This is a genomic window from Mesorhizobium sp. M7A.F.Ca.MR.148.00.0.0 (genome assembly GCF_003997735.1).
Lineage (GTDB): Bacteria > Pseudomonadota > Alphaproteobacteria > Rhizobiales > Rhizobiaceae > Mesorhizobium.
The window spans coordinates 1-52,836 of record NZ_RZTB01000027.1 but is presented as its reverse complement, the minus strand read 5'-3'; the positions used below and the strand labels follow the sequence as shown (position 1 = coordinate 52,836).

General features: G+C 63.2%; 54 protein-coding genes, 2 tRNA genes and 2 pseudogenes. 27 read left to right on the top strand and 31 right to left on the bottom strand.

Annotated elements, in window-relative coordinates:
* Positions 1-213: 213 nt before the first annotated feature.
* The 3 genes from fumC to EOB49_RS13495 all read left to right on the top strand — a co-directional run bounded on the left by fumC (position 214) and on the right by EOB49_RS13495 (position 2,821).
* Positions 214-1,611, top strand: a complete 1,398-nt coding sequence (gene fumC, locus EOB49_RS13505; protein ID WP_127381249.1) for a class II fumarate hydratase — start codon at positions 214-216, stop codon at positions 1,609-1,611.
* 234 nt (positions 1,612-1,845) lie between these two features.
* The gene (locus tag EOB49_RS13500; RefSeq protein WP_127332224.1) at positions 1,846-2,265 is read left to right on the top strand and encodes a DoxX family protein; all 420 of its coding nucleotides are present in this window, start codon (positions 1,846-1,848) and stop codon (positions 2,263-2,265) included.
* 151 nt (positions 2,266-2,416) lie between these two features.
* On the top strand, positions 2,417-2,821 hold the full coding sequence (locus EOB49_RS13495; protein WP_127381248.1) for a DoxX family protein: 405 nt from the start codon (positions 2,417-2,419) through the stop codon (positions 2,819-2,821).
* Positions 2,822-3,103: 282 nt separating this feature from the next.
* Here EOB49_RS13495 and ppx read toward each other — a convergent pair whose 3' ends face one another.
* Positions 3,104-4,639, bottom strand: a complete 1,536-nt coding sequence (gene ppx / locus EOB49_RS13490; RefSeq protein WP_127381247.1) for an exopolyphosphatase — start codon at positions 4,637-4,639, stop codon at positions 3,104-3,106.
* Positions 4,639-6,840 carry an RNA degradosome polyphosphate kinase gene (locus tag EOB49_RS13485; RefSeq protein ID WP_127381246.1) on the bottom strand — a complete coding sequence of 734 codons (2,202 nt, stop codon included), beginning with the start codon at positions 6,838-6,840 and terminating at the stop codon, positions 4,639-4,641. The genes ppx and EOB49_RS13485 overlap by 1 nt, the downstream gene beginning before the upstream one ends.
* A 246-nt stretch (positions 6,841-7,086) precedes the next feature.
* On the opposite strand from EOB49_RS13485, the gene EOB49_RS13480 reads away from it, so the two are divergent.
* The 3 genes from EOB49_RS13480 (at position 7,087) to EOB49_RS13470 (ending at position 8,886) form a co-directional block, all read left to right on the top strand.
* Entirely contained in the window at positions 7,087-7,332 is a 246-nt protein-coding gene (locus EOB49_RS13480) for a zinc-finger domain-containing protein (protein ID WP_023814125.1), read from the top strand.
* Positions 7,333-7,351: 19 nt separating this feature from the next.
* Positions 7,352-8,590, top strand: a complete 1,239-nt coding sequence (locus EOB49_RS13475; RefSeq protein WP_127381245.1) for an FAD-dependent monooxygenase — start codon at positions 7,352-7,354, stop codon at positions 8,588-8,590.
* Positions 8,591-8,706: 116 nt separating this feature from the next.
* The gene (locus tag EOB49_RS13470; protein ID WP_127381244.1) at positions 8,707-8,886 is read left to right on the top strand and encodes a hypothetical protein; all 180 of its coding nucleotides are present in this window, start codon (positions 8,707-8,709) and stop codon (positions 8,884-8,886) included.
* 19 nt (positions 8,887-8,905) lie between these two features.
* Here the strand turns inward: EOB49_RS13470 and EOB49_RS13465 are convergent, their stop codons facing one another.
* From EOB49_RS13465 to EOB49_RS13435, 7 genes are all read right to left on the bottom strand, one after another.
* Positions 8,906-9,574, bottom strand: coding sequence for a TIGR02117 family protein (locus tag EOB49_RS13465; RefSeq protein WP_127381243.1), 669 nt, complete (start codon positions 9,572-9,574; stop codon positions 8,906-8,908).
* 109 nt (positions 9,575-9,683) lie between these two features.
* Positions 9,684-10,487 carry an amino acid ABC transporter ATP-binding protein gene (locus EOB49_RS13460; protein ID WP_013532420.1) on the bottom strand — a complete coding sequence of 268 codons (804 nt, stop codon included), beginning with the start codon at positions 10,485-10,487 and terminating at the stop codon, positions 9,684-9,686.
* A gap of 82 nt (positions 10,488-10,569) precedes the next feature.
* Positions 10,570-11,727 carry an amino acid ABC transporter permease gene (locus EOB49_RS13455; protein ID WP_127331228.1) on the bottom strand — a complete coding sequence of 386 codons (1,158 nt, stop codon included), beginning with the start codon at positions 11,725-11,727 and terminating at the stop codon, positions 10,570-10,572.
* 9 nt (positions 11,728-11,736) lie between these two features.
* Positions 11,737-12,924, bottom strand: a complete 1,188-nt coding sequence (locus EOB49_RS13450) for an amino acid ABC transporter permease (RefSeq protein WP_127268987.1) — start codon at positions 12,922-12,924, stop codon at positions 11,737-11,739.
* Positions 12,925-12,986: 62 nt separating this feature from the next.
* Positions 12,987-14,015 carry an amino acid ABC transporter substrate-binding protein gene (locus EOB49_RS13445; protein ID WP_127268988.1) on the bottom strand — a complete coding sequence of 343 codons (1,029 nt, stop codon included), beginning with the start codon at positions 14,013-14,015 and terminating at the stop codon, positions 12,987-12,989.
* Positions 14,016-14,456: 441 nt separating this feature from the next.
* Positions 14,457-15,302 (bottom strand): DUF2182 domain-containing protein, encoded by an 846-nt coding sequence (locus tag EOB49_RS13440; protein ID WP_127381242.1) that lies wholly within the window; start codon positions 15,300-15,302, stop codon positions 14,457-14,459.
* A 9-nt stretch (positions 15,303-15,311) separates the two neighbouring features.
* Positions 15,312-15,947 carry a DUF1326 domain-containing protein gene (locus EOB49_RS13435; protein WP_127381241.1) on the bottom strand — a complete coding sequence of 212 codons (636 nt, stop codon included), beginning with the start codon at positions 15,945-15,947 and terminating at the stop codon, positions 15,312-15,314.
* A 334-nt stretch (positions 15,948-16,281) separates the two neighbouring features.
* Between EOB49_RS13435 and EOB49_RS13430 the strand changes: the two are divergent.
* The 9 genes and pseudogenes from EOB49_RS13430 to EOB49_RS13390 form a co-directional block, all read left to right on the top strand.
* Positions 16,282-16,410 (top strand): annotated as a pseudogene (locus tag EOB49_RS13430) (transposase); the annotation flags it as partial.
* Between the two features lie 129 nt (positions 16,411-16,539).
* Entirely contained in the window at positions 16,540-17,097 is a 558-nt protein-coding gene (locus EOB49_RS13425) for a TetR/AcrR family transcriptional regulator (protein WP_245472680.1), read from the top strand.
* A gap of 12 nt (positions 17,098-17,109) precedes the next feature.
* Positions 17,110-18,030: an NAD(P)-dependent oxidoreductase gene (locus tag EOB49_RS13420; protein ID WP_281035282.1), complete on the top strand. Its 921-nt coding sequence runs from the start codon at positions 17,110-17,112 to the stop codon at positions 18,028-18,030.
* Between the two features lie 41 nt (positions 18,031-18,071).
* On the top strand, positions 18,072-19,226 hold the full coding sequence (locus EOB49_RS13415; RefSeq protein ID WP_127381260.1) for an MFS transporter: 1,155 nt from the start codon (positions 18,072-18,074) through the stop codon (positions 19,224-19,226).
* A 304-nt stretch (positions 19,227-19,530) separates the two neighbouring features.
* Positions 19,531-20,709, top strand: coding sequence for a cystathionine beta-lyase (locus tag EOB49_RS13410; protein WP_127381239.1), 1,179 nt, complete (start codon positions 19,531-19,533; stop codon positions 20,707-20,709).
* Between the two features lie 130 nt (positions 20,710-20,839).
* On the top strand, positions 20,840-21,901 hold the full coding sequence (locus EOB49_RS13405) for an HPP family protein (RefSeq protein ID WP_127381238.1): 1,062 nt from the start codon (positions 20,840-20,842) through the stop codon (positions 21,899-21,901).
* Positions 21,902-22,034: 133 nt separating this feature from the next.
* Positions 22,035-22,709 carry an RNA polymerase sigma factor gene (locus tag EOB49_RS13400; protein WP_127381237.1) on the top strand — a complete coding sequence of 225 codons (675 nt, stop codon included), beginning with the start codon at positions 22,035-22,037 and terminating at the stop codon, positions 22,707-22,709.
* 115 nt (positions 22,710-22,824) lie between these two features.
* Positions 22,825-23,349: a DUF4142 domain-containing protein gene (locus EOB49_RS13395; protein ID WP_127381236.1), complete on the top strand. Its 525-nt coding sequence runs from the start codon at positions 22,825-22,827 to the stop codon at positions 23,347-23,349.
* Positions 23,350-23,360: 11 nt separating this feature from the next.
* The gene (locus EOB49_RS13390) at positions 23,361-23,669 is read left to right on the top strand and encodes a cupredoxin family copper-binding protein (RefSeq protein ID WP_127381235.1); all 309 of its coding nucleotides are present in this window, start codon (positions 23,361-23,363) and stop codon (positions 23,667-23,669) included.
* Between the two features lie 108 nt (positions 23,670-23,777).
* On the opposite strand, the gene EOB49_RS13385 is transcribed toward EOB49_RS13390, so the two are convergent.
* Complete coding sequence (locus EOB49_RS13385; RefSeq protein ID WP_127319249.1) at positions 23,778-24,608, bottom strand: crotonase/enoyl-CoA hydratase family protein; 831 nt, start codon at positions 24,606-24,608, stop codon at positions 23,778-23,780.
* An 87-nt stretch (positions 24,609-24,695) separates the two neighbouring features.
* Between EOB49_RS13385 and EOB49_RS13380 the strand changes: the two genes are divergently transcribed.
* Positions 24,696-25,283, top strand: a complete 588-nt coding sequence (locus EOB49_RS13380) for a TetR/AcrR family transcriptional regulator (RefSeq protein ID WP_164761626.1) — start codon at positions 24,696-24,698, stop codon at positions 25,281-25,283.
* A 76-nt stretch (positions 25,284-25,359) separates the two neighbouring features.
* Here EOB49_RS13380 and EOB49_RS13370 read toward each other — a convergent pair whose 3' ends face one another.
* The 4 genes from EOB49_RS13370 to EOB49_RS13355 all read right to left on the bottom strand — a co-directional run bounded on the left by EOB49_RS13370 (position 25,360) and on the right by EOB49_RS13355 (position 29,230).
* On the bottom strand, positions 25,360-26,586 hold the full coding sequence (locus EOB49_RS13370) for an anion transporter (protein ID WP_127381234.1): 1,227 nt from the start codon (positions 26,584-26,586) through the stop codon (positions 25,360-25,362).
* Positions 26,587-26,719: 133 nt separating this feature from the next.
* Positions 26,720-27,682, bottom strand: a complete 963-nt coding sequence (locus EOB49_RS13365; protein ID WP_127381233.1) for a glycosyltransferase — start codon at positions 27,680-27,682, stop codon at positions 26,720-26,722.
* A gap of 284 nt (positions 27,683-27,966) precedes the next feature.
* The gene (locus EOB49_RS13360) at positions 27,967-28,755 is read right to left on the bottom strand and encodes a GGDEF domain-containing protein (RefSeq protein ID WP_127381232.1); all 789 of its coding nucleotides are present in this window, start codon (positions 28,753-28,755) and stop codon (positions 27,967-27,969) included.
* A gap of 253 nt (positions 28,756-29,008) precedes the next feature.
* Complete coding sequence (locus EOB49_RS13355; protein WP_127270071.1) at positions 29,009-29,230, bottom strand: hypothetical protein; 222 nt, start codon at positions 29,228-29,230, stop codon at positions 29,009-29,011.
* A 307-nt stretch (positions 29,231-29,537) separates the two neighbouring features.
* Between EOB49_RS13355 and EOB49_RS13350 the strand changes: the two genes are divergently transcribed.
* Genes EOB49_RS13350 through EOB49_RS13340 form a run of 3 tightly spaced genes read left to right on the top strand, consistent with a single transcriptional unit; the run spans position 29,538 to position 30,421 of the window.
* Positions 29,538-29,825 carry a hypothetical protein gene (locus tag EOB49_RS13350; RefSeq protein WP_164749088.1) on the top strand — a complete coding sequence of 96 codons (288 nt, stop codon included), beginning with the start codon at positions 29,538-29,540 and terminating at the stop codon, positions 29,823-29,825.
* Positions 29,822-30,103: a helix-turn-helix transcriptional regulator gene (locus EOB49_RS13345; protein WP_127270073.1), complete on the top strand. Its 282-nt coding sequence runs from the start codon at positions 29,822-29,824 to the stop codon at positions 30,101-30,103. Before EOB49_RS13350 ends, EOB49_RS13345 begins: the two co-directional genes overlap by 4 nt.
* Before the next feature lie 39 nt (positions 30,104-30,142).
* Entirely contained in the window at positions 30,143-30,421 is a 279-nt protein-coding gene (locus tag EOB49_RS13340; RefSeq protein WP_127381231.1) for a hypothetical protein, read from the top strand.
* Positions 30,422-30,505: 84 nt separating this feature from the next.
* Here the strand turns inward: EOB49_RS13340 and EOB49_RS13335 are convergent.
* Positions 30,506-30,582: transfer RNA gene (locus EOB49_RS13335), tRNA-Arg, on the bottom strand.
* 47 nt (positions 30,583-30,629) lie between these two features.
* Positions 30,630-30,935 (bottom strand): ETC complex I subunit, encoded by a 306-nt coding sequence (locus tag EOB49_RS13330; RefSeq protein WP_023812590.1) that lies wholly within the window; start codon positions 30,933-30,935, stop codon positions 30,630-30,632.
* A gap of 140 nt (positions 30,936-31,075) precedes the next feature.
* Between EOB49_RS13330 and EOB49_RS13325 the strand changes: the two genes are divergently transcribed.
* Positions 31,076-31,152: transfer RNA gene (locus tag EOB49_RS13325), tRNA-Pro, on the top strand.
* Positions 31,153-31,245: 93 nt separating this feature from the next.
* On the top strand, positions 31,246-31,527 hold the full coding sequence (locus EOB49_RS13320; RefSeq protein ID WP_127381230.1) for a hypothetical protein: 282 nt from the start codon (positions 31,246-31,248) through the stop codon (positions 31,525-31,527).
* Positions 31,528-31,541: 14 nt separating this feature from the next.
* On the opposite strand, the gene hdaA is transcribed toward EOB49_RS13320, so the two are convergent.
* From hdaA to EOB49_RS13305, 3 genes are read right to left on the bottom strand one after another with little or no spacing between them, the layout of a single operon-like run.
* Positions 31,542-32,246 carry a DnaA regulatory inactivator HdaA gene (hdaA, locus tag EOB49_RS13315; RefSeq protein ID WP_127381229.1) on the bottom strand — a complete coding sequence of 235 codons (705 nt, stop codon included), beginning with the start codon at positions 32,244-32,246 and terminating at the stop codon, positions 31,542-31,544.
* 1 nt (position 32,247) lies between these two features.
* Complete coding sequence (locus tag EOB49_RS13310; protein WP_127381228.1) at positions 32,248-33,450, bottom strand: AI-2E family transporter; 1,203 nt, start codon at positions 33,448-33,450, stop codon at positions 32,248-32,250.
* Positions 33,422-33,979 carry a CDP-alcohol phosphatidyltransferase family protein gene (locus tag EOB49_RS13305; RefSeq protein WP_127381227.1) on the bottom strand — a complete coding sequence of 186 codons (558 nt, stop codon included), beginning with the start codon at positions 33,977-33,979 and terminating at the stop codon, positions 33,422-33,424. The genes EOB49_RS13310 and EOB49_RS13305 overlap by 29 nt, the downstream gene beginning before the upstream one ends.
* 239 nt (positions 33,980-34,218) lie before the next feature.
* Here EOB49_RS13305 and purM point away from each other — a divergent pair, with 239 nt between their 5' ends.
* Genes purM through EOB49_RS13290 form a run of 3 tightly spaced genes read left to right on the top strand, consistent with a single transcriptional unit; the run spans position 34,219 to position 36,533 of the window.
* A complete protein-coding gene (gene purM / locus EOB49_RS13300) occupies positions 34,219-35,298 on the top strand; it encodes a phosphoribosylformylglycinamidine cyclo-ligase (RefSeq protein ID WP_127381226.1) in 1,080 nt (359 codons plus the stop codon).
* Positions 35,295-36,008, top strand: coding sequence for a phosphoribosylglycinamide formyltransferase (gene purN, locus EOB49_RS13295; RefSeq protein ID WP_127270790.1), 714 nt, complete (start codon positions 35,295-35,297; stop codon positions 36,006-36,008). The genes purM and purN overlap by 4 nt, the downstream gene beginning before the upstream one ends.
* A 15-nt stretch (positions 36,009-36,023) precedes the next feature.
* Positions 36,024-36,533 carry a histidine phosphatase family protein gene (locus EOB49_RS13290; protein ID WP_127381225.1) on the top strand — a complete coding sequence of 170 codons (510 nt, stop codon included), beginning with the start codon at positions 36,024-36,026 and terminating at the stop codon, positions 36,531-36,533.
* 168 nt (positions 36,534-36,701) lie between these two features.
* On the opposite strand, the gene EOB49_RS13285 is transcribed toward EOB49_RS13290, so the two are convergent.
* Positions 36,702-36,929, bottom strand: coding sequence for a DUF680 domain-containing protein (locus tag EOB49_RS13285; RefSeq protein ID WP_127381224.1), 228 nt, complete (start codon positions 36,927-36,929; stop codon positions 36,702-36,704).
* 473 nt (positions 36,930-37,402) lie between these two features.
* On the opposite strand from EOB49_RS13285, the gene EOB49_RS13280 reads away from it, so the two are divergent.
* Both EOB49_RS13280 and EOB49_RS13275 read left to right on the top strand, forming a co-directional pair.
* Positions 37,403-38,071 carry a response regulator gene (locus tag EOB49_RS13280; RefSeq protein ID WP_027037920.1) on the top strand — a complete coding sequence of 223 codons (669 nt, stop codon included), beginning with the start codon at positions 37,403-37,405 and terminating at the stop codon, positions 38,069-38,071.
* A complete protein-coding gene (locus EOB49_RS13275; protein WP_127381223.1) occupies positions 38,061-39,413 on the top strand; it encodes a sensor histidine kinase in 1,353 nt (450 codons plus the stop codon). Before EOB49_RS13280 ends, EOB49_RS13275 begins: the two co-directional genes overlap by 11 nt.
* 4 nt (positions 39,414-39,417) lie before the next feature.
* Here the strand turns inward: EOB49_RS13275 and EOB49_RS13270 are convergent, their stop codons facing one another.
* The 9 genes from EOB49_RS13270 to EOB49_RS13230 form a co-directional block, all read right to left on the bottom strand.
* Positions 39,418-40,296: an ABC transporter permease gene (locus EOB49_RS13270; RefSeq protein ID WP_127381222.1), complete on the bottom strand. Its 879-nt coding sequence runs from the start codon at positions 40,294-40,296 to the stop codon at positions 39,418-39,420.
* A 13-nt stretch (positions 40,297-40,309) separates the two neighbouring features.
* The gene (locus tag EOB49_RS13265; protein WP_127381221.1) at positions 40,310-41,164 is read right to left on the bottom strand and encodes an ABC transporter ATP-binding protein; all 855 of its coding nucleotides are present in this window, start codon (positions 41,162-41,164) and stop codon (positions 40,310-40,312) included.
* A 160-nt stretch (positions 41,165-41,324) separates the two neighbouring features.
* Entirely contained in the window at positions 41,325-42,311 is a 987-nt protein-coding gene (locus tag EOB49_RS13260) for an ABC transporter substrate-binding protein (protein WP_245472689.1), read from the bottom strand.
* 204 nt (positions 42,312-42,515) lie between these two features.
* Positions 42,516-43,295 (bottom strand): 4-hydroxy-tetrahydrodipicolinate reductase, encoded by a 780-nt coding sequence (gene dapB, locus EOB49_RS13255; RefSeq protein ID WP_127381219.1) that lies wholly within the window; start codon positions 43,293-43,295, stop codon positions 42,516-42,518.
* Between the two features lie 19 nt (positions 43,296-43,314).
* Positions 43,315-45,408 carry an ATP-dependent helicase gene (locus tag EOB49_RS13250; protein WP_127381218.1) on the bottom strand — a complete coding sequence of 698 codons (2,094 nt, stop codon included), beginning with the start codon at positions 45,406-45,408 and terminating at the stop codon, positions 43,315-43,317.
* A gap of 97 nt (positions 45,409-45,505) precedes the next feature.
* Positions 45,506-45,679 carry a hypothetical protein gene (locus EOB49_RS13245; RefSeq protein ID WP_081738796.1) on the bottom strand — a complete coding sequence of 58 codons (174 nt, stop codon included), beginning with the start codon at positions 45,677-45,679 and terminating at the stop codon, positions 45,506-45,508.
* 402 nt (positions 45,680-46,081) lie between these two features.
* Positions 46,082-47,254, bottom strand: a complete 1,173-nt coding sequence (locus EOB49_RS13240) for a M20 aminoacylase family protein (protein ID WP_127381217.1) — start codon at positions 47,252-47,254, stop codon at positions 46,082-46,084.
* 17 nt (positions 47,255-47,271) lie between these two features.
* Positions 47,272-48,498, bottom strand: coding sequence for a Zn-dependent hydrolase (locus tag EOB49_RS13235; RefSeq protein WP_127381216.1), 1,227 nt, complete (start codon positions 48,496-48,498; stop codon positions 47,272-47,274).
* A complete protein-coding gene (locus EOB49_RS13230; protein WP_127381215.1) occupies positions 48,495-49,703 on the bottom strand; it encodes a diaminopropionate ammonia-lyase in 1,209 nt (402 codons plus the stop codon). Before EOB49_RS13230 ends, EOB49_RS13235 begins: the two co-directional genes overlap by 4 nt.
* A gap of 106 nt (positions 49,704-49,809) precedes the next feature.
* Here EOB49_RS13230 and EOB49_RS13225 point away from each other — a divergent pair, with 106 nt between their 5' ends.
* Positions 49,810-50,289 (top strand): Lrp/AsnC family transcriptional regulator, encoded by a 480-nt coding sequence (locus EOB49_RS13225; protein ID WP_127381214.1) that lies wholly within the window; start codon positions 49,810-49,812, stop codon positions 50,287-50,289.
* A 54-nt stretch (positions 50,290-50,343) separates the two neighbouring features.
* Here the strand turns inward: EOB49_RS13225 and EOB49_RS13220 are convergent, their stop codons facing one another.
* Both EOB49_RS13220 and EOB49_RS13215 read right to left on the bottom strand, forming a co-directional pair.
* Positions 50,344-52,452 carry a molybdopterin oxidoreductase family protein gene (locus EOB49_RS13220; RefSeq protein WP_127381213.1) on the bottom strand — a complete coding sequence of 703 codons (2,109 nt, stop codon included), beginning with the start codon at positions 52,450-52,452 and terminating at the stop codon, positions 50,344-50,346.
* Between the two features lie 156 nt (positions 52,453-52,608).
* Positions 52,609-52,836, bottom strand: a pseudogene (locus EOB49_RS13215) (ABC transporter ATP-binding protein); the annotation flags it as partial.

Sequence of the window (52,836 nt, the reverse complement as noted above, 5' to 3'; positions counted from 1 at the left end):
GGGGGTCGCCTCACATGGAGCGCCAACCTTCTTCCGGCGGCGATAGGGGGTCACGCCCGGTCGAACCGACCCCCTTTGTCGCCTTCGGCGACATCTCCCCCTCGAGGAGGGAGATCACCTTCAACCGATTTGCATCAATCCCCTCCGCAATCTCCGCTTGAAGCCGTTTGTGCAACGCGATACGCCGTTGCCGACTTCGACAAGGAGAGACCTGTGACCGCTGCAAATACCAGAACCGAAACCGACACGTTCGGTCCCATCGAAGTTGCCGCCGACCGGTACTGGGGTGCGCAGGCGCAGCGTTCTCTCGGCAATTTCAAGATCGGCTGGGAGAAGCAGCCGGCATCGATCGTGCGCGCATTGGGCATCGTCAAGCGAGCGGCGGCCGAAGCCAACATGGAGCTCAAGCGGCTTGATCCTTCGATCGGCAAGACGATTGTCGAGGCGTCGCAAGAGGTCATCGACGGCAAGCTCGATGAGCATTTCCCGCTGGTGGTCTGGCAGACCGGCTCGGGCACACAGTCCAACATGAACGCCAATGAGGTGATCTCCAACCGGGCGATCGAGATGCTGGGCGGCGTCATGGGCTCCAAGAAGCCGGTGCATCCCAACGATCACGTCAATATGAGCCAGTCGTCGAACGACACCTATCCGACGGCCATGCACATCGCCTGCGCCGAACGCATCGTGCACGATCTGCTGCCGGCGCTGAAGCACCTGCACAAGGCGCTCGCCGCCAAGAGCAGAGAGTTCAATCACATCATCAAGATCGGCCGCACGCACACGCAGGATGCCACCCCGCTAACGCTTGGCCAGGAGTTTTCGGGCTATGCGGCGCAGGTCGCCTCGTCGATCAAGCGCATCGAGCTGACATTGCCCGGCCTGCAGGAACTGGCGCAGGGCGGCACCGCCGTCGGCACCGGCCTCAACGCGCCGGTCGGCTTCGCCGAAAGGGTGGCGGATCGTATCGCCAGCATTACGGGCATCGCCTTCGTCACCGCGCCGAACAAATTCGAGGCGCTGGCGGCCCATGATTCCATGGTGTTTTCGCACGGCGCCATCAATGCGGCGGCCGCCGCATTGTTCAAGATCGCCAACGACATCCGTTTCCTCGGCTCCGGCCCGCGTTCGGGCCTCGGCGAACTGTCGCTGCCGGAAAACGAGCCGGGCTCGTCGATCATGCCGGGCAAGGTCAACCCGACCCAATGCGAGGCGCTGACGCAGGTCTGCGTGCAGGTGTTCGGCAACAATGCGGCGCTCACCTTTGCCGGCAGCCAGGGCCATTTCGAGCTCAACGTCTACAACCCGCTGATGGCCTACAATTTCCTGCAGTCGGTGCAGTTGCTCTCCGACGCCTCGGTCTCCTTCACCGACAATTGCGTCGTCGGCATCGAGGCCCGCGAAGACAACATCAAGGCGGCACTCGACCGCTCGCTGATGCTGGTGACGGCGCTAGCGCCGACCATCGGCTACGACAATGCCGCCAAGATAGCCAAGACCGCGCACAAGAAGGGCACCACTTTGCGCGAGGAAGCGCTCGCCACCGGGCTGGTCAGCGAGGCCGACTACGACCGGCTGGTGCGGCCGGAGGACATGACGCATCCGGGGTAGTCAATTCCAGGAAAGTGTCTTGCGGTTTTCGGTCCGGAATGCGTCAACCAAAAGCCGGGTGTTTCGTGACGGGAGAATTTACTCTCGTCACGACGTGACGCGAAGCAAATTTTTCGCAGGCCGTCCGATCACGGAAACGTAAGTACTGTGAACAATGTGTCGCCAGTCTGGTGGCTTTGGTGAACAGTCGGCTTGCTCTATCTCCCCGGTATCAACCCATCCCGGAGAGCCACCATGTCCATCAACACTTCAGTCGCCGGTTCCGGCGCATCCAATGCCTCGACCACCATCCTCCTCGGCCGCGTCCTGCTTGCCGTCATCTTCCTGCTTTCAGGCTTCGGCAAGCTGACCGCCATCGCCGGCACGGCCGGCTATTTCGGTGCCCTCGGCCTGCCCTTGCCGACCGTAACGGCCATTGTCGTCGGCCTGATCGAGCTTCTCGGCGGCCTCGCCATCCTCGTCGGCTTCAAGACCCGGATTGTTGCCTGGGTGCTGGCGATCTTCACCGTCGCTACCGGCTTGGTCGCCCACACCGGTTGGGCCGACCAGATGCAAATGATCCAGTTTCTCAAGAACCTCGCCATTGCGGGCGGCTTCCTCGTGCTGGCTTCCTCGGGCGCCGGCGCCTATTCGATCGACGCTAAGCGCGGCTGAGCCAAGAACCGGCAATAGCCGACAAAAAGCGGCGCGGAATTTTCCGCGCCGCTTTTTCGTTGTTGGTACATGCCCGCCGATCTGTCGGCCGGAGTTTCTGATAGGATCGGGTTATCGGGAGGCCGGCCTGCGGCCGATAAGGGAGGTGAACATGCCCCGCAACGCGCTGCTCCTGCTCTCCCGGCTGCTGCTCGCCGCCCTGTTCGTGCCTTCCGGTATCCATGCATTGAGCGACATAGCCGGCACCACAGGCTATTTCGCCAGCCTCGGCCTGCCGCTGCCGACACTTGCTGCCTGGGGCACGGGACTGTTCGAACTGATCGCGGGGCTGCTCATCCTGGTCGGTTTCCAGACCCGGGTCACGGCGCTGCTGCTCGCCGCCTTCTGCATTGCCGCCGGTTTCATCGGCCACTATGGCCAGGGCGGCGGCGACGCGATGCTCGCCTTCCTGCACCAGCAGATGCTGATGAAGGACATTGCGATATCAGGCGGGTTTGTTGCGCTGGCGATGGCCGGTGCGGGAGCCTGGTCGGTCGACCGGCGCAGCGCGGTTTGATATCTTTGCGTAGTTGCGCTCAGGTCGACCCCCACTCCGTCTCGGCTTCGCCGAGCCACCTCTCCCCCGATCGACGGGGTAGAGGAAGGGCGCGAGCCTATTGCCGCCAATGCTCTTCCAACGAGGCTCCCTTTCTTTCCCTCCGGAGGGGGGAAAGGTGGCGCTGCGAAGCAGCGACGGATTGGGGGAAGCCGGTCATCAAACGCGAAGCCGCCGGCGAGTGGCGCGATTGAGTCGGCCCAATATCCGCGTGGGTCAGAATGACACTCAGGTAGATCGTGTTCACTTCACCGACATGCTGGGCCCACCCTCGACGGCCAGCACCAGCCGGCGGTTGGTGATCCTTGCCAGTTGCGCCAGGCGCCCGGCCGGCCGCTCGCCATAGAGATCGGCCAGCGATGCCGGCAAGACCAGCGCAAGCACGCCGTTGGCGCGCTGTTCCCATTTCAGCCTGGGCATGATGCCCGGCATCGACGCCGTCAGCAGGTAGACGACGCGCATCATCGCGGCGAGCACGCGGGCGCGCTCCAGATAACGCGGCGGCGCCAACGCCTTGATCTCGGGGGCGATGGCTTCGTTGAAGATGCCGTCGTGACGATAGGCGTTGGCCATGGCCAGGAAGGCACGGCCGGGATGGTCGACGCCGAAGAAGGAGGCGTGCGCGATGATGTTGAGCGATTGCTTGCCGCGATATTCGGGGTGCGCGCGCCAGCCGATATCGGCCAGCAATGCGGCCGCGTGGCGGTAGCGCGCCTCGTCCTCGGTCTCGTCGATGCCGAAGGCGGCAAAGGTTTTGGCGGTCCAGTCGACAAGTTCATGCGCATGGGTGACGGAGCGCGAGCGCAGGCGTGCAAGCTCCTCCGAGGCTGAAATCAGCGGATCGGCCTTCTGCTCCGCCTCGTCGAGCAGCGAATAGAGAAAGCCTTCGCGCACGCCGAGCGCCGAGACGATGATTTTCGACGGCTGCATCGCCGCCATGATCTCCTGCAGCACGATGGCACCATAGGGCAGCAGCGAACGGCGGTTCTTGGAAACGCCTTCGATACCCTTGACCTTCTCGATCTCGGCCTTGGCCACCTGCTTGAGGAAATTCGCCGCGCTTTCGGCCGAGATCTCGTAATGGTGCATGACGCCAAGCGGATAGTTGGTCATTTCCATGTGCAGCCGGGCGAGATTTCGCCAGGTGCCGCCGACGGCGTAGAAGGGCCTGCCCTGCCCGCCTTTCAACAGCTTGGCCTTCGCCAGTTCGTCACGCGTGATCTTGGCCGCCTGAGCCAGCGAGTTCTTCGCCATGTCCTGCAGGCGCAGACCGCCCAGCGGCAGCGTGATGCCGTCGCCGATCGCTTCGCCGGCGACGTCGACCAGTTCGAGGCTGCCGCCGCCCAGATCGCCGGCGATGCCGTCGGCCGGATGGAAGCCGGAAATGACGCCGAGCGCCGAATAATACGCTTCCTGACGGCCGCTGATGACACGGATCTCAGTCTTCAGCACCTCCTCGGCGCGGTGAATGAAATCAGGGCCATTGACCGCCTCGCGGGCCGCGGCGGTGGCCAGCACATACATCTGCTCGGCGCCGGCTTGGTCGGAAAGCGCGCGAAAGCGACGGAACTCTTCCATCGAGCGCGTCACCGCCTCGGGGTCGAGCTTGCCGGTCGAAACGATGCCCCGGCCGAGACCGGCCAGCATCTTTTCGTTGAACAGCATGGTCGGCGAGCGCGCCAGCCCCTCATAGACGACGAGGCGGATCGAGTTCGATCCGATGTCGATGATGGACAGCGGTCGGCGGTCCTGCAGCCGGCCCTGGGAATCAGACAGCATCAGCCGGACGCTGCAGCGTTCTTCTTGCGGCGCTTGAACTGCGCAATGCGCTTGGGCGCATGCGACTTCAGCGCGTCACCCCGTCCCGACAGGCTCGGATTGGTCATGAAATATTCCTGCGCGTTGAACGGTTCCTCGCCCTCCTCCAGCACGACGCGCCGGGAGGTTCCATCAGCCAATACGTCGAAACTTTGCTGATTGTCCATGATGTTGCCCAGCATGATCTGGCCAAGGATCTGTTCGTGCACAGTTGGATTCGTGATCGGCACCATGGTTTCGACGCGGCGGTCGAGATTGCGCGGCATCAGATCGGCCGAGGAGATGTAGACGATCGCTTCGTCCGACGGCAGGCCGTGACCGTTGCCGAAACAATAGATGCGGCTGTGCTCGAGAAAACGGCCGACGATCGATTTTACGCGGATGTTTTCCGACAGGCCCGGAACCTGCGGCCTCAGGCAGCAGATGCCGCGCACGACGAGGTCGACCTCGACGCCGGCCCGGCTGGCATCGTAGAGCGCGTCGATGATGATCGGATCGACGAGGGCGTTCATCTTCATCCAGATGCGCGCCGGTTTCCCCTGCACCGCGTAGGCAATCTCGTCGGCAATGTGCTTCAGGATGCGGCTTCTCAGCGTGAACGGCGAGATCGCAAGCCGCATTTCGTCTGTCGGCTCGGCATAGCCGGTGATGAAATTGAAGAGCTGGGCGACATCGCGGGCAATCGTCGGATCGGTGGTGAAGAAGGACAGGTCCGTGTAGATGCGCGCCGTTACCGGATGGTAGTTGCCGGTGCCGAGGTGCACGTAATTGCGCAGCTTGCCGTCCTCGCGCCGCACCACCAGCGACATTTTCGAATGGGTTTTCAGCTCGAGAAAGCCGAACACCACCTGCACGCCGGCACGCTCCAGGTCGCGCGCCCAGCGAATGTTGGCTTCTTCGTCGAAACGCGCCTTGAGCTCGACCAGCGCGGTGACCGACTTGCCGGCCTCGGCCGCGTCGACCAGCGCACGCACGATCGGGCTGTCATTGGAGGTGCGGTAAAGCGTCTGCTTGATCGCCACCACTTCCGGATCGGCCATCGCCTGGCGCAGGAACTGCACCACGACGTCAAACGATTCGTAGGGGTGATGGACGACGATGTCCTTCTCGCGGATCGCGGCAAAGCAATCGCCGCCATGCTCGCGGATGCGCTCGGGAAAACGCGGATTGTAGGGCGTGAATTTCAGGTCGTCGCGGGGAACGGCGACGATCTCGGAAATCTGGCTGAGCGCCAACGGACCGGTCAAGACGCTGATGCGGCTGGACGACACGCCAAGCTCGCCGGCGACGAAGTCGCGCAATTCGCCAGGCATCAGCCTGTCGAATTCGATGCGGATCACCGATCCGCGCCGCCGCCGCTTCAGCGCCGTTTCGAACAGGCGAACCAAATCCTCGGACTCCTCCTCGACCTCGATATCGCTGTCGCGAATGATACGGAACGTGCCGGAGCCCTTGACCTCGTAGCCGGGGAAGAGCTTGCCGATATAGAGGCCGACCGCCTCTTCCAGCGGGATGAAGCGGACATGATGCTTGCGGTCCGGCAGACGGATGAAGCGCTTCAGCGCCACCGGCAGGCGCAGCAGCGCGCTCATCTCCTCGCCATTCTTGCGATGGCGCAATTGCAGCGCCATCGAGAAGCCGAGATTTGGAATGAACGGGAACGGGTGCGCCGGATCGATCGACAGCGGGGTGAGCACCGGGAAAACCTGTTCCTGGAAATGGTCTTCCAGCCAGACTTTCTCGTCCTTGGTCAGCGCATCGCGGGTGATGCTCTCGATGCCTTCCTTGTTGAGCAGCACGGTGAGCGCCGAAAGGCTCTTCTGCTGGTCTTCCTGCAGCCGCTCGACCTCACGCAGCAGCTGTTCGAGCTGCTGTTCGGGGGTGCGTCCGTCAGGGCTCTTCAGCGTGATGCCCTCGCGCACCTGGCCGGCAAGACCGGCAACACGGACCATGAAGAACTCGTCGAGGTTGGCGGCCGAGATCGACAGGAAGCGGACGCGCTCCAGCAGCGGATGATTGAGGTTCAGCGACTCCTCGAGAACGCGCCGGTTGAACTGCAGCCAGGAAAACTCGCGGTTGACAAACCGGTCCGGATTGCCGCCCTCCGGGCGGGCCACCTCGACATCCACGAATTCGTTCTGCACCGGCTTCAGTTCGTTCATGATTCCCGCTCTTCCACACCGTCAGCCAGCTAAAGCGTCGTGCGTCATTCAGGACGCGCAAAGGACGCTCTGCCACTCCAAGGCGACGCATGGTCCTTGCCGAAAACCGATGTCGGTCTTCGGGGCCATGCGTTAACCGGCTTAACTTATCCTCTGACAGGCTTTTGCGACAGTTTCATTTCATCGAACTTGCAAAGAGCCCTGATATGATCCAGATGCAGACGAGATTGCGTTAAGGAGACGACGATGGCAGGCGGTTCCATTCCCCATTTTCAGAACGATGCGGGCTATCAGGCAATCGACATCGGCGTGAAGGAATTCATGTGCACGGGCGCCAATCCGCCTTTCGACCACCCGCATGTGTTTCTGGACATGGGCGACGACAACGAAAAAGTCTGCCCCTATTGCTCGACGCTCTACCGCTATTCTCCGAAGCTGAAGGCGACCGAGACGCTGCCGGCCGGCTGCATCTACATCGATCAGGCCGCCTGAGTCTTTCGCGACCAGCCCGATGACCGACACGCGATCCCGGCAAATTGTCATCGCCGGGGCGGGTGTCGCCGGATTGACCGCAGCGCTTGCATTCGCCGAACGCGGCTACACTGTTCGGGTGTTCGAACAGGCGCAGCGCCTGGAAGCTGCCGGCGCCGGCATCCAGCTCTCTCCCAACGCGACACGTATCCTTCGCCAGCTTGGCGTACTCGACAAGCTGCTGCCGGCAGCGGTGCGGCCGGAAGCCGTGGTGTTGAAGGAGGCCGCGACCTTGCGCGAACTGGCGCGGGTGCCGCTGGGGCAAGCCGCCGAAACGCGCTGGCAGGCGCCCTATCTCGTCGCTCACAGGGCTGATCTGCAGAGCGCGCTGATGGCACGGGTTTCCGAGATACCGGATATCCATTTTACCACCGGCGCCCGCGTCAGCAGCGCTGCCACCGGCCCCCATGGCATCACCGCGACGGCCGAGATCGACGGCAAAACCATCAAGGCTGAGGGCTTCCTGCTGATCGGAGCCGATGGTGTCTGGTCGTCGGTGCGCGCACTTGTCGATTCGGCCAAAAGGGCGGCTTTGCCAAGAAACCATTTTTCCGGCGAGCTGGCCTGGCGCGCGACCATTGCCGCCGAAAGCGCTGCCGGACAAGCCTTTGCCGCGATCGGTGTAACCAATTGCGTCACCACCTTCCTGCATCCCGGCTTCCATATGGTGGCCTATCCCGTCAGCAAGGGTGCTGCCTTCAATCTCGCTGCCTTCACCAGGGGCGACCGTATTGCCGAAGGCTGGTCCGGCAATGCCGACGCCGGGATCCTGACCCGAGCCCTGCGCGGCACCGCGGCAGAACTTGCCCGCCTGGTCGAGCAGGCCGGCCCATGGACCGCATGGCCGATCCATACGGTCGACAGCAAACAACCTTGGACGACCGGCAACATGGCGCTGATCGGCGATGCCGCGCATGCGATGACGCCGTTCGCGGCGCAAGGTGCGGCGATGGCGATCGAGGATGCTGCGACGCTTGCCGACATCATCGCCGACTTCCCTGCCGACCCCCTGGCCGCACCTGCGACCTGGGAACAGTCACGGCGACCGCGTGTAGCGCAGGTCGCCCGACGCGGCGCTGTCAACCGGCTGGCCTGGCATGCCTCGGGTCCGGTGGCGATTGCGCGCAATGTGTTCCTGAAGGTGCGCTCGTCGGAAAAACTCGCGGCGGATCTGGACTGGCTCTACGGGTGGCGAGCAGTTGAGGCTGACGAAAGCTGAAACATGCGAAAGGTTGCCGGGACAGCACCCCCCTCTGTCCCGCAGGACAGAGGGGGGGTGAAGGAAGGCGCCGTTGGCGTTCGACAGCAGCGTCTACGCCGAGTAGAAATAGAACTATGGCCAAATTCATCCGGTACAAGTTCGACCCGGCAAATCCGCCGCCACTAACAGAGCGTCAGAAAGCGGAGATCGCAGCCTTGAAGGCGCGACCCGAGAGCGATGTCGATACAAGCGATATTCCTGAGCTGACCGAAGAGTTCTGGCGGAGGGCGATCCGTCGGCACACAGCGGACTGAAGTCGGCGCGCGCTCCCGCCTAATTATACAGCCGCATCGATAGCCCGAGCGATGCAGGCAGCGGGTTCCACCAGCCGGTGCGCAGGCCGGCGATGCGCAAGGCCGCCGCCGTCCAGGTGTTGCAGCCAACCAGTGCGTTGAAATGGCCATTGGCTTCGTAGAAGCCGTCGAATCTGGAATAGGCTGCGTCCGGAACGAGGATCGGGCCTTTCGGGCCCCGCTGGAAACTCGCATCGATGAAATCGAGCAACGCCGCGAACCGATCCTCGGTGATGTCGAACCCCGCGACATCGGGGCGCGGTTCGAGGATGTCACCGGCGACATCGACATGCATGACCGACGCGTCGAGTGTCAGTGCCTTCATCACCGGCACCGCCTTCAGCTCGGACCATGTCGGCGTCTCCAGGTAGAAGGCGCGGCCGCCCCAGCCGAAGACGATGTAGCGGACCTCCGGCCTGTCGGCCGGTATGCCCGCGTCGACCAGGAAATGGAAACGCCGGCGCACGGCGTCATCGACCGGGATGGCGATATCGGTGTGGATCGGATTGTTCAGCACCAGTATGTGGCGTGTCGCGGCTGGCACGGCGGCGGCGGCCGGCCACAGCGGCCGTGGCACGAAGGTGCCCGTCGTCAGGGCGAGTGCGACGAGAACCAACAGAAGACCCAGAAAACGTCCCAGTCTTTTCATGAAAGGCGGCCCTGCAAACGCGCTCCGGCGCGACACGAACGCCCGCCTGTTATCCATACGCAAAAGAGCCCGGCAGTGTTTCAGCCGGGCTCTTCGTGGCCGTCGAGGCCTAGTGCAGGATCTGCGACAGGAACAGCTTCGTGCGCTCGTGGCGCGGGTGGTCGAAGAACTCGGCCGGCGTGTTCTGCTCGACGATCTGGCCCTGGTCCATGAAGATCACCCGGTTGGCGACCTTGCGGGCGAAGCCCATCTCGTGGGTGACACACAGCATGGTCATGCCTTCCTCGGCAAGGCCGACCATGGTCTCCAGCACTTCCTTGATCATCTCCGGATCGAGCGCCGAGGTCGGCTCATCGAACAGCATGATGCGCGGGTTCATGCACAGCGAGCGGGCGATCGCCACACGCTGCTGCTGGCCACCGGAAAGCTGGCCGGGATATTTGTTGGCCTGTTCCGGGATCTTGACGCGCTTGAGGAAATGCATGGCGATTTCCTCGGCCTGCTTCTTCGGCGTCTTGCGCACCCAGATCGGCGCCAGCGTGCAGTTCTCCAGGATGGTCAGGTGCGGGAACAGGTTGAAGTGCTGGAACACCATGCCGACCTCGCGGCGCACCTCGTCGATCTTCTTGAGATCGTTGGTCAGTTCCTTGCCGTCGACGATGATCTTGCCCTTCTGGTGCTCCTCCAGGCGGTTGATGCACCGGATCATGGTCGATTTGCCGGAGCCGGAGGGGCCGCAGATGACGATGCGCTCGCCGCGCATCACTTTCAGGTTGATGTCCTTCAGCACATGGAACTCGCCATACCATTTGTGCATGGCAATGATGTCGATGGCGACATCGGTCGTCGAAATCTGCATCTTGGCGGCGTTGACCTTGATCTCTTCGGCGCTGACGGCATTTTCGGTGGCCATGACAGGATCCCCTTTTTCTTTATCGTTGGTTGTGATGCATGTCGTTATCCCAAAACCGCTATACACTTTTGGGCGACATGCATCAGCGTTTGTGGCCGGTGTCGAGCCGGCGTTCGGTGTACATTGAATAGCGCGACATGCCGAAGCAGAACAGCCAGAAGACGAAGGCCGCGAAGATCAGGCCGGACCTCGCCGTCTGCGCGGTTGCCCAGTTTGCATCGGAGAAATTCTGTTTGACGATGCCGAGCAGGTCGAACATCGAGATGATGATGACCAGGCTGGTGTCCTTGAACATGCCGATGAAGGTGTTGACGATGCCTGGAATAACCAGTTTCAGCGCCTGCGGCATGACGATGAAATACATCTTCTGCCAATAGCCGAGGCCGAGCGAATCGGCACCTTCATACTGGCCCTTGGGGATCGCCTGCAGGCCGCCGCGCACCACTTCGGCCATATAGGCCGCGGCAAACAGCGACACGCCGATCAGCGCGCGCAGGAACTTGTCGAACGACACACCCTCCGGCAGGAACAGCGGCAGCATGACGCTGGCGAAGAACAGCACGGTGATCAGCGGGATGCCGCGCACCGTCTCGATGAAGACGACGCACAGCGTCTTGATGATCGGCATCTTGGAACGGCGGCCGAGCGCCAGCACGATGCCGAGCGGCAGCGACACGGCAATGCCGACGAAGGACAGGCTGAGCGTTACCAAGAGCCCACCCCAAAGCGAGGTCTCGACATGCGGCAGGCCGAACATGCCGCCGACCAGCAGGACGAAGGCGACGATCGGCAGCACGAAGAACAGCAGAACCGCATTCAGCCCTTTGCGCGGCACCTTCGGGATCAGCATCGGCACCAGCAGCGCCACGAACAGGATAGCGACCAGGATCGGCCGCCAGCGCTCCTCGATGGGATAGCGGCCGAGCATGAACTGGCCGAATTTGGCGTTGACGAAAGCCCAGCAGGCGCCAGTCCAGCCGTCCGGCTGGATGCCGCCCTGCGCCACCGTGGCGCATACGGTCCGGTCCGGTCCCGTCCACACGGCGTTGATGAACGCCCAATTGATGATTTGCGGCAGGATCATCGCCACCAGGGCGATGCCGACGATTGTCAAAATGGTGTCGCCGGTGGAAGCGATCAGGTTCTTGCGCACCCATGCGCCGAGGCCGGTGACGCTGGCGGGCGCCGGCTGCGCCAGCACCATTTCGGTGCGCACCCAGGACATATCATGTTCTTGCATGTCCCTACCTCACCTCTCCACCAGCGCCATCTTGGCGTTGAACCAGTTCATCACAAGCGAGGTCAGGAGGCTGATGGCGAGGTAGATCACCATCATGATCACCACGCCCTCGACGGCCTGGCCGGTCTGGTTCAGCACCGTCCCGGCGGTCGCCGTCAGGTCCGGATAGCCGATGGCGATGGCCAGCGACGAGTTCTTGGTCAGGTTGAGATACTGGCTGGTCAGCGGCGGAATGACGATGCGCATGGCCTGCGGCACGACGACCAGCCGCAGGATCGATCCGGACCGCAAGCCCAACGCACCGGCAGCTTCCGTCTGGCCCGCGCTGACACCCCTTATGCCGGCGCGCACGATCTCGGCGATGAAGGCGGCGGTATAGCAGGACAGCGCCAGATAAAGCGACAGGAACTCCGGCCGGACCTGGAAGCCGCCGGTCAGGTTGAAAGTCGACTGCTTCGGGTAGTCGAAGCTCAAGGGAAAGCCGCTCAGCGCATAGGCGAGCAGCGGAAGCCCGACGATCAGCGCGGTGGACGTCCAAAACACTGGAAATTGCTGGCCGGTCGCCATCTGCCGTTGCCGCGCCTTGCGCGCGACGAACCACGCCATGGCGATGCCGACGAGCAGGGCGACGAAGATCAGCCATGAGCCGTCGCCCCATACGGCGCGTGGGAAATAGAAACCGCGCTGGTTGAGGAAGGAGCCGAACGGCAAACCGATGCTGTCGCGCGGCGCCGGCAGCACGGCGAGCACGCCGGAATACCAGAAGAAGATGACCAGTAGCGGCGGGATGTTGCGGAAAACCTCGACATAGACCGTGCAGATCTTCCTGATCAGCCAGTTCTGCGAGAGCCGGCCGATGCCGATGACGAAGCCGATGATTGTCGCGGTGATGATGCCGACGATGGCGACGATCAAGGTATTGATGAGGCCGACCAGAATCGCGCGGCCATAGGTCGAATCCGATGAATAGGCGATCGCGCTCTCGCTGATGTCGAAGCCGGCGCGGCCCTTGAGGAAGCCGAAGCCTGAAGCGATGCGCAGCCGCGTCAGGTTGTCGATGACGTTGTGGGCGATCCACCAGACGCCCGCCACTAGCAGCACGACGACCAGCACCTGGAAGAATATGCCCCGGATTTTCGGATCGTTGATGAAGGAACCGCGGCTGGGCTCCTCGCGAAGTACTTCCTGCGATGCCATTCGACCGTCCCTGGAAAGAGAAACCGGGAGGCAGATGATCTGCCTCCCGGATCACATTTCGATCAGCGGATCGGCGGCGCGTATTGCAGACCGCCCTTTGTCCACAGCGCGTTGATGCCGCGCGCGATCTTCAGCGGGCTGCCCGAGCCGACATTGCGCTCGAACATTTCGCCATAATTGCCGACGGCCTTGACGATGTTGACCACCCAGTCATTGGAGACGCCGAGATCGGTGCCGATCTTGGTATCGGCTTCCTGGCCGAGCACGCGCTTGATCTCGGGACTGGCCGAGTTCTTCATCTCCTCGACATTGGCCTTGGTGATGCCGAGCTCTTCAGCCTGCAGCAGCGCGAAATAGGTCCACTTGACGATGTGGTACCACTGGTCGTCGCCCTGGCGAACGGCCGGTCCGAGCGGCTCCTTGGAGATGATCTCGGGCAGCACGACGTGGTCGGCCGGCGCTCCCAGCGTCAGGCGGATGCCGTAGAGGCCCGACTGATCGGTGGTGTAGACGTCGCAGCGGCCGGCATCATAGGCGGCGTTGACCTCTTCCAGCTTTTCGAAGACGACGGGATTGTACTCCATCTTGTTGGCCTTGAAGTAGTCGGCGAGGTTCAGCTCGGTGGTGGTGCCGCTCTGCACGCAGACGGCCGCGCCCGAAAGCTGCAATGCCGAATTGACGCCCGGCAGCTTCTTGGCGTTGATCATGAAACCCTGGCCGTCATAGTAGGTGACGCCGATGAAATTCAGGCCAAGCGCCGTATCGCGGTTGATGGTCCAGGTGGTGTTGCGCGATAGGATGTCGATCTCGCCCGACTGCAGCGCGGTGAACCGCTCCTTGGCGCTGAGCGGCGTGAACTTGACCTTGGAGCCGTCACCAAAGACGGCGGCCGCGACAGCGCGGCAGAAATCCGCATCGATGCCTTGCCAGTCACCCTTGTCGTCCGGCGCCGAAAAGCCGGCCAGGCCGGTGGAGACGCCGCACTGGATGAAGCCCTTCGCCTTGACGGTGTCGAGCGTGGCCGCCGACGCGGCGGACGCCATCAATCCAAGCGTGGCGGCGCCTAGAATGCCGATAGCAATGTGTTTCATGACCCACAGACCCTTTTCTCTGTTTTCAGGAGTAAATCCTGATTTTTTTCTCCCGTGTGAACGCGGCTTCATCCCGGCCCATTCCCGAAACCCCGCATCGTAACCGACGCGCCGCCTCCCATTCACAAATGTCATCGAAGGCGATAATTCCTGTGAGGTCAAGGGAAATGACCGAAACCCAAAGAGTTTGAAAACCGATTGCCGCAAATGCCCGATTTACAGACAAACACGCCCGCGATTTAGCCAGCAGGGCTAATAAAGGCGGCAAATCTCATGCAACGCCAACGCGGGGCCAATACGGGCCGCGGCAGCGAAATCCATCCCGGGCAATAGCTCGTCGTTGTTGACCTCCGCGTGCGACGAACTACCAGGTCCCAGGATTGTCATCTGACAATTTACTGACGGCTGCATACCAATACAGACCGCCGACGAAGACTGTTCTCAAAAGGCTTGAAAGACGATCCAGATCCCGATGGCGGCCATCAACGCGCCTGAAACGCGCGGAATCAGCTGCCCGGTCGGCACCGTCTTCTCCAGCAGAACAAGGATGGCGATGCCGGCGATCCACAGCACGTTCATGACGCCACCGACGAACAACAGAGCCATCAGCGCCCAGCAGCACCCCAGGCAATAGGCGCCGTGATCGATGCCCAGCCGAAGCGCGCCGAGCGGAGCGGAACGGAATCCGCCATGGCCGGCCAGGAACGCGATCGGCGCCTGACATTGGCGCAGGCAGACGCCCTTCATCGGCGTCCATTGATAGAGACCGGCGGCGATCAGAACGAGGCCGCCGAGGATCGCGCTGCCGGTCGCCATCGAGGGATCGAGCAAGGCTAGACGGGCGAGAAGCCATTGCGCACCGGTCGCCAGGAGGCTGAAGACGACCCAGACGGCGAGATAGCCGGCAAAAAACCATCCCGTCGAGGCGATGGGCCGGCCATCCGCCCGCGCCTTGCGGCCGACACCGGCATAGAGCAGCAACATCGGCGCGACCGACGGCGTCATCATGCCGACCATCATCACCGCCCACATCGTGAAGGTGAAGGCGAAATCGCCCAATGCCCAGGGCCGGAAGCCGGGCGCCATGGCGGCGCCCATATCCATGCCGGCCATATCCATGCCGGCCATGTCGCCGCCTCCGCCGTCCGACAAGGGGGAGCCGGGCATGACCATGGTGGCGGCGAGCCACAGCACATAGGCCCAGGCGAGCACGGCAATCACGACGAGCGCGGCCATCACGACCACGCGATCGCGCCTCAGCACCGCCTCGAGGGCCGTATCGCCCATTGGATCAGGTCAATGCACGATGCCGCTCTGCGTAAGATGCAGATTGGCGAAATGGCTGTGCGTATCGGCCAGTTCGAACTTGATCGGGCCCGTCGCCTTGGTCCAGCCGCGCCCGACCTCGGCGATCGCGTATTCGAAGCCGTGCGGCAAGTCGATGCGCGCCTGGTGCGCGGCGCCGGTGACCGGATTCCGGATCGGCTCGCCGCGACCGTCGGTTATACCCTCGACATGCAGCTGACCGGTTCGCGCGTCGACGTCGATCTTGAATTCGATCGGCGCGAAGATCGGATCGTGGAATTTCTCCAGCGTGGTCGAAAAGACCTGAAATATCGTTGCACCTGGCTCGGTGTCCAGACCGCCCAATATGCGAAGCAGCGCGCCACGTTGGGCTTCCGTCGCCCTCTCGTCGATGACCACCGCGGCTTCACCCCCGCCCTGGTGTATGGCGCCGGGCCAGCTGAAAATCCCGACGAACCGCAACCCGTCGAGCTTGGTGTCGCCGTGATGGCCGCTCTCGATTTCCATGCCGGCGACCGCCTGGCAGAATCCGTATGTCGGCATGGCGTTAAACTGGCACGGGCAGCCATAGGCGCAGTTGCAGTTGATGAATTCGCTCGCCTTCATGGCCCATTTGACGTCCGGCATGGCATTCCTCCCTGGCCGCGCTCACGCTTCGTGAGCGCGATCCGGATCGTGGAGGACCAGAAGTCAACCGGCAGCAACCATCCGGCAGCATCTGATCGAAGCAATCCGGCGATTAACATTAGCCGACGATCATATACCGTTCACAGCCGCCCACAATAGGCAGGCGGAGATAGGGCTCCGACCCCAGGTCAACAAATGGCCTGGCGGCAGCCAGTTCGGCAGTGTCGGCAGCTTGCGTGTCGCTATGATAGGAATTTTTTCTTGACTCCATGACCTCAACTATAGTACATTTTTAACTATGGTGCTGATTTGCGCCAGTGACCCAGCTACGAACCGCTGGGGCATCGAGGCCTTCTTCGCCAAGCTCAAGCAGTGGCGCCGCATCGCAACGCGCTATGACAAAATAGCCGCCAACTTCCTCGGCTTCGGCAAGCTCGCAGCCATCATACTCTGGCTCAAATGATTAAATTGTCACTACAGCCTAGAGCCTCTTGAATCGGAAACGATCATTTCCTATATATCAAGGATGAAAAGGGCTGCACTTGCATCCGTATCCACATCCCGAAGGCCGGGCCGACCCCGCGAGTTCGACATGGACATCGCGTTGGACAGGGCTGTGCGCGTATTTTCGGAGCGTGGCTATCACGGCACCTCGATCACCGACTTGACCCATGTGATGAACCTCGCACAGGGCAGCATCTACAAGGCGTTCAAGGACAAGCAGGGCGTCTTTCTAGCTGCCTTCCAGCGCTACCGCTCGATAAGGACAGAGAAGTTGCGCAAAGCCATCGGCGACAGCGGAAGCGGGCTGGAGCGACTTCGCCGGGCGCTCGGTTTTTACGTCGAGTCCGCACATGGGGAGGAAGGACGGCAAGGATGCCTCGTCGTCGGCAGCGCCGCCGAAATCTCGACCTTCGACCTCGAAGTGGCGCGGCATATCACGACTGAGCTGGAACGCAATGAAGCCCTGCTGACGGACCTCGTCCGTCAAGGGCAGAACGATGGCTCGATCCCTTCTCATGTCGATAGCGAAACTTCTGCCCGCATGATGCTTTGTCTCGTGCAGGGTATGCGGGTGGTCGGCAAGACCGGGCGGAGCCGGGACCACATGCAAGCTGTCGTGGACATCGCCATCAAGTCACTCCACTAACTTTCTTCCTCAATTAGAAAACGAAATTTCCGAATTATGAAGGACGCCTCCGTGATGCAGATTGGATTCTTGGGCCTGGGAACCATGGGCAAACCCATGGCCGCAAACCTTGTCAAAGCCGGATACAGGGTCCGGGTGTGGAACCGTTCGCAAGAGCCGGTTGCCGCTCTTGCCGCGCTCGGCGCCGAGATAGGAACCGATCCACGCCAGGCGGCCGAAGGCGCGGATGTGCTCATCTCCATGCTCGCGGATGATGCGGCCACGCGCGCCGTCGTCATCGACGGCCAGGTGCTGGACGCGCTGAAGCCGGGCGCGATCCACATCAACATGGCGACAGTCTCGGTCGCCTTCGCGAACGTGATGGAGCTACTGCACCGGGAAAAGGGCGTCGGGTATGTCGCGGCTCCGGTTCTCGGGCGGGTGAACGTGGCCGAAGCTGGTCAGCTCAACATCCTTGCGGCAGGTGATGCTGAAGCTTTGGGACGCGTACAGCCGCTGTTCGATATTCTTGGGCAGAAGACATGGTGTTTCGGAAACCAGCCCGAACAGGCCAACGCCATCAAGCTAGCCGTGAATTTCATGATCGGCAGTGCCATCGGGACGATGGGCGAGGCAGTGGCGCTCGCGCAAGGTTATGGTGTCCCCAAGGGCAATTTCGTCAATCTGATCACATCCACGATCTTCGCCGCACCCGTTTACAAGGGTTATGGCGGGGCGATTGCGGAGGATCGCTTCGAGCCGGCCGGCTTCAGGCTGACGCTTGGTCTGAAGGATGTGCGTCTCGCTCTGGAAGCCGGGGAGAAGGTCAACGTCCCGATGCCAATAGGCAGCGTTCTCCGCGACAATCATCTCGATAGCGTTGCGCACGGCGAAGGCCATCTGGATTGGGCCGCGCTGTCGCGTGTTTCCACGCGCCGCGCAGCGCAGCAGTGACCATAGCAGCAGAGGCGCCATCCTCCTTGCGCGGGCTTTCCATGCTGCTGGCCTGCGCATCCGGGCTGATCGCCGCCAACATTTATTATGCCCAACCCCTTGTCGGTCCGATAGGCGCTGCCCTCGGCCTCTCGCCACGAGCCGGAGGGCTGATCGTTACGCTGACGCAGATTGGCTATGGGTTGGGATTGTTGCTCATCGTGCCGCTCGGTGATCTGGTTGAAAATCGCAAGCTCGCGCTCGCATTGATCATCGTGGCTATAGCCGGACTGCTTGGCGCGGCAGCCGCGCCCCACGCGCTTCCCTTTCTGGCCGCCGCCTTGCTGATCGGGATCGGCTCCGTGGCGGTGCAGGTCCTTGTCCCTTACGCGGCACATATGGCGCCCGAAGCGATCAGGGGGCGTGTCGTTGGCAATGTAATGAGCGGGTTGATGCTCGGCATCATGCTCGCCCGGCCCGTTGCGAGCTTGATTACCGAACTCTCGTCATGGCGCGTCGTCTTCTATCTGTCTGCCGTCATCATGGCAGGGCTGGCGGCTGTCCTCGCCTGCAGGCTTCCGCTGCGCGTGCCAGTATCGAAACTGCGCTATGGTGACCTATTGGCGTCAATGGGACATCTCGTGGTGGCGACACCGATTCTGCAACGGCGCGCATTGTATCACGCCTGTCTGTTTGGCGCGTTCAGCCTGTTTTGGACGACGACACCGCTATTGCTGGCGGGACCGGCGTTCCATTTGTCGCAAGGTGGCATCGCGCTGTTCGCGCTGGCCGGTGTCGCTGGAGCCGTTGCTACGCCGATTGCCGGTCGGTTGGCGGATCGGGGCTGGAGCCGCGCCGCAACGACCTTCGCTATGCTGGCCGTCGCGTGCGCCTTCCTGATGACCCATGTTGCCGTCGAAGGCTCGGCACTGGCGCTCGGTCTATTGGTTGCGGCGGCGATCCTGCTCGATTTCGGGGTGGCAGCTAATGTGACGCTCGGACAGCGCGCCATCTATGCGCTAGGAGCCGAATATCGCTCCTGTCTCAACGGCCTCTACATGGCAACCTTTTTCGCTGGTGGTGCGATTGGCTCCGCTGTTGGCGGATGGACCTATGCGCAAGGAGGTTGGACGCTCGCGTCATCGGTCGGCTTGGCTCTCCCGATCATCGCGCTGATTTGTCATCAGACGGAACGCCCGAGCGACGGCCCGCGATAGAGCCGCCAGCGTTATCGTTGCAGCCATCCCATGCAAGCGTTCGCCGCGCTACCCGTCAGCGCTGTGCTGAGAGCAACCACTACAACAGTGCGAGCAACGTGCATGGAAACCCCGCCCTACGAGATGATTCGGGCTAGCGCAGTTGCCGACGATGCACACCGTTGGGGTCACGCTGCATCCCAGCATCGCTGTTTTTGCCGCGACGAACTGGCATATCGAAGTCCGCCTCCTGGCGGGCGGTGGCTGTTGCACGGTCCATAGCGCCGCACTATGGCTAGCGGCTTGTCAAACAAGGCGACGCAGAATGGCGAAGGACGGCAGCGAGCACGGCGGGATGGGCATCAACACGCGGCTTGCCCATTCGGGCAACAATCCGCATGACTATTTCGGCTTCGTCAATCCGCCGGTGGTGCATGCTTCGACCGTGCTGTTTCGCGACGCGGCTTCGATGGCGGCGCGCACCCAGAAATACACTTATGGCACGCGCGGCACACCGACGACCGATGCGCTTGCCCATGCCATAGACGCGCTGGAAGGCTCGGCAGGCACGATCGTAGTGCCGTCGGGCCTTGCGGCGGTGACGGTGCCGCTGCTCGCCTTCGTCTCGGCCGGCGACCATCTGCTGATCGTCGATACCGTCTATCATCCGACCCGCAATTTCGCCGACACGATGCTGAAGCGGCTGGGCGTCGAGGTCGAGTATTACGCCCCCGATGTCGGCGCCGGCATCGCGGCGTTGATCAAGCCCAACACCAAGGTGGTGTTCACGGAATCGCCGGCCTCCAACACGTTCGAGGTGCAGGACATCCCGGCTATCGCCAAGGCGGCGCACGCCGCGGGCGCCATCGTCATGATGGACAATACGTGGGCGACGCCACTCTATTTCCGTCCGCTCGACCACGGTGTCGACATCTCGATCCATGCGGCGACCAAATACCCGGCCGGCCATTCCGACGTGCTGCTCGGCACGGTGTCGGCCAATGAGAGCTGCTGGACGCATCTTTACGAGAGCTTCTGCACGCTTGGCTGTTGCGCCGGGCCCGACGACGTCTACCAGGTGCTGCGTGGCCTGCGCAGCATGGGCGTGCGCCTCGAACACCATCAGCGCAGTACGCTTGCCATCGCCTCCTGGCTCGAGGGCCAGAAGGGCGTGGCGCGCGTGCTCCACCCGGCCCTGCCCAGCCATCCGGACCACGCTCTGTGGAAGCGAGATTTCTCCGGCTCCAGCGGCATCTTTTCCATCGTTCTTGCCGGTGGCGGCCAGAAGCAGCAGCACGCCTTTCTCGACGCGCTGCGGATCTTCGGCCTCGGCTATTCCTGGGGCGGCTATGAGAGCCTTGCCGTACCGGTCTGGCTCGGCGACCGCGTCGTTGCAAAAGCGCCCTATGAGGGTCCGTTGATCCGCCTGCAGATCGGCCTCGAGGACGTCGACGACCTGAAGGGCGACATCTCGCGCGGCCTGACCGCCGCGGCGGCTGCGTAGCGGAATTCTATTCCCCAAAATTGCGGTTTGCCGGATCAGTTTGGCTTTCAAATTCAACGATGCCGCGTCATTGCGGTGCGATCAGCACATTTTCGACTTCCCCTGGAATACCGGCAGAGTTTTCGACCCCATGGCTTTCCGCCTTTTTGTTCCCATTCTTGCCGGCGCGACGCTGCGCGAGCGTCTCGTCGCCTGTATCGGCGCGACGATCGGCATTGCACTCACCGGCGTGATCGCCAGCCTTGTGCTCGGCGACGGCCCGCATGTGCCGCTGCTGGTGGCGCCGATGGGAGCGTCGGCGGTGCTGCTGTTCGCCGTGCCCGCCAGTCCGCTGGCACAGCCATGGTCGATCATCGGCGGCAACACGATATCGGCGCTGGTCGGCGTGATCGTGGCGCATTTCATCCACGAAACCGCCCTTGCCAGCGGCATCGCGGTGGCACTGGCCATCGCCGCCATGTCGTTCACGCGCTGCCTGCATCCGCCGGGCGGAGCGGCCGCGCTGACCGCGGTCCTGGGAGGGCCTGCCGTCATCAGCGCCGGCTTCCTGTTTCCATTCGTCCCGGTGGGGCTGAACTCGATCCTGCTGGTGGCGCTCGGCTACGGCTTCCACAGGCTGGCCCGGCGCAATTATCCGCATGTGCCGGTTGCAGCGCCGGCGAACAGCCACGGCACCGGCGATCCGCCGGCGCAACTGCGCGTCGGCTTCCGCTCCGAAGACATCGATGCCGCGCTTGGCGCACTCGACGAGACGTTCGATATCGATCGCAACGATCTCGACCGGCTGCTGCGGCAGGTCGAATTGCAGGCGATGGTGCGCGCGCACAAGACCCTTCTGTGCGAGGACATCATGTCGCGCGATGTCATCTCGGTCGATGCTCACACCTCGACCGAGGCGGCGCGCCAATTGCTGCTTGACCACAACATCCGGACCCTGCCGGTCGTCAATGCTGAAGCCAGGCTGGCAGGGACCGTGGGATTGCGCGAACTCACCCAGGCCTTTGGGACGGTCGGATCCGTTATATCGCCCGCGGCAACAGCCGCCGCAGGCTTTGCCGCCATGGGTCTGCTGCCGGTGCTCACCGACGGCCGCAGCCATGCGGTCATCATCGTCGACGACGACAAGCGGATTCTCGGGCTGATCACCCAGACCGATCTGTTGGCGGCCACGGCGCGCCTGCAGGCTGCCTGACAAGCCTTCGCTCGCACTGTAGGGTAGCGGCCGCCGGGCCCGGCAGAAAATCTTCGGGAACCTTTTGCCGGCGACAGCGTCCAATCTCCCGATCGAGAATCTTGGTTCGGAGATTGGGTTGAGGAAACTGGCGATGCCTGCTGTGTTGACGGCCGTGCCTTCCGCTGTGCCAGGCGAGATGCAGCTTGTGCACCGCGCGCTGGCGCGCGACGGCGACGCCTTCCGCACCATCATCAAGACACATAATCAGCGGCTCTACCGGATCGCGCGCGGCGTCGTGCGCAATGACAGCGAGGCCGAGGACATCGTCCAGGAGGCCTACCTCAAGGCTTTCGCCCATCTCGATGCGTTTCGCGGCGACTCCTCGCTCGCCACATGGCTGTCGCGCATCGTCATCAACGAGGCGCTCGGCCGCCTGCGCAAAAGGCGCCGAACGGTGGCAATGCCGGAAAATCCGCAAGCCGAGATCATCCGGTTCCCCCTCCACCCCAGCGACGATCCGGAACGGACGATGGCGCAAAGGCAGATCCTCCAACTGGTCGAACAGGCCACAGACAGCCTTCCCGACGTCTACCGGACGGTGTTCGTGGCGCGGGTGATCGAGGGGCTGAGCATCGAGGAGACCGCCGATCTCCTCGGCGTGCGGCCGCAAACCGTCAAGACAAGGCTGCACCGCGCCCGCGCCCTCGTGCGCAAGGCGCTGGACGATCAGATCGGGCCGGTGCTGCTCGATGCCTTCCCCTTCGCCGGCCGGCGTTGCGAACGACTGACCAGCGCGGTCATGCGGCGGCTCGGGCTGGAAAGCTGAGCCTCACCGGATTCAATTGATTTTGGCGGGAACGTTTGCCGCTGGCCAGCATCCAATGACCGTCAACCGAAAACACAGTCCGGCGAGATTTTCAGCGTCCGGCGAAGGAGATGCCATGTCCATCCGACACACTGCCGCGCTCGCCGCCCTGCTGCTGCTCGGCACCGCCCCGTTCGCACAAGCCGCCGACAAGCCAACCGATCCGCAGATCGCCCACATCGCCTATACGGCCGGGGTCATCGATGTTGAAGCGGCCAAGCTGGCCATCGAAAAATCGAAGACCAAGGAGGTCGTGGATTTCGCCAACGACATGGTGCGCGACCACGAAGCCGTGAACGTGCAGGCGCTCGATCTGGTGAAGAAGCTCAAGGTCACGCCGGAAGACAACGCCACCAGCCAGGCGCTGACCAAAGCTGCGGCGGAGGAGCGGGCCAAGCTCGCCAAACTCGACGGCGCTGCCTTCGACAAGGCCTATGTCGACAAGGAGGTGGCCTACCACAAGCAGGTCAACGGCGCGCTCGAAACCCTTTTGATCCCGTCGGCGCAGAATGCCGAACTGAAGAGCCTGCTGGAAACCGGCCTGAAGATCTTCCAGGGCCATGAGCAGCACGCCGAGCACGTCGCCGGCAGGCTCAAGTAAGGACCGGGAGCATGCCGAAACGCCATCTGTGGATTGCGTTGACGCTGGCCGTCGGTACCGTTCCGGCGCGAGCAGAAACCATCCAGGTCATCATCGACAGGCTGGTGTTCTCGCCAGCCACCGTCGAGGCCAAGGTCGGCGACACGATCGAGTGGGTGAACAAGGATGTGTTCGCCCACACGGCCACCGTGAAAGGCGGCTGGGAAGTGATGATCCCGCCGAAGAAATCCGCAAGCCTGACATTGAAGGCCGCGGGACCGGTCGACTATTTCTGCCGCTTTCACCCCAACATGAAAGGCCGTTTGGTGGTGGTGCCCTGATCCAACGCCAACGAGTGCATGTCGCCCAAAAGTGACCTCGGTTTTGGGAACGACATGCATAAAAACAAAGAGCTGAAGCGAGTCGCCTGGCCTTTCAGGCGACCCGCTTCAGGCTCGCCTGGCCTCGTCGGGACGCGCGATATGCGTCCACGAGCCGTCATAGCCCGGCTCGCGGCGTGCCATCCAGGCATTCAGCCCTTCGCGCAGATCAGCGGTCGGGGCCATGCGGGCGAACTGCTCGGCCTCGACCAGCAAACCTTCGGCGATGCTCTGGTTGAGGCCGCGCGCCACTGCCGTGAGGATGCCGGCAATCGCCAGATCGGAGTGCCGCAGGATACGCCTGGCCAGGCCGATCGCGGCCGGCATCAATTCGGCATGCGGCACAACCTCGTTGACGAGACCCAACTCAAGCGCCCGCGGCGGCGCAAACCAGTCACCGGTCAACAGCAACTCCAGCGCCCGCTTGCGCCCGGCGAGCCTCGGCAGGCGTTGGGTTCCACCGAAGGTCGGCGGCATTGCGAGGTTGATTTCCGGCTTGGCGAACAAAGCGCGGTCACTGGCGATGGCCAGCGGCACCGCCTCGGTGATTTCGCAGCCGCCACCAAAGGCAATGCCGTTGACGGCAGCGATGACGGGTTTGCGAAACGCTTCCAGCCTCGCCGTCAGCCGTTGCCCGCGCATGACGAAATCACGCATCGCGACATCTACGCCGAGCGCCACGCTGGCCGAGAACTCGTGAATGTCGCCGCCGGCCGAAAACGCCCGCTCCCCTGCACCGGTCAGAATGACCGCACGAACGCTGTCATCGACTTCAATGTCGTCAAGGATCGCAAGCAGGCGATCGATCAGGGCATAGTTCAAGGCGTTGAGCTTCTCCGGCCGATTGAGGGTGAGGATGGCAATCCCATCCCGGGTTTCGTTGAGGACAAGATCGGTCATTGGCTCTTCCTTCTTCATCATGCTGATGACCGGAAGACTATGCCCCTTTCCGCTTGTGTATATTCACTAGTCGGTATACCTAAGCTCATGCCTGACACGCAAAGTCCTACACGCAAACGTATTGTCGATGCCGCGACCAGGCTCTTCTATGCCGAAGGAATCGGTCGCGTCAGCGTCGATGCCGTCGCCGAGGAAGCGGGTCTCACCAAGCGCACGCTCTACTACCATTTCAAGAGCAAGGACGACCTCATCGCCGCCTATCTCGATGGCCGCGACCAACCCAATCTGAGGCGGATGGCCGGCTGGTTCGATGCCGCCGAAGGCGGCGCGGATCGCAAGGTCGAGGCGATCTTCACCAATCTGGCGAGGTCCGCTCGTCACCCGAAATGGAAAGGATGCGGCTTCCTGCGCACGGCCGCCGAACTCGCCTCGATGCCCGGACATCCGGCGGTCAAGGTCGGCGCGCGGCACAAGCTGAATTTCGAAACATGGCTGGCCGGCGCCTTGTCGGACCACGGCGTCGGCGAGCCGCCTGCCTTGGCACGCGAGATCGTGCTTTTGATCGACGGCTGCTTTTCGATCATGCTGATCCACCGCAACCCCGATTACATCGAGGCCGCCGGCCGCGCCGCGGCGACGCTGGTGCGGGCGCGGATTTCAGGCAGCCAGGTCTAAAGCGCGACGCGCTTTAAGCCTTTGGTTTTATGCATGTCGTTGCGCCAAAACCGGGGCCACTTTTGGGCGACATGCATTAGAACCCAAACGCCAGCCATGCGGTGCCGGCGGCCAGCGTTATCAGCGTCAGCGGCAAGCCGACCTTGAAAAAAGCGCCGAACGACAGCGTCGTGCCGGCGGCGCGTGCCTGTTCGGCGACCATCAGATTGGCGACCGAACCCAGCAGCGTGAAATTGCCGGCCAGTGTCGAGCTCATGGCGACGACCAGCCAGGCGCGCTCGGGGTTTTCCAGGCCGGGTATGAAAGGCCGCAGCGCCAGCACGGCCGGGACATTGCTCATGATGTTGGAAAGCACCGCGGTGAATCCGGACAGACGCCAGACATCGTCCAGCCCGAGGTTCTTTGCCGAGGCGATCATGTCTGGCGAAAGAAGCGTCTTTTCGGCGCCGGCGACGACCACGAACAGACCGGCGAACATGAACAGCAGCGGACCGTCGATCTCGCGGTAGATGCGTTCCGGCTTGATCGCCCGGGTAAGCAAGAGGATGGCGCCGCCGATGAGCGCGGCCTTGGCGACAGGCACACCGGCGAAGAAGGCGATTGCCAGTCCGATGCAAACCACCACCGCCTTCAGCACCTGCCCCTTGTGCATGCGGCCACGCGAGACCTCGGGCGTCAGTTGGACCGTTCGGGCGAATTCGGCCCGGTAGACGATGCGAATGATGACAACGACCGCGACGAGGCCGAAAAGGGCGACCGGAGCCAGCGCTGCCGAAAAGGCCGGATAGGAAATGCCCGACAGCGCGCCGATGACCATGTTTTGCGGATTGCCGGTGATGGTAGCGACGCTGCCGCAATTCGACGCGGTGGCGGTGGCGATCAGATAGGGGATCGGGTTGCGCTTGATCACCCGGGTGACATGGACGACGATCGGCGCCATGACGAGGCAGATGGCGTCGTTGACCAGGAAGGCGGACAGCACGCCGGTCAGCAGCGTCACCATCACCAAAAGCATGAAGGGGGCGTGCGCGTGTTCGATGGCGATGGCGCCAAGGCCGCGAAAGGCGCCTGACACTTTCAGATGCGCCACCACGATCATCATGCCGAGCAGAAGCGTGATGGTGTCGAAATTGATCGCCCGGTAGGCATCCTCCATGCTGAGCGCGCCGATGGCGATCATCGCGGCCCCGCCGAGCAGCGCGATCCCTGCCCGGTCGAGGCGCAGACCGGGGATGCGGCCAATGGCGACACCGGCGTAAGTCAGGATCAGGATCAGCAGTGCCGCCGCGCCCATCAATGTCATCGATAGAAGTCCTGCCCAGTCTGTTTCCGCGCCGAAGCCTGCCACCCACCCGGAGGCCATTCGGGTGCTCACCCTTTAACGCGATGTCGAGCTGGATGCCAAACCGGCCGGGCAGACGGTTTCAGACGCCGGGCTAACGCAAATAGAAATCCAGCCTCTGTCGCACAGCTTGGGAAGAATAGATCTGCTCGAAGGACTCCCTCGCCCTTTTTCCCACTGTCGCCCGCAATGTCGGATCGGCTTTGAGATCGGCAAGGATGCGTAACGCCTGTTCAGTCGTCTCGAACAAGAAACCGTTTTCGCCATGCCTTATGTGGTCGGAATAGCCGCCATGGGAATGGCAGACCACAGGCAAACCGCAGGCCATCGCCTCCAACACGACGCGACCGAAGGTTTCCACGTGCCAACCGGTGCGATAATAAAACACGTCGAGCGTCTGCAGAAACTCTTCGGCGGAAAATCGGCCGGGTGGGAACAGTTCGAGTTGCGGATGCGGCATGAGGCTGTCCTTGAGCCCTGCCCCGCCCTGAATCCGCAAGGCTGTGCCCTCGGCCAGCAATGTCTCGTAGAGGGGTATGTCATCGGCATGATGTTTGCCCGGCCCGTCGCGACTCAAGCGTCCGACGGTGAACGGACGATCCGAAGCCAGACGCCGGGGTGAAAAACGTTCGATCTCGATCGGAGACGGATGCACGGTGCCTTCGATTTGGAGCAATCGCTTCTGGAAATCAGAAACAAGCACTATCTCGACGGCGGGCCATCCCAGGCTCCGAGGCATGCGCGTGGTAAGGTTGAGAACCTTCGGATGAAGGGTGTTGAAGTCGTAAATCAGCCGGCGCGGCCGTGGGATCAGGTAAGGCCACACCTTGTTGCGCCAATGCGCTCCGAGAAAGACGTAAGTGCCGCCATCCGGAACTTTTCGCGTAAGCGGGGAAATACGACGTATCGGGAATTGCCGCATTAATTCATCTGAAGCCCTCGATGACGCAGCCCAAAGGCGCACTTCCGAATCGGCGCTCAACAGCCGATAGAGTTCCAAGGTCTTGAGATCACTGCCGCCAAAGGGATCCTGAAAGCCGTTGAACAAATGGATCATAATAGCTGTGCTTACCTGACCGTTCCCGCCACATGCCCGCCAGCATCAAAAATCATGATCGCAAGTCGGCCGGAACGCATAGAAACTCAGGAGTCAGAACCGTTTCTACCAACAACGAAACATCGCCAATGCGGGGGAATATACCGTCAAGCGGTTGCCGTCCATGGCCTATCGAGCCGGCATGCTATCCGTAAAGATCGGATTTCCTGCACATGACTGTAAGCTCTGAAAGCGTAGAGGAGCGGTCTGCGCTTCCCGATCCAATAATCTGCAAGTTTCTGCCGTCAATGCACGGTGGCAACCCCAGGCGGAGGCGCCGGAGACGTTCCGGCCGGATCGAAGCTGACTTGATCGCGTCCGTTCGACTTGGCCGTGTAAAGCCTTTTGTCGGCAGCGGAGAAGATTTCCTCATAGGTGATCGGGCCGGTAAAGCTTGTGCCGCCGATGCTGACGGAAAGCGGACAAGGCCTGCCGCCGGGTGAGAATTCCATCTCCCTGATACGCCGGCGGATGCTTTCGGCGACCACCCAGGATTGCGAGGGGTCCACGCCGGGCAGAAACACGCCGAATTCTTCGCCTCCGATGCGGCCGACGATATCGCCGCCACGCAGTTGCCCTTTGATCGCCTGCGCTATCAGTTTGAGCGCCTGGTCGCCGCAATCGTGACCCAGGCGGTCATTGATCGACTTGAAGTGGTCGGCGTCGATGATCAGCAGCGCCCCCGAACGGGTCTGCTCCTGCTTTCGGGTCTGCTCGAGATAGGCTTCGACCAGCATAGAGAAGGCGCCACGGTTCAGCACCGCCGTCAGGCTGTCTGTCGCGGCGATGACGCTGAGATCGCGCTGCGCGATGGCCAGCTGGCGAATCTTCCACATCAGGAAAAACAGAAACGAGCCGCCCAGCACCAAAGGCAGCAACAAGTCGGTCATCTTCGCCCGCCACACGGCCTCGGGCGAAAGATAGGGGAAATTGAAGGAATCGACGAAGAACGCCACGGCAATGAAGAATGCCGTACCGACTACCGTGACAGCGATCACCCTGCCCCAGCTCGTCGGCGACAGATCGAGCTTCATCGCGTTCAACTCCGTTAGCCGTCGCTACTATGACGTACCAACCCAAACAAATTGATAAGACTTTCCCTCCAATTTCTGTCGGGCGGCGGAATCAAATCCACCCGCCAGCCCCGGTCGGTGACTTGCGACAGAGGCTTGCGCAAACGTGCCACAAGACGGCCGCTGGAAGCAGCCATCCTGTTTCAGAGCTTGAAGGCGTGGGCCAATTGCCGGCCGGACAAGGGCAAAACGGCGCGCGAACCAGACCGCGTCGTCAGTTGAGCGTTGACTCACTCAGCGCATCGACGACAAAGGATGCCGCGATCAGGTCGTCGGCATCGAGGCGCAGGGAGCCTCCGTCGCCTCCCATGGCTGAAGCCACTTTTTGAAAGGTTTTCATTTCATATTCCGTGATCCGGGCGTCCTGCATCTTGGCCTTGAGATCGGCGATGCGCCGATCCAGAGCCGAAGATATGCCTATTTCTCGCTTCGACATGGCAACACTCCTCCCCACCCTTGTTTGCCTCCCGCCTGTCCACTTTTATATGAGGGTCCTCGAATACAGCGGGCCGAACGCGCTGTGCGCAGGAAGGTTCCGAAAAGGCGGAGTCACGAAATAATACGCTGGCGCCGGGCGGCTGCCCGAGCCACGCCAACGCCTCATCACCGAACAGGATTGGACGGCTTGCGGTATTTGCCGCTGTCGGGGGCGACCCTGCATGAAGAAAGCTGATTCCGCGATTTTGCTATATCAGCCCTAGCTAATCCTTGACGCCGGCAGATGACGCCCCAGAATCAGTGGCATGGCAATAAAGGTCGGCGACGAAGTGGCGGTCATGGCGACGGTGCTGAAGCGCGTCACGGAAGACCGCGTCAGCGTGTCAATCCCCGGTTACAATTTTCCGCATTCGGTCATTGATCCGGCGACCAGGCTGACCAAGGGCCAGCTGATGGAATTATCCGGCGGGGTTACGCGGATCGACGGCGACAAGGTCACGGTATCGCTCGGGACAATGGTCACAGTGGATAGGGACAAGGTGCGCCTGGTGCAAAGCCATGTCCCGCCGAAGCGAAGGGATCTGAGGATGTGAACAAGCGAAGCTCCACCGTTTCAGGGATCCAGCCCCTTACATCCCAGCAGTGCAGAGCCGCACGAGCGATGCTGAAATGGTCGCAGGTGCGACTCGCCGCGAAGTGCGGCCTCAGCGAAGGAACGATTGGCAGTTTCGAGAGCGGACGAAGGATTCCGAGTTCGGCCAAGCTGGCTGCCATCCGTCGAGGGTTGGAGGCAGCAGGCGTGATTTTCGTCAATCAGAAGGCCGCAGTGACCAAGAGCGGTCCGCCTCGTCAAACTATCGGTGGAACATAATTTAGATATCGCTGTTAGAGCGCAAACGGGAGGCGAGCGATGTTCAAACGTGAAATCGGCATTGTTTCGGACTGGTCGAAATTGGTGGCGGACGATCCTCTGATCGCCGCCGATATAGCCCGGCGTTTTTCTGTGCGCGCTTGCAATGACAACGCCGCCGACGACGACGACGTCCCGTGGCCCGGCACCGAAACCCGAAATCCCGACTTTGCCGGCCTCGCGACACCCGCCGAGTATCCTCGGCCGATCGTGCTTCTAGCGACGATCTATGCGTCGACGGTTTTGGGGGTAACGCTGCTTCTGGCGGCGGCGGTTTGAGCGCACGAGGCCCGATGCCGCTCTCTGAAAGCCCATGTCTCCGGATAAACCGTAACCTATGTGTCCGGAACGGACCGAAAGGCTTGGCGATCCCGACAGGATTCGAACCTGTGACCATCGGCTTAGAAGGCCGGTGCTCTATCCAGCTGAGCTACGGGACCGCTGGCCGGCCTTTGGGCCGGCTGGATATCTTGGCACTGACCGCCGTTCAATGCGTCCAGGGCGTCCTGCGGTCATAGCGGAAATTCTCCGCATAGGAAATCTGGCGGCGCTTGGTCTCTTTCGGCTCTTCGACGCGGAAAGCGAGCCCTTGCTTTTCGGCGTAGGCTACCGCCTCTTCCCGCGTGTCGAAGCTAAGCCTGATCTGGCTTCTCATGTCTGCCGACGTCGTATAGCCCATCAGCGGGTCGATCTTCTTGCGCGTCTCGGGATCGAATTCCAGCACCCAGTGGCCGGTCTTGGCCTTGCCGGACTGCATCGCGGTTTTGGCTGGGCTGAAAATGCGCGCGGACATGGCCACCTCGTTCTTGTGCAAGGCAGCATCGCCACCCTTCGCCCGTCATTACTGCGCAATGCGCACGGCGGCAAGGTTTTTGCTCTCGCAGGTTTTTGCACTTGCCATGCACCACCGAAATGAATAGGCAACAGACCGTTCGGAGTGTAGCGCAGCCTGGTAGCGCATCTGGTTTGGGACCAGAGGGTCGGGAGTTCGAATCTCTCCACTCCGACCATCCCCTCATAGCCCAATGCCCGGCGCAGCCATATGGTCACTTGCTCCGGCTCCGGTCATGGATCCGTGGCCGGTTCGGCAACAGGGGATTCAGATGCTTGGAATGGATGCCTGGGTGTCGCTTTTCGGACCGGCCTACTTTGCCTATGCCGGCATCACCGTTCCGTTCATGGTGACGTGGGCAATTGCCTGCGCCGCGCTGGCGATGTGGAACAACCGTGAAAGCCGCAGACAGGCGAGGCAGGCCCCAGGCGCCGTCGTCTCCCGCTCCTGGCGTGTCAGTATCGGAATGTTTGTGCTGGTCGCCGCCGGCTATATCGCCGCTCACTCGGCCGTCTACCTCGCCGTCCGTCATTTCGCCAGAATGTGGCTCTGAGACTGACCTCTCAGCTAAATCTCGAATTCGCCCTGCCCTTCATCCATGGCGTTGACGGTTTCGGCTGCCAGCGCCCTGGTGATCGGCGTCTTGCGTTCGAGCGCGGTCCGGTCGAGCCGCTCCACCACGCGCATCGCTGTCGCCAGCGAGCGCTCGATACGGCGGACCAGATACTGCACGACATGCGGTTCGACCTCGATCTGACGGTCGGCGAACAGTTTCGTGATGACCCCGGCGAGCAGGAGATCGTCGGGCTCATGAATTTCCACTGTCGCCGCCGCTTTCAGCCGTGAGGCGAGATCAGGCAGCGTGACGCGCCAGGCGGACGGGAAGCGGCGCGCCGTCAGGAGCAGCGTCGACCCGGCACCACGCACCGTATTGATCAGATGGAACAGGCCCTGTTCATCGACCGCGCCGGTATCGACATCGTCGATCAGTGCCGGCCGCGCGCCGAGATTGGCAATGCTGTCGCCGATGCGCCTGGCGTCGACCGCCACCGCATTGGCACGCGTGCGCCAGATCGAGGCCAGATGCGTCTTGCCCGAACCCGCGGGACCGGCCAGCACCACCACCGGCGATGGCCAGTCCGGCCAGCGGTCGACCAGCGCCACCGCCTGGTTGTTGGTGCCGGAGACGACGAGTTCGTCGCGCGAATAGCCGGTGCCATGGCCGAGGTCGAGCGGCAACTGGCGTGGCGGGTCGGTTGGCTGGGCAGTCACTTCAGCGACGCGGTTGCGTGCGGTGGCCGCCGCCGCGATCGACCGGGAGCTGCGGCACAGGTGCCGCGCCGCGGCCCTTGTAGAGCGGCGATTCGAGATAGCGGGCAATGGCGAACCGCACCAGCACGGCGACGGCCGCAGAAGCCGGCACCGCGATCAACAAGCCGACGAAGCCGAACAGCGCGCCGAAGGCAAACAGCGAAAACATCAGCCATACCGGGTGCAGGCCGACGCTCTTGCCGACCAGCCGCGGCTGCAGGATGTTGCCCTCGATGAACTGGCCGATGAAGAACACGACCGCGACCGCGACGATCATCGTCCAGTCCGGCCAGAACTGGACGAAGGCGACGCCGACGGCCAGCACCAGCCCGGTCAGCGATCCGACATAGGGGATGAAGGAAATCAGCCCGGCGAACAGGCCGATGAGGATGCCGAAATTCAGTCCGGTCAGCGTCAGCCCGGTGGCATACATGGCGCCCAGCACCAGGCACAGCGTGCCCTGGCCGCGCACGAAGCCAGCCGTGGCGGTGTTGATGTCACGAGCGATGGCGCGCACGGTCTGGACGTTGTCGCGCGGCACCCAACCGTCGATGACCGCCACCATGCGGTCCCAGTCGAGCAGCATGTAGAAGGCGACCACCGGCGTCACCACGAACAGGCTGACCACCGAGACCAGCGCCATGCCGGAGCTCCACAGCGACGTGAACACGGTGGTGATCAGGCCGAAGCCCGAGGTCAGCAGCGAATTCAGCCCGTCGCGCAAGCTATTGGCGTTGACGCCGAACTTCTGTTCCAGCCATTTCGGATCGAACGAGGTGATCAGGCTTTGCAGCCGGGTCAGATATTCCGGCAATTTGCCGGCGAAATCGGCCATCTGCGTGGCCAGAACCGGAATGAGGATGACAAAGGCCAGCACCAGCACGATGAGGAAGGTGATGAGGATGACCACCGTCGCCATGAAACGGGACAGGCCGAGCCGCTGCAGCCGGTCGGCAACGGGATCGAGGAAATAGGCCAGCACCATGCCGGCGACGAAGGGCAGCAGGATGGCGCTGAAAACATAGAGGAAAAGCGCCAGCAGCGCGGCACCGGCCAGCCAGAAGAAGATCTGCCGGCGAAAGGTCGCGGATGCGGCGATGTTGGCGGCCGCGGCCTCGATCGCTGCCGCTTCTGCCTCAGATGTCCGGAGTGGAGCCTTCGCCATAGCCGCTCATGTGCCTCAGCCAAGTCACGAGATAGGCTGCGGCCGAAGCCACGGTCAAGACCCCGGACAGCAATATGAGGGCTGACCTCAGCGGGTCGAGGTGAACGTCAAGGGCAAGTTCTCCCAGCACAAGCGCGGCCAGCACGATCTGGATCGCGGTGTTGGCCTTCGACACGAACAACGGTTTCATCTCGACCGGATGGGTCATGACGGCGGACAACACCACCGCGCAGACGATCAACGCGTCGCGCGAGACCATGATGACGACAAGCCACAGCGGCAATTGCCCGATGAAGCTCATGACCACGAACACCGAAACCAGCAGCAGCTTGTCGGCCACCGGGTCGAGATACGCGCCGAGCGTGGACTGCTGGTTGAAACGGCGGGCGATGAACCCGTCGACGCCGTCGGAAATGCCGGCGACGAGGAACCCGGCAAAAGCCCAGTCCCAGCGCGCCTGCAGCATCGGCAGCACCACCGCCGGCACCAGGATAAGGCGCAGGATGGTGATCAGGTTGGGGATGGTCAAATGCTTGGCACCTCCTCTTGGTCGGAGATAGATGATGAAGATAGCGGGTGGCAACAAGAGAGAAGCTGCCGATCTCCCGCACGGGAGAGCGGCTTTCAGCTTGGCTTTCGCCAATCACGAGCGCCTATATGCGCGCCCTGTCCACGGTTTTATGGGCCGAAATGGCCGTTATCCTTGCGGACAGAAACCGTTCATGCGAAGAGCCCGCGACAAGGAAAATTGTTGAACGGGCACCCGAAATGAGCAAGCGCGACGTGAACAAGCGCAAGAACGGGCTCACCTATGCCGAGGCCGGTGTCGATATCGACGCGGGCAATCTCATGGTCGAGAAGATCAAGCCGCTGGTGCGCGCGACGCGCCGGCCGGGCGCCGACGGCGAGATCGGCGGTTTCGGCGGCCTGTTCGACCTCAAGGCCGCGGGCTTTACCGACCCGGTGCTGGTGGCGGCCAATGACGGCGTCGGCACCAAGCTCAAGATCGCCATCGATGCCGGCAAGCACGACACGATTGGCATCGACCTCGTCGCCATGTGCGTCAACGACATCGTCGTGCAAGGCGCCGAACCGCTGTTCTTCCTCGACTATTTCGCCACCGGCAAGCTCGATCCCGATCAGGGCGCCGCAATCGTCGGCGGCATTGCCGAGGGCTGCCGCCAGGCCGGCTGCGCGCTGATCGGCGGCGAGACGGCCGAGATGCCCGGCATGTATCACGGCAATGATTACGACCTCGCTGGCTTTGCGGTGGGCGCCGCCGAACGCGGCCAATTGCTGCCCACCGACGATATTGTCGAAGGCGACGTGCTGCTGGGCCTGGCTTCCTCCGGCTTGCACTCGAACGGATATTCGCTGGTGCGCCGCATCGTCGCCGTCAGCGGTCTGTCGTGGAGCGATCCGGCGCCGTTCAACGACGAGGCCACTCTGGCCGAGGCGCTGCTCGAGCCGACCCGCATCTACGTGAAGTCGATTCTCAAGGCGATCCGCAACACGCATGGTATCAAGGCGCTCGCCCACATCACCGGCGGCGGCTTCCCGGAAAACATCCCGCGCGTGCTGCCCAAGGATTTTTCGGCCGAACTCGATCTCGAAGCGATCGACGTTCCTGCCGTGTTTTCGTGGCTGGCCAAGACCGGCGGCGTGGCGCCGGACGAGATGATGCGCACCTTCAATTGCGGCATCGGCATGATTCTGGCAGTCGCATCCGGTCAGGCAGCACAGGTCGCCGCCGTGCTGCAGGAGGCCGGCGAGACGGTGACGCCGATCGGCCGCATCGTGCCGCGCCGCGACGCCGGCGTCATCTATCGGGGCTCGATCGGCCTATGAACGCGCAGAGGAAACGCACCGTCGTCCTGATCTCGGGGCGCGGCTCCAACATGACCGCGCTGATTGCCGCGGCCAGCGACCCGGCGTTCCCGGCCGAGATCGTCGGTGTCATTTCCGACAAGGCGGACGCCGCCGGGCTCGGCATCGCCAGAGCGCGCGGCATCGCCACGCAGATCGTCTCGCGTGCCGACCATGGCAGCAAGCAGGCGCATGACGCGGCAATAGACGCGGCGCTCGCGGCCTTCAACGCCGAGATCGTGGCGCTGGCCGGCTATATGCGCATCCTCACCCCCGGCTTCGTCCAGAGATGGCAGGGCCGCATGATCAACATCCACCCTGCCCTGCTGCCGGCGTTCAAGGGGCTCGACACCCATGTGCGCGCACTGGCCGCCGGCATCCGCATCCATGGCTGCACCGTGCACTTCGTCACCTCCGAGATGGACGACGGCCCGATCATCGCGCAAGCGGCCGTGCCGGTGATGGTCGGCGACACCGCCGATACTTTGGCGGCCCGCGTGCTGAAGGCCGAGCACCGGCTCTATCCGCTGGCATTGGGACTGGTTGCCGAAGGCAAGGCGCGCATGGAGGCCGGCCGCACCGTGCTTGCCCACTTCGCCGACGATGCCGACAACGGCACTTCGGTGGTGATGGCCCCCGACCCGCTGCGCGAGGAAACCGACCTCGAGCATCTGGCGCGCATCACGCCGTGAGGCGAGAGCGTGACGATGAAACAGCTTCTCCTACTTCGTCACGCCAAATCCAGCTGGGACGACCCTGGCCTTGATGATTTCGACCGGCCTTTGGCCGAACGCGGAGTGAAGGCGGCGCGCTCGATCGGGCGCGAGCTTGCGGCGCGCGGCTGGCTGCCGGACCTGGCGCTGGTGTCGCCGGCGCTGCGCACCCGCGACACCTGGCGGCTGGTGGCGGCCGAGTGGCCCGTCCAGCCCCGGATCGCATTCGTCGAGGCGCTTTACGATGCTTCAGCGGCGGATATTCTGAGCCAGATTGATCAGACCGACGCTTCAAGCGGCAGCTTGCTGGTAATTGGCCACAATCCGGGCTTGGAACAGTTGGCCAGACAGCTTGCCGGGCCGGGGTCGGAGGCCAAGGCGCTCGCGAGACTTGAAGAAAAATTCCCGACGGCAGCCCTGGCACGCTTCGCTTTCGAAGGTGACTGGTCCGGCCTGTCGAGCGCCCCGCTGACGCATTGTGTGCACCCGAAGGATTTGGGCTAGAATTCGGGCGCGGCGGGCAAGCTGCCACCCGGCAGACTTCGAACCAACGGTTCATGCCGACTGCGCAAAATCGGCTGCTCAAACGATGCCCCGATTGTTGCTGGTTCCATAAAAAACAAGAGCGGCGGGCAAAGCCCACCGCTCTTTGTGGTCGCAGACTTCAGAAAGTCAACGACCCCAGATGCCCTGGCCCGACTGAGCCGGCACCTTGGCATTGGCATCACCCTGCGTCTTTACGGACTTCGGGATCGAGCCGGTGTGCGTGGTGTCGACGTTGGACACGGACTGGTTCGCAACCGGCTGGTTGGCATTGTAAGAGCCATAATTGTCGCTGCCGGCAAAAGCAGTGCCCGTGGCAACGAGGATGGCGGCGGCGGTAAGAGCGATCTTGGTCATTTTATTTACTCCAGTATTTCTTTGTTCTGTCTGTCTAGTGGCGTGCCCTTGGGAGGAATTTCGCGTCGCTCGGACCACCCCGAGATGGGTTTGCCCTGTCGCGGATGCCAATCACGAAGATGTTCCTCCGCAGCTCGAATCCGGGTCTTGAAATTTGGCACAGGCCTTCGGCGGTTAGTTTTTTATCCATTATAATCAAATACTTATGAGAAAACCGCCCCGCGCATGACGCCGTCGTCCAATGAGCCGACGTTCACCAAACATGGACGGTCCGTCAATCACAATCGAACCGAACGGTTCGGTTTTATCGAAGATGGGCGAATTCAGGCTACTCAAAGGCGGCGGCAGCAGCCGAGTCCGCTATTTGCCTTGCGGCTGGATCGATACTATCGGTTGTTCCTGCGTATGCATTGTACGCTGCCAGCCGCATCCTCCGAGACGCGAGATGGCAGCTTCCCAGGACAGCGATAGAGATGCGGCTGCTGCTCGTCGAAGACAATCGCGAACTGGCCGACTGGCTGGGCAAGACCCTGCGTCAGGCGAACTATGTCGTCGACGTCGTCCACGACGGCGAAGATGTCGAGCACGCGCTGGCCGCCGGTGACCACGCACTTGTCATCCTCGACCTGGCATTGCCGCGTATGGGCGGCCTGGAAGTGCTGCGCATGCTGAGGGCGCGCGGCAATGCGGTGCCGGTGATTGTATTGACCGCCAATGCCAGCCTCGACGGCCGGGTCAAGGGCCTCAATGAAGGCGCCGACGACTATCTGGCGAAGCCGTTCCAGATCGAGGAACTGGAGGCGCGCATCCGCGTGCAGCTGCGCCGCGCCAATGACCGCACCGCGCCTGTCGTTGCTTGCGGCGACCTTGTCTTCGACACCAACACGCGGCTGTTTTCGCTCGCAGGCGAAACACTGGCGCTGACGCCGCGCGAGCATGCCGTGCTTGAACAGTTGATGGTCAAGGCCGGGCGCACGGTAAGCAAGGCGGCCTTGTCGGCGGCGATCTACGATTTCGAGACCGACGCCGACCCCAGCGCCATCGAGATCTATGTGCACCGTGTGCGCAAGAAACTCGAAGGGTCTCGGGTCCAGATCGCCACCTTGCGTGGTCTTGGCTATCTCTTGCGCCATGAGGATTAGCAGCCTCCGCCTGCAGTTGCTGGCCTGGGTGGTGCTGCCGCTTGCGGGGCTCGCCACCATCAACCTGTGGACCAGTCACCACAGCGCGCTGGCGACCGCCGATCTGGTCACGGACCGAATGCTGCTCGGTTCGGCACGCGCGATTGCCGAACAGGTCGCCATAGTGGATGGCGTTCTCGACGCCACGGTGCCACCGGCGGCAATCGAGATGTTCGACACCGGTGATCGCGACAGCGTCTATTATCATGTCGAGACGGCTGGCGGGCGTTTGCTGACCGGCTACCCCGACCTCCCCGAGGGTCCGAGGCAGCCCAGCATGGAAGCGGTCTATCGCGACCAAGCGCTGCGGCTGCTGACATTCAGTCATGCGGTGGTCGGCGCCGGCGGCGACTCGCCAATATCCGTCACCGTTGGTGTCACGCTGGCCGGACATGATGCGATGGTGAAACGGCTGTGGCTCAGCGCCTTTGCCCAGCAACTGGCGCTGGTGGCCATTGCCGGCATCTTCGTCCTGCTCGGTCTGCGTCGTGGCCTAGCGCCGCTGATCAGGCTGCGCGACGCGGTGCGCTCGCCAAGCCGCAGCGACCTTGACCCTGTCGAGGTGCCAGGTGCGCAAAGCGAGATCCGCCCGCTGATCGATGCGCTCAACGCCTATATGGAGCGGGTGCGGGCGCAGATGGCGGCGCAGCGCCGCTTCATCGCGAATGCGGCGCACCAGTTGCGCACACCGCTGGCGCTGCTGTCGACGCAGGCGAGCTACGCGCTTCGCGAAAGTGCCTCCGACGCGCGCCAGGAAGCCTTGGTGGCGCTGCAGGCGAGCTCCGGCAGGCTGGCACGGCTGGCCGAACAATTGCTGACCCTATCGCGAGCCGAACCGGGCAGTCGGCGGCCGCGCGCCGACCACGTCGACCTGACCGAAGCCGCTCGGCACGTTCTGGAAACGCATGCGCCAATAGCAATCGGTCGCAACATCGATCTCGGCCTCGAGGAGGCCGGACCTGTGCCGGTTATCGGCGACGGCACCATGCTGCGCGAGATGATCGTCAATCTTGTCGATAACGCACTGCGCTACACCCGGGCCGGCGGCAGCGTCACGGTGAAGTTGGCGGCCACCGACGGCGAAGCCGTGCTGACGGTCGCCGATGACGGGCCCGGCATTCCGGCTGACGAACGCGACCACGTGTTCGAGCGCTTCTACCGCATCGCCGGTTCGACCCAGGAAGGCAGTGGGCTCGGCCTCGCCATCGTGCGCGAGGTTGTCGAAAATGCCGGCGGCCGCGTCACCCTTGGAGATGGCGCGACCGGCGGTCTGGTGGTCGAGGTCAGGTTGCCTTTGGCCTGATCAATCAGGTCCCCTGTTCGTTGAACGGAGCCGGCCGCCACTTGACGACATAGTTCTCGAAGCGAGTGATGATGAACTCCACCACCAGCGCCATCACCGCCAGGATGATCATGGCGGCAAAGACGCCATTGGCGTTGAAGGCGCCCTGCGCGGTCGAGATCAGCAGGCCCATGCCTTGCTTGGCGCCGAGGAATTCGCCGACCACCGCGCCGACCAGGGCAAAACCGAAGCTGACATGCAGGCTGGCCAGGATCCAGCTCATCGCCGACGGGATGATGACGGTGCGTGTGATCTGGAATGGCGAGGCGCCGAGGATCTGGGCGTTGGCGATCATCGCCCTGTCGGCTTCGCGCACGCCTTGAAAGGCGTTGGCGAAAACGACGAAGAACACCATCACCACGGCGAGCGCCACCTTGGAGGCCATGCCGAGGCCGAGTGCGATGATGAACACGGAACCCAGCACCACACGCGGCACCGAATTGGCGATCTTGATGTAGATGGAAAAGACGTCCGCCAGCAGCCGATTGCGGCCCAGGATGATGCCGGCGGCGATGCCGCCAACAGCGCCGATGACGAAGCCGAGGAAGGTCTCCTCCAGCGTCACATAGATCTGCACCCAGAGCGGACCTTGCGACGTGCCTTCGGTGACCCACACCCAGATCTGGTCCCAGATGCCGGAAGGGCTGGCGAAGAAGAACGGATCGATGATGTTGTAGTCGGCGCCGAGTTCCCACAGGCCGAGGAAGACGACGAGGATAGCCAGGCGCAGGCCGATGACCAGCGCATGGCGGCGGCGCAGCCGCGCCCTCGCCCGGCCTTCGGCGACCGCGATGGAGGCGTCTCGGACTGCTGCATGATCGGCGGTTGAAGAGATGGCGGTCATGGCTGTGTCCCTCTCAATGGCCGGTTTGCAAGGTGCGGCTCTGGCCGAGCTGCACTTCCTCGCGCAGGTCGTTCCAGATCACCTTGGCGATCTCGACGAATTTCGGGTCGTAGCGAATGTCGGCCATGACGCGCGGACGCGGCAGGTCGATGCGGTAGACGCTCTTGACCGTGCCCGGTCCCGCCGTCAGCACATAAACCTTGTCGGCCAGTGCCACCGCCTCCTCCAGGTCGTGGGTGACGAACACGACGGAAGACTTCTGCTCCGACCACAGGCCCAGCAGTTCGTCCTGCATGGCGGTGCGCGTCTGCATGTCGAGCGCACTGAAGGGCTCGTCCATCAGCAGGATCTTGGGCTGGTTGATGAAGGTCTGGGCGAGTGCGACGCGCTTGCGCATGCCGCCGGATAGCTGGTGCGGATAGTGCTTTTCGAAGCGCCCAAGGCCGACACGGGCGATCCAGTCGCGCGCCCGCTCATAGGCCTGCGCCTTGGGCGTGCCGCGATAGAGCGGACCGGCGGCGACATTGTCGATGACGCTGCGCCACGGAAACAGCGCATCGGCCTGGAAGACGAAGCCGATGTCGCGGCTGATGTCGTTGACGGGATTGCCCATGACCCGGACATTGCCTGTCGTCGGCCGCAACAGGCCGGTGACGAGGTTGAGCGTCGTCGACTTGCCGCAGCCGGTCGGCCCGACGACGCAGGCGAATTCGCCGCGCGCCACGGTCATGGTGAAATCGCGGATCGCCGTCATCATGTGGCCGTCCGGTGTGACGAAGCGCAGTGTCACATCGTCGATGGCGATCGCGGCATCGGCTGGCGGCGCGGCCTGAGACAGTCTCTCGGCCGCCATGGGTTGCAGTTGCATGGCACTCTCCTGTCGCAATGGGGAAGGAGCCACAGCGCGGCCGCGGTCTCCAGATGGTCCGGCAAGGGCTGTGCCGATGCCGGTTTGATTTAGGCAAACGGCGCAAGCTATTGTTCTTCGATGGACGAAGACGGGAAGCCCGCACCGTTGGGGACGAGGCTTATTTGGCGGCGTCGACGAATGCCGTTGTGTAGGTCTTCGACAAGTCGATCTGCTTGCCCTGCAGGCTCTTGGAGAATGTCGAGAGGACCTTGAGCACGGTCGGCGGGCCGTCGGCCGGCATGCGGCCGTCCGGCGTGAACATCGCCTTGCCGCCGGCCAGCCCCTGCACGTAGAGATCCCTGTTGCCGGCGTAATAGTCCTTCGGCATCTTGTCGGCGATCTCCTCGGCCGAATGGGTGGCGATGAACTTCATCGTCATGACGAAGGCATTGGCGAGCTTCTGTGCCTCATCCTTGTGGTCTTCGAGCCAAGCGGACTGGACGTAGAAGGACGCCGCCGGATAGGGGCCGCCCAGCGCTTCCTTGGTCTTTTCCGGGGTGCGCATATCGACCAGGACATTGGCCTCGCCGGTCTTGAGCAATTGGGCAATGGTCGGCTCGGTGGTCATGCCCGCCTGGATCTGATCCTGCTTGACGGCGGCGATGAAGGTGTTGCCGGCGCCGACCGGCAGCAGCGTATAGTCGCCGGGCTTCAGGCCATTGCGCACGGCCAGATACTGGCTGAGGAAATCGGTCGACGAGCCGAGGCCGGTGACGCCAAGCGTGGCCCCCTTGAAGTCGGCTGGCGACTTGATCTCGGAGTGCCTGGCGGAGACCAGCTCGACCTCGCCAGGCGCCTGGCCGAACTGGACGATCGACTGGATGTATTTGCCCTTCGACTGGAGGTCGATGGTGTGGTCGTAGAAGCCGACGACGCCCTGCACGGCGCCGGCCAGCAATTCATTCTCGGCCTCGACGCCGGCGCGCGAGTTGACCAGTTCGACATCGAGCCCCTGATCCTTGAAGTAGCCGAGCTGCTGGGTGAGCACGGCCGGCAGATAGATCTGCTTTTCCATACCGCCGACGATGATGGTGATCTTGTCGGCCGCCGATGCCGCCGTGGCACCCGTTACGGCGATGGCCAACGCCAGCGCCGCTGAACGCAAGGCACACTTCGAGATGATACCTGTCACGAAACTTCCTCCACCTGGGGCGGCGCGCCGAAAGGCTGCGCCGCATTTCCTCCTCACCGGCCACCAGGGCCGGTCACGCGGTGAACACCGCGGCCCCCGTCATGGCATGCACAAGCTTTCAGCTGGCTTTCAGCCGTTCGATGAGTGGAAATAGACGAAATCAGGCGGGACTGCTCATCACGAGGCGTTGAACCCAAGCACGTCGCGCATGTCATATTCGCCGGGCGGACGTCCAGCCACCCAGAGTGCCGCGGCGTTGGCGCCGCGTGCGAACATGACGCGGTCGCCGGCTGCATGCGACAAGGTCAAGGTCTCGCCCTCGGCGCAGAAGCTGACGCTGTGTTCGCCGATGATGCTGCCGCCACGCAGCACCGCAAAGCCAATCTCGCCGGTCGGCCGCGCGCCGATGACGCCGTCGCGTGCAAGCCTTGCGACCGTGTCTAGGTCGATGCCGCGTCCGCCGGCTGCGGCATGCCCCAGCATCAACGCCGTCCCCGATGGCGCATCGACCTTGTGGCGATGGTGTGCCTCGACAATCTCGGCATCCCAGTCACCGGGATCGAGTGCCCGCGCCGCCTGCTCGACCAGTCCGACCAGCATGTTGAGCCCCAGCGAAAAGCTGCCGGAACGCACGATGGCAATCGTTTTCGCGGCGTCGGCGATAACAGCCAATTCAGCAGCATCGAAGCCCGTTGAGCCGATGACCAGGGCCGGCCCGCCGCGCTCGGCGCAAATGCTGGCCAGATCAGCCGAGGCAGCCGGCGTGGTGAAGTCGATGACCAGGTCGGCCACGGCAAGCGCCTCGTCGCGGCTCACCAGCCCTTCGCCGATACTGCCCGGCCGGTGGAAGCGGGCGGCGAGCGCCAGCCGCGCGTCGCCGTGCACGGCGGACGCCATCTCGCGGCCCATGCGGCCCAGCGCACCCGCGACGGCGACCCTGACCGGTGTTTTCGACATGGCGCTATCCCGCGGCTATTTATTTCCACATGCCGCGCATGCGCGCGCCGATGTCGACGCGCACCTCCGGCCGAGCCGCCCTGCCCTGTGCCGCCTGTGCGCTCGGCCAGGACACCTGCTGGAACGCAGCCACGATCGAAGCCGGGATGAAGCGGGTGCGCGAGGCATAGAGATGGCGGTCGCCGCGCGCCGCCTGGCCGTGCGGAAAGAAGCGTTGCGGCATGACCAGGTTGAGATTGTCCTTGGCCCGCGTCATCGCCACGTAGAGCAGCCGGCGCTCCTCCTCGATGTCTTCCTTGGTGCCGACGCCGAGATCGGCCGGGATACAGCCGTCGACCGTGTTGAGCACGAAGACGTTCTTCCATTCCTGGCCCTTGGCCGAATGGATGGTCGACAGGATCAGATAGTCCTCGTCGCGATGCGGCGGCCCGGCCTGCTCACTGGTGGCGTCTGGCGGATCGAGCGTCAATTCTGTCAGGAAGCGTTCGCGCGAAGCATAGCCCGAACCGATCTGCTCAAGTTGCAAGAGATCGGCGCGCCGCGTCGTCGCATCCTCGTGGATGCGCTCCAGATGCGGCTCATACCACAGCCTGATCTGTTCGAGGTCGGCCGGCCATTTGGCGCCGGCGCGCAGGCCGGAATAGAGCGAGACGAAGCCCGGCCAGTCATCCGCGGCGCGTTGCGGCGGACGCCAGCCGGCCAGCCCCATGGCCTCGTCCAGCGCCGTCGTCATGGTCTCGACGATCTGCGCGGCAGCCGAAGGGCCGATGCCCGGCATCAGTTGCAGCACGCGGAAGCCGGCGACCCGGTCGCGCGGGTTCTCGGCGAAGCGCAGCACCGCCAACACGTCCTTGACATGGGCGGCATCGAGGAACTTCAGACCACCGAACTTGACGAAGGGAATGTTGCGCCGCGTCAGCTCGATCTCCAGCGGGCCGCTGTGGTGCGAGGCGCGAAACAGCACCGCCTGCGATTTCAGTGCCGTGCCGGCCTCGCGCTCGGCCAGGATGGTATCGCAGACGAAATTGGCCTGCTCGACCTCGTCGCGCACGGTCACCAGTTTTGGCCTGTCGGTGGACTTGCGCTCCGACCACAGGTTCTTGGTGAAGCGCTCCGAGGCTTCGCCGATCACCGCATTGGCGGCCGCCAGGATGGTTTCGGTCGAGCGGTAATTGCGCTCCAGCATCACGACGTCGGCGGCTTGCGCGAACTGGTTGGGGAAGTCGAGGATGTTGCGCACCTCGGCGGCACGGAACGAATAGATCGACTGCGCATCGTCGCCCACCACCGTCAGCCCGGCGCCGTCGGGTTTCAGCGCCATCAGGATCGAAGCCTGCAAGCGGTTAGTGTCCTGGTATTCATCGACCAGCACATGATCGAAACGCCCGCCCAGATGCGCTGCTATCTCGGGCTCCGCCGCCATCTGCGCCCAGTAGAGCAGCAAATCGTCGTAATCGAGCACGTTTTGCGCCTGCTTGGCCTCGACATAACCGGCGAACAATTGTTTCAGTTGCTCCGCCCAACCGGCGCACCAGGGAAAGGCGGAACCCAACACCTCGTTGAGCGGCGCCTGTGCGTTGACGGCGCGCGAATAGATGGCAAGGCAGGTGCCCTTGGTGGGGAAACGCGCTTCCGTCTTCGAGAAGCCGAGTTCGTGGCGGACCAGGTTCATCAGGTCGGCGGAATCCTCGCGATCATGGATGGTGAAGGCAGGGTCGAGGCCGATCTCCAGCGCATAGTCGCGAAGCAGCCGCGCGCCGATGCCGTGAAAGGTTCCCGCCCAGGTCAGCGCATCGGTGATGACAGCTGCATCGCGGCCGAGCACTTCGCCGGCGATACGCTCGACGCGCCTGGCCATTTCGGACGCGGCGCGGCGCGAAAACGTCATCAGCAGGATGCGGCGCGGGTCGGCCCCCTTGACGACCAGATGGGCGACGCGGTGAGCCAGCGTGTTGGTTTTGCCCGAACCCGCGCCGGCAATGACCAGCAGCGGACCGGCGATCTGGCCGTCGCCGTGCTCGACGGCCTGGCGCTGGGCATCGTTGAGCCGGGCGAGATAGGCAGGCTGGACGGTCGGGTCCCGAAAGGTCGAATCAGCAGTGGCGAGGTTCATTGCCCATCAAGCATCGTTTCTGCTTTGTTCGCAATATCGATGCGGGGCAAACCCAACCCAAACAGATCGAGGACCGGTCCGGCGGAAGGGATCGCGCCTAGCGTTGCGGATCGACACCCATGTCGGCCGACTGCCGCCGCAAGGTCTCGCGATCATGCTTCGACGGCGGCAACAGCAGCGGGTCGACCGTATCGGGCACGTTTTCGACCATCTTCCTGGCGATGCGATAAGTGACATAGGCGAAGGCGCCGGCGACGAGCAGACGGAACATAGTGCAACACTCCTTTGGAGCAGAACCAACCGGGGAAACCGCCTTTGGTTCCCTTGCCAATCGTCCACGCGCGCAGTCGAAGATGGAGGGCGGTTTCGCCAGCGCTCCCCGATGCATTCTCGAGGCAACCGGAAGCGGAACTTGGCCTTTGCGAGGTTCGCGTGCTGCCGCAACCCGCTGTGGCGTCCCGGACGGACTTTTGGGGAAGAAGGCCGGCGCCGCTTGGGAGGAGTGAAGCGCCGGCCAAGCGGATAATTAGGTCCGCCGCACAGGTAAGGCTAGCTGAGTCTTTCCCCTGCGTCATCGGGGGATTATCTTTGTTAAAAGCGTACCGAGGCGCACTGCCCTATCGGTCGCCGGTCCGTCACAAGCTTGTCCCGGCCAGCATCCCGGCAATCTCCTTCATCTTCCCGCCTCGCCGCCCAATCGTTGCCTGACCAGCGCGACATGGAAATTCGTGCCGAACAGCAGCCCGTCATCGTCGAAGTCGTAGCTGGAATTGTGCAGCGGCGCCGAGCCCTCGCCATTGCCGAGGAAAACGAAGCAGCCCGGCACATGGTCGAGGAAGCGGGCGAAATCCTCGGAGGCGGTCATCGGCTCGCGGGCGACGGCGATGTTGCCGGGTTCGAAGACGTGCCTTGCGGCGGCAAATGCCGCATCGACCAGTTCAGCATCGTTGCGCAGCGGCACGAACTCCCTGCTGTAATTGACCTCAGCCGCGACATTGTAGGCGGCAGCGGTGCCCTGCGTAATGATGCGCATCTGCCGCTCGATCTCGGCGCTGACCTCGGGGCGGAAGCTGCGCGCATCGCCGAGGATACGGGCAAGGCCGGGCAGAGCGTTGCGGATGCCGTCGGTGATCAGCTCGGTCACCGAAACCACCGATATGTCGGCCGGGCTCAGCCGGCGCGAGACGATGGTCTGCAGATTGGTGACCAGCGCGCAGGCGGCGACCAGCGTCTCATTGCCCGCATGCGGCCGCGCGGCATGGCCGCCGAGCCCTTTGAGCACGATCTCGAAGATATCCTCGGCCGACATTATGGGGCCGGCACGGGTCTCGAAATGCCCGATCGGCAAGCCGGGCATGTTGTGCAGGCCGAAGATCTCGTCGAAGGGAAAGCGCTGCATCAGCCCATCGTCGAGCATGGCGAGTGCGCCCCTGCCCCATTCCTCGGCCGGCTGAAAGACGAAGCGCACGGTGCCGTCGAAACCGCCCTCACCTGCCAGCAGCTTTGCCGCGCCGAGCAGCATGGTGGTGTGGCCGTCATGGCCGCAGGCATGCATGATGCCAGGATTGCCGGATCGGTAGGATGCGTCCGATTGCTCTGATATGCGCAGTGCATCCATGTCGGCCCTGAGCGCAATCGCCCGGTTGCCGCTGCCGCGCGTCAGCGTGCCGACGACGCCGGTGCCGCCGACGCCTTCGGTGACATCATCGAGGCCGAACTCACGCAATTTAGCGGCGACGAAGGCTGCGGTACGCTTCTCCTCGAAACCGAATTCGGGATGCGCGTGCAGATCGCGCCGCCAGAAAATCATTTCCTGCTTCAGCGCATCGCGATCGAGTTCAGACATTTTCCGCCCCTTCTGACCTAGTTTGCCAGTTGCGCGGCCACATCAAGCAGGATGTTGGCCCCGGCAACAAGCTCGGCATCTTCGGTGTGTTCGCGCGGACTGTGGCTGATGCCATCGGCGCTCGGCACGAAGATCATGGCCGCCGGTGCGATGCGCGCCAGCATCTGTGCATCGTGGCCGGCGCCGGACGTCATGCGCCTGACGCCAAGGCCACGGCGTTTCGCGGCCGCCTCGATTCGTTCGACGATGCGAAGGTCGAAGATCACCGGCTCGAAGCGAGCCAGTTGCTCGACCGAGATCGTCACGTTCTCATCGGTGGCAAGCTGCTCGAGATAGGCAGCAAGCGCCGCCTCCTCCGCCTGGAGGCGCTGTTCGTCGGGGTCGCGCAGATCGATGGTGAAGACGGCGCGCGAGGGAGTGACGTTGATGGCATTCGGCTCGAAGCGGATCGTACCCACGGTCGCCACCGTCGGCGCGTTCGAGGCTTTGATCCGGTCGAGCAGGAAGGTGATGGTCCGGGCGGCGGCATGGCCGGCATCGCTGCGCATCGACATCGGCGTGGTGCCGGCATGATTGGCGACGCCGTCTATGATGATGCGCTGCCAGGAGATGCCCTGCAGATTCTCCACCGCGCCGATCGGCAAACCTTCGCGTTCCAGCACCGGCCCCTGTTCGATGTGCAGTTCGAGATAGGCGTGCGGCTTGAGGAAGCCGGGCTCGCTGTCGCCGGCATAGCCGATGCGGGCGAGTTCCTGCCCCAGCACGCTGCCGTCCGTGCCGACGGCCGCCAGCACCGTTTCGGCATCGATGCCGCCGGCGTGGACCAGCGAGCCCATCATGTCGGGCGTGTAGCGTACGCCCTCCTCATTGGTGAAAGCGGCGACCGCGATCGGGCGCGACGGCGAAAAGCCTGTCGCCTTGAGCGTCTCGATCACTTCCAGCCCGGCAAGCACCCCGTAGCAGCCGTCATAGATGCCGGCATCGATGACGGTGTCGATATGCGAGCCGATGAGCAGCGGCGCCTGCCCGATACTTTCCGGGCTTTGCCAGGTGCCGAATATGTTGCCGACCCGGTCGATGGCGACATCGAGCCCTGCCTGCCGCAGCCAGCCGACGAAGAGATCGCGGCCCTGCTTGTCGGTGTCGGAGGCGGCCAGCCGGATCAGCCTGTCCTCGCGGTCGCGACCGACGGCACCGAGTTCGCGGATACGGCCAAGCAGGCGCTGTGCATTGATGGCGATCATGCCGTTGCCTCGGCTTTTCTCTTGCCTTCCAGCACATCGGCCGGGCTCATGCCAACCAGCTCGGCATAGCGATGCGGGTCGGTGGCACCTTCGGTGTTGATCACCAGCACCCGCGATTTGCCGTCCAGTCCAAGCTCGGTCGGGTTGTCGGCCATCGCCCGGATCAGCCCGGCAAGACCAACACCGCCGCTTTCGCCGGCGACGATCACCGGATCCCCGGCGGCCGGCCGGGCCAGCCGCCGCATCACCGCGATGGCGTCGGCCTCATCCACCGTCATGAAGGCATCGGCGGCGCGCGCCAGCACCCGCCAGGCTACCGGGGAGGCCTCGTAGCATTCAAGCATGGCCATCACCGTCGGCCGGCCATGCGCGACCCTGACCGGGTGCCCGGCCTGGGCGGCTGCAAAAACACAGGCTGCACGCGCCGGCTCGACCACGATGAAGGTAGGCTTGGCGTCACCGAGCACGATGGCGAGATGACCGGCCAGCGCGGCGGCAATGCCACCGACACCAGCCTGCACAAAGACGTGGGTTGGTGTCCGAGGGAGCTGACGCAGCGCTTCGCGCACGATCGCCGTATAGCCCTGCATGACCAGACCAGGAATCCGTTCATAGCCCGGCCATGAGGTGTCGGACACGACGGTCCAGCCCTTCTCGGCCGAAACCTGGGCGGCCTGCCTGACCGAATCATCATAGTTGCCGTCGACGCGGATCATCTCGGCACCATAGCGGGCGATCGCCGCTATGCGCTCCTCGCTGACGCCGGCGTGGACGAAGATCGCCGCCCGCGCGCCGACGAGTTGCGCGCCTTGCGCAACGGAGCGGCCATGATTGCCGTCGGTCGCACAGGCAAATGTCATCGCAGCAGTGACGGCCCGTACATCAGGCCGATCGAGATTGGCAACATCGACGGGCCGGCCAAGCCGGTTGCCTGCCTCCTCCAGCACCAGGCGGAAGACGGCATAAGCGCCGCCCAGAGCCTTGAAGCTGCCGAGGCCGAGGCGAAAGCCTTCATCCTTGATATGGATAGCGCTAATTCCGAGTTCGCTGGCAAACGCCGGAAGCGCATGCAGCGGCGTTTTCAGGTGATTGTCGCGATGGGAAAGAAAACGCTCGACCGTGTCAGCGCCGGCCACGCCGAGGATTTCGGCATCGGCCGGATCGAGTGGCAGGCGATGCAGAGTATTGCGATTGAGCAGGAACACTGGCGGGCCTCCTTGGCATTCGGCGAGAATATATTGCAGGATCGGTGCAAAGGGCGCTGTAATATGGCCTCCCAAATGCAAGTTTGTTTCGCCTAGGACCTCTCCATTGCCTGTATCGCCACCCTCGCTCGACAATTTCGATCTCTCCATCCTTGCCATCCTGCAGCGCGACAACACGACGCCGCAGCGGCTGATCGGCGAGGCGGTGAACCTGTCGGCGCCGGCGGTGCAGCGCCGCATCAAGCGCATGGAGCAGACCGGCGTCATCGCCGGCAATGTCGCGGTCGTCGAGCCGGCAGCGGTCGGCCAGCCGATCACCATCTTCGTCGAGGTGGAACTCGAGAGCGAACGTGCCGAACTGATCGATGCGGCCAAGCGGCAATTCTCGGCAACCCCCGAAGTTCAGCAATGCTACTATGTCACCGGCGAGGCCGATTTCATCCTGGTCATCACCGTGGCCGACATGGCCGCCTATGAGGCGCTGACGCGAAAACTGTTCTTCGACAGCAACAATGTCCGCAAGTTCCGAACTTTTGTTGCGATGGACCGGGTCAAGGTCGGGTTGACGGTGCCATTGCCCGGCTGAGCGTATCCCTGAACGGTGTGATCTGGCGCGAGACGAGCGGAGTTCTCGCCAACCTTAGCCGGCCGCGCGCAGCCACACCTTGTTGTCGTGGAAGGCAGCCCCCCCATAGGGTGCCGGCGCGTCGGCGCCGGTCAGCACATTGATGCCTTCGCCGCGCTCATGCGCGCTGTTTGGCCAGATGCCTTCGGCGATGACGACGCCGCGCTTGATACCGTCAAACAGTTTCGCATGCAGCACGACTTCGCCGCGCGTGTTGCCGACCTCGACACGGTCGCCGTCGGCCAGACCAAGTGCTGCGGCATCATCGGGGTGCAGCAGGAGTTCCGGGCGGCCTTCCCTGGCCTTCGACACCGGCGTTTCCGAGAATGTTGAGTTGAGGAAATTGCGCGCCGGCGACGTGGTCAGCCGGAACGGATGCGCTTCGTCGGCGACCTCGATCAGGTCGACATGGTCGGGAAATTCCGGCAGCCGCGCCACCGGGCCGAACAGGCCCATGCTTTTCGGTGGCCGGTTGGGGGCCGCCTGCCCGGTCCAGTCGGCGCGGAAACGGAATTTTCCGTCGGCGTGGCCGAACCCCTTGATGAAATGCGCGGTGTCGAAGTCCGGCTGCAGGTCGACCCACTTGTCTTCCTTCAAGCTTTCGAAACTGCCCAGCCCGCGCTTGCCCAGGATGATGTCGATATGCTGCTGCTCGGTCAGGCCGAAGCCCGGACGGTCGGCGACGCCGAGGCGTTCTGCCAGTTGCTCGATGACGAAATGGTTGGTGCGCGGCCCTTCCGGCGGCTCGATCAGCTTGGGGCCGAGCGTGATGTGCTGGTTGCCGCCGCCCTTGTAGACGTCGTCGTGCTCGAGGAACATCGTCGCCGGCAGAACGACATCGGCAAGCTTGGCCGTGTCGGTCATGAACTGCTCATGCACGCAAGAGAACAGGTCGTCGCGCATAAAACCCTGTTTCACCAGCCGCTGTTCCGGCGCGACATTTACCGGGTTGGTGTTCTGGATCAGCATCGCCGTCACCGGCGGGCCGCCATAAAGCGCGTCGCTGGCTCCGGTCAGCACCGGGCCGATGCGCGAATGGTCGAGATGGCGGATCGAGGGATCGCGCATCCTGGTGCCTTCGAGCACTTCCTGGTTGAGCTTGAAGATGCCGGAATTGGAATGGAAGGCGCCGCCGCCCTCATATTGCCAGCTGCCGGTGACAGCCGCGATGCAGGACGCTGCATGCATGTTGACGGCGCCATTGCGCTGGCGCGCGAAGCCGTAGCCGAGGCGGAAATAGGTCTTTTTCGTCGTGCCGACGAGGCGGGCGAAGGCCTCGATCTCGGCGACCGTCAAGCCGGTGATCCCGGCCGCCCAGTCCGGCGTGCGCGTCTCGAGATGCGCTTCCAGCCCTTTCGGGTCGTCCGTGTACTTTTCGAGGTAGGCGCGGTCGGCCATGCCATCCCTGAACAGCACATGCATGACCGCGCAGGCCAGCGCGCCATCGGTGCCCGGCTTCAGCACCAGGCCGAGATCGGCCTGCTTCATCGTCGCATTCTCATAGACGTCGATGACGACGATCTTCGCGCCGCGCTCCTTGCGCGCCTTGATGGCGTGCGTCATGACGTTGACCTGCGTCACCACAGCATTGGTGCCCCAGATCACCACGCAATCGGATTTCGCCATCTCGCGCGGGTCCGGCCCGCGCAAGGCGCCGGCGCCCATCATCCAGCCGGTCCAGGCGAGATTGGTGCAGATCGAACCGAAAAAGCCGGAGTATTTCTTGGCGTGGCGCAGCCGGTCGATGCCGTCGCGCTGCACCAGCCCCATCGTGCCGGCATAATAATAGGGCCAGCCCGTCTCCGAGCCGTATTTCTCCTCGGCCGCGATGAATTTTTCGGCGACGAGGTCGAGCGCCGCCTCCCAGCTTGCTTCTTTCCAGGCGCCGTCGCCCTTGGAACCGGCGCGGATCAGCGGCTTCAGCAAACGGTCGGGATGATGGACGCGGTCGGCATAGCGGGCAACCTTGGCGCAGACGACACCGGCCGTGTAGCTGTTGGACTTGGCGCCATGGACGCGGCCGATGCGGTTGCCGTCAAGCAACTCGACCTCGAGCGCGCAGGTCGAGGGGCAATCATGCGGACAGGCCGAATGGCCGATGCGAAGCTTGGCGTGTTGGTTCATGGGGCGAGGTTAACCGGTTCCGGACGCGGCGTGTAGGGCCAGATCTTACCCTCCCCTTGATGGGGAGGGTCGGCGTGTAACGCCGGGGTGGGGTGTGGCGCAGACCCCACCCCGCTCCGCTTCGCGGATCGACCCTCCCCACAAGGGGGAGGGTAATCACTCCGCCGTGCCTTCCTCATACTCTGCCGACATGGTCAGCCACTTTTCCTCGTGGCCGGCCAGCGTCTGGGCCAGTTGCGAGCGCTCCTTCGCCAGCCGTGTCGCCGTCGAGGGATCCTTCTCGTAGACCGCCGGATTGGACAGTTCGTCCTCAATGCCGTCGATGCGCTTGCGAATGCGGTCCATCAGCGCTTCGGTGGCGCGGATCTCCTTGGCCAGCGGCTC

Bases quoted from the DNA above. Each gene is read 5' to 3' on its own strand.
- EOB49_RS13470 (WP_127381244.1), top strand. From the start codon at position 8,707: ATGGCCAAATTCATCCGGTACAAGTTCGACCCGGCAAATCCGCCGCCA.
- EOB49_RS13435 (WP_127381241.1), bottom strand. From the start codon at position 15,947: ATGCCGGACGTCAAATGGGCCATGAAGGCGAGCGAATTCATCAACTGC.
- EOB49_RS13410 (WP_127381239.1), top strand. From the start codon at position 19,531: ATGGCGAAGGACGGCAGCGAGCACGGCGGGATGGGCATCAACACGCGG.
- EOB49_RS13460 (WP_013532420.1), bottom strand. From the start codon at position 10,487: ATGGCCACCGAAAATGCCGTCAGCGCCGAAGAGATCAAGGTCAACGCC.
- EOB49_RS13385 (WP_127319249.1), bottom strand. From the start codon at position 24,608: ATGACCGATCTTGTCCTCAACGAAACCCGGGATGGGATTGCCATCCTC.
- EOB49_RS13475 (WP_127381245.1), top strand. From the start codon at position 7,352: ATGACCGACACGCGATCCCGGCAAATTGTCATCGCCGGGGCGGGTGTC.
- EOB49_RS13400 (WP_127381237.1), top strand. From the start codon at position 22,035: ATGCCTGCTGTGTTGACGGCCGTGCCTTCCGCTGTGCCAGGCGAGATG.
- purN (WP_127270790.1), top strand. From the start codon at position 35,295: ATGAACGCGCAGAGGAAACGCACCGTCGTCCTGATCTCGGGGCGCGGC.
- EOB49_RS13355 (WP_127270071.1), bottom strand. From the start codon at position 29,230: ATGTCGAAGCGAGAAATAGGCATATCTTCGGCTCTGGATCGGCGCATC.
- EOB49_RS13465 (WP_127381243.1), bottom strand. From the start codon at position 9,574: ATGAAAAGACTGGGACGTTTTCTGGGTCTTCTGTTGGTTCTCGTCGCA.
- ppx (WP_127381247.1), bottom strand. From the start codon at position 4,639: ATGCTGTCTGATTCCCAGGGCCGGCTGCAGGACCGCCGACCGCTGTCC.
- EOB49_RS13220 (WP_127381213.1), bottom strand. From the start codon at position 52,452: ATGAACCAACACGCCAAGCTTCGCATCGGCCATTCGGCCTGTCCGCAT.
- EOB49_RS13440 (WP_127381242.1), bottom strand. From the start codon at position 15,302: ATGGGCGATACGGCCCTCGAGGCGGTGCTGAGGCGCGATCGCGTGGTC.
- EOB49_RS13425 (WP_245472680.1), top strand. From the start codon at position 16,540: ATGGACATCGCGTTGGACAGGGCTGTGCGCGTATTTTCGGAGCGTGGC.
- EOB49_RS13330 (WP_023812590.1), bottom strand. From the start codon at position 30,935: ATGTCCGCGCGCATTTTCAGCCCAGCCAAAACCGCGATGCAGTCCGGC.
- EOB49_RS13320 (WP_127381230.1), top strand. From the start codon at position 31,246: ATGCTTGGAATGGATGCCTGGGTGTCGCTTTTCGGACCGGCCTACTTT.
- EOB49_RS13240 (WP_127381217.1), bottom strand. From the start codon at position 47,254: ATGTCTGAACTCGATCGCGATGCGCTGAAGCAGGAAATGATTTTCTGG.
- EOB49_RS13500 (WP_127332224.1), top strand. From the start codon at position 1,846: ATGTCCATCAACACTTCAGTCGCCGGTTCCGGCGCATCCAATGCCTCG.
- EOB49_RS13350 (WP_164749088.1), top strand. From the start codon at position 29,538: ATGGCAATAAAGGTCGGCGACGAAGTGGCGGTCATGGCGACGGTGCTG.
- EOB49_RS13455 (WP_127331228.1), bottom strand. From the start codon at position 11,727: ATGCAAGAACATGATATGTCCTGGGTGCGCACCGAAATGGTGCTGGCG.
- EOB49_RS13250 (WP_127381218.1), bottom strand. From the start codon at position 45,408: ATGAACCTCGCCACTGCTGATTCGACCTTTCGGGACCCGACCGTCCAG.
- purM (WP_127381226.1), top strand. From the start codon at position 34,219: ATGAGCAAGCGCGACGTGAACAAGCGCAAGAACGGGCTCACCTATGCC.
- EOB49_RS13485 (WP_127381246.1), bottom strand. From the start codon at position 6,840: ATGAACGAACTGAAGCCGGTGCAGAACGAATTCGTGGATGTCGAGGTG.
- EOB49_RS13275 (WP_127381223.1), top strand. From the start codon at position 38,061: ATGAGGATTAGCAGCCTCCGCCTGCAGTTGCTGGCCTGGGTGGTGCTG.
- EOB49_RS13280 (WP_027037920.1), top strand. From the start codon at position 37,403: ATGCGGCTGCTGCTCGTCGAAGACAATCGCGAACTGGCCGACTGGCTG.
- EOB49_RS13450 (WP_127268987.1), bottom strand. From the start codon at position 12,924: ATGGCATCGCAGGAAGTACTTCGCGAGGAGCCCAGCCGCGGTTCCTTC.
- EOB49_RS13360 (WP_127381232.1), bottom strand. From the start codon at position 28,755: ATGAAGCTCGATCTGTCGCCGACGAGCTGGGGCAGGGTGATCGCTGTC.
- EOB49_RS13495 (WP_127381248.1), top strand. From the start codon at position 2,417: ATGCCCCGCAACGCGCTGCTCCTGCTCTCCCGGCTGCTGCTCGCCGCC.
- EOB49_RS13245 (WP_081738796.1), bottom strand. From the start codon at position 45,679: ATGTTCCGTCTGCTCGTCGCCGGCGCCTTCGCCTATGTCACTTATCGC.
- EOB49_RS13480 (WP_023814125.1), top strand. From the start codon at position 7,087: ATGGCAGGCGGTTCCATTCCCCATTTTCAGAACGATGCGGGCTATCAG.
- EOB49_RS13285 (WP_127381224.1), bottom strand. From the start codon at position 36,929: ATGACCAAGATCGCTCTTACCGCCGCCGCCATCCTCGTTGCCACGGGC.
- EOB49_RS13265 (WP_127381221.1), bottom strand. From the start codon at position 41,164: ATGCAACTGCAACCCATGGCGGCCGAGAGACTGTCTCAGGCCGCGCCG.
- EOB49_RS13235 (WP_127381216.1), bottom strand. From the start codon at position 48,498: ATGATCGCCATCAATGCACAGCGCCTGCTTGGCCGTATCCGCGAACTC.
- EOB49_RS13270 (WP_127381222.1), bottom strand. From the start codon at position 40,296: ATGACCGCCATCTCTTCAACCGCCGATCATGCAGCAGTCCGAGACGCC.
- EOB49_RS13390 (WP_127381235.1), top strand. From the start codon at position 23,361: ATGCCGAAACGCCATCTGTGGATTGCGTTGACGCTGGCCGTCGGTACC.
- EOB49_RS13365 (WP_127381233.1), bottom strand. From the start codon at position 27,682: ATGATCCATTTGTTCAACGGCTTTCAGGATCCCTTTGGCGGCAGTGAT.
- EOB49_RS13445 (WP_127268988.1), bottom strand. From the start codon at position 14,015: ATGAAACACATTGCTATCGGCATTCTAGGCGCCGCCACGCTTGGATTG.
- dapB (WP_127381219.1), bottom strand. From the start codon at position 43,295: ATGTCGAAAACACCGGTCAGGGTCGCCGTCGCGGGTGCGCTGGGCCGC.
- EOB49_RS13415 (WP_127381260.1), top strand. From the start codon at position 18,072: ATGCTGCTGGCCTGCGCATCCGGGCTGATCGCCGCCAACATTTATTAT.
- EOB49_RS13395 (WP_127381236.1), top strand. From the start codon at position 22,825: ATGTCCATCCGACACACTGCCGCGCTCGCCGCCCTGCTGCTGCTCGGC.
- EOB49_RS13405 (WP_127381238.1), top strand. From the start codon at position 20,840: ATGGCTTTCCGCCTTTTTGTTCCCATTCTTGCCGGCGCGACGCTGCGC.
- EOB49_RS13340 (WP_127381231.1), top strand. From the start codon at position 30,143: ATGTTCAAACGTGAAATCGGCATTGTTTCGGACTGGTCGAAATTGGTG.
- EOB49_RS13310 (WP_127381228.1), bottom strand. From the start codon at position 33,450: ATGGCGAAGGCTCCACTCCGGACATCTGAGGCAGAAGCGGCAGCGATC.
- EOB49_RS13370 (WP_127381234.1), bottom strand. From the start codon at position 26,586: ATGACATTGATGGGCGCGGCGGCACTGCTGATCCTGATCCTGACTTAC.
- EOB49_RS13380 (WP_164761626.1), top strand. From the start codon at position 24,696: ATGCCTGACACGCAAAGTCCTACACGCAAACGTATTGTCGATGCCGCG.
- EOB49_RS13290 (WP_127381225.1), top strand. From the start codon at position 36,024: ATGAAACAGCTTCTCCTACTTCGTCACGCCAAATCCAGCTGGGACGAC.